A 54,985-nucleotide genomic window follows, 5' to 3' on the forward strand; every position below is an offset into this window, starting at 1 on the left:
GAGCCGGGAAGAGCATTACAACCTGATCTCCGCCCTGCATAAATCGGTGCGCGGGTCGGACCCGGACGCGGCCCTGTACTGGCTGGCGCGGATGCTGAACGGGGGCGAGGATCCGCTGTATCTGGCGCGGCGGATCGTGCGGATGGCGGTCGAGGACATCGGCGAGGCGGACCCCCTGTCGATCCTGGTCGCCAATGCGGCCAAGGACACTTACGACTTCCTGGGCAGCCCCGAGGGCGAACTGGCCCTGGCCCAGGCCGTGGTCCACCTGGCCACTGCGCCGAAGTCGGTGGGGGTGTACGAAGCCTTCAAGGCGGCCAGGAAAGCGGCCTATGAGACGGGGTCGCTGACGCCCCCCGCCCATATCCGCAACGCCCCGACCAAGCTGATGAAGTCGTTGGGTTACGGCAAGGGCTACCAGTACGACCCGGACACGCCCGAGGGATTCTCGGGCGCCAACTTCTTCCCCGACGAGATGGAACGCCGCACCTTCTACAAGCCCAAGGGCGAGGGGCATGAGGAGAAGGTCAAGGCGCGGCTGGAGCGCTGGGCCGAGATGCGGGCGCGGCTGGCGAAAGATGCGGCGGTGGACGGGGCGGGGGACTGACCTCTAGAAGCCCCCGATGACCACCCGCCAACCCGTCGCCCTGTCCGAGGATGAGATCGCCGCCGTCCGTTCGTGGGTGATCCATGAGGACGCTCATGTGATCGCCTTTTCAAAGCCGTCCGGCCTGTCCAGCCAGGGCGGGCGGATCCAGGCCCATACGCTGGACGATCTGCTGTGGGCCTTCGCCCGGTCCAACGGCAAGCGGCCGGAACTGGTGCATCGGCTGGACCGCGACACCTCGGGCGTGATCCTGGCGGCCAAGACCAAGCCGGCGGCGGGCTTCCTGGGCAAGGCGCTGCAGATGCGGCGGTTCCGCAAACAGTACCTGGCCTTGCTGTCCGCCGCGCCGGAGGCGGCGTCCGGGACCATCGACGCCCCGCTGCGGCGCGAGGAGATCGGGCGCGAGTCCTATATGCGGGTCGTCGCCTTCGACGCGCCCGGCGCCCAGGGCTCGCAGAGCCGATATCGGACCCTGGCCGCCAACGACCAGGGGGCGGTGGTCGAGCTGGAGCCGCTGACGGGGCGGATGCACCAGCTGCGGGTCCATATGGCCCATCTGGGTCGGCCGCTGATCGGGGATGTTCGCTATGGCGGGGCGTTGACGACAGAGGTTGGGCCGGCGCCGCGCCTGATGCTGCACGCCTCGAAACTGAGCTTTCCTCATCCCGAAGGCGGGACGACCACGGTGGAGGCGCCGCCGCCGGCCGATTTCGCGGGTTTGCGTTCGGCCTTGGGCCTCTAGACGGAACGCTCCGGCTCAAGCAACGCTATCTCCGTCAAAGGGAGACAACGCCATGAAGCGCCTCGCCATTCTCAGCCTCGCCGCCTCGACCCTGGCCCTGGCCGCCTGCGCCAGCCTGGCCCCCTACGGCGCCCAGCGCGCGCCGGGCGGGCAGGGCTATTCGGAGCAGAGGATCGAATCCAACCGTTACCGTGTCACCTACAACGGCGTCGGGGCGCCGGGCGCGGTCGCCGACTATGCGCTGGTGCGGGCCGCCGATCTGACCACGGACCAGGGCTATGACTGGTTCGAAGTGACCCAGAGCTGGACCGACGGCCGTCCCGGCGGCGCGGGCGGCGTGCGGCCCAGCGTCTCCATCGGCGGCGGATCCAGCCGATACGGCGGCTATTCGGCCTCGGGCGTCGGCGTGGGGTTGGGCCTGAACTTCAGCGGCCCCAGCCCGACCTCGACCTCGCTGGAGATCATCATGGGGCGGGGTCCAAAGCCCGACCGTCCGAACGCCTATGACGCCCGATCGGTCCAGGCCTCCATCCCGCGCTGATCAGCGCCCTCGCGTCAGGGCACGGTATTCGACCAGCCGTTCCTTGTCGCGTCGCACCTGGTCGCCGACGGTGTTGTCCACGTCCAGCGACGCGTAGCGGACCCAGCCCTCGGCCCCCAGCTTGTCCTGGATCGCTTGGGCAGGCGTCTGCCAGCGGAAATAGGACAACCAGGTCACGCCGCATGCCAGCAGGACGGCGATGATCTGAAGGATGCGGAAGCCGATCTCGTTGGCCGCCGGGGCGGGGAAGAAGATGAAGAAGACTAGCCAGATCACCAGCACGGCGGGCGTGGTGATCCGCCCGAACCAGCGCATCCAGTAGCGTTCCCGCCGCACGCGCCACAGCTCCATCTGGATGAACTTCTCCAGATACTCCATCCGCGCCCCGATCCACATGACCAGCCGGGTCAGATAGAGGGCGCGCTGACCCCAGGCCTTGCCGTCCATCTGGTAGGTGGTCTCGGCCTGGTCCGACAGGGCGCGGGCGTTGGTGAACAGGTTCTGCAACTCCCGCGTCCGCTGCACGATCTCGCGCGACAGCTCGTAGGAGTCGTTCTCCAGCCGGAACCGGTACTGGATGAACAGTATGGTCGAGACGCCGAAGAAGATCCCGCCCGTGACGAGCATGGCCAGGAGGCCCAGGCCCAGACCGGCCGGTTGCCCGCCGGCCCAGTCCGCGAACAGGGTCGGTCCCATTTCGGCCAGGACGGCGAAGGCGATCAGGGCCAGCACCTGGGTCAGCCGCTTGACGCCGACATGGACGCACAGGGCGCGGAAGATGCGTCGGCCATAGGCGTGAACCCGACCGCGGATGTCGCGGTCCGCCGGGAACCGTTCCTCGATCTGGCGCGCGAACAGGACGTGGAAACGGTCCGGCTTCTTCTCGTTCTCCCAGAAGGGAAAGATATCGAGCGGCTGGTTGAAATAGAGGTCGATATTCCCCGATATCTTGGCGATCGAGGCGTCGTCCAGGGTGAAATAGTCGCTCTCCTGAATGGGGCGCAGCACGCCTTCGTCGGACACGGCCGGGGTGTCGGTAGGCGTCGGGTTCGGCGGCGCGGCGCGCGCCGTCTCGGGCGCATCGGCGGGGGCCAGATCGTGCGGCTGTTCGACCGACTGCGGTTCGGGTTCCGGGGAGGGCGGCGGCGACGTCATGGTCGGCGCGATCACCGGGTTCTGGCTGTCTTCCTGCGACATGACGTGGTTTCCCCCAACCCGCTGACGGTTCGTCTCGGATATCGCCGTTAACCCTGTCGCAGGGCAAGTGAAGTTTCAGTCAGACGGCCACGAACGCGCAGGATGCTTCGCTTTCGGCCAAGGCGGCGTATATAGCGCCGGATCATGACACGGTTTCTTCTCGTCGCCGCCGGGGGCGCGCTCGGTTCGATGGCGCGCTATGGCCTCGTCCTCTTGATGTCCCGGCTGACGCCCGGCGCCGGCTGGCCGCTGGCGACCTTTACGGCCAATGTGCTGGGCGGTCTGGCTATGGGGCTGCTGGTCGGCTGGCTGGCCTTCAGGGGCGACGCGCACCAGGAGACGATCCGCCTGTTCGCCGCCGTCGGCGTGCTGGGCGGGTTCACCACCTTCTCGACCTATTCGCTTGAGGCGGCGCTGATGCTGGAACGTCGCGACTACGGATTGGCTGCGGCCTATATCGTCGGTTCGGTGGTCCTGGCCGTCGTCGCCTTGTTTATCGGCATGGTGGTCGCCCGCCGCGCCTTCGGAGCCGCCATTTGACCGACCAGCCGCCCATCGAGGACGCGCCCAAGCGCGAAGTCCTGACCATCTATGTGGCCGAGGACGAGGACGGCATCCGCCTGGACCGCTGGTTCCGGCGCCGTTGGCCGCATCTGTCGAACATCCAGGTGCAGAAGATGGCCCGCAGCGGCCAGATCCGCGTGGACGGCGCCCGCATCAAGCCGGAAGGCCGCCTGACCGCCGGCGCCGCCGTGCGCGTGCCGCCGATCCCGGACGACACCTCGCGTCAGGCCGGGGATCTGCACACCCTGTCGGAACGCGACATCGCCTTCGCCAAGTCGCTGGTCCTCTATGAGGACGACATGGTCATCGCCATCAACAAGCCGCACGGCCTGGCGGTTCAGGGCGGCACCAAGACCAGCCGCCACGTCGACCGCCTACTGTCGGCCTGGGGGGAGGGGATGGATCGTCCGCGCCTGGTCCACCGCCTGGACCGCGACACCTCGGGCGTCCTCCTGTTGGGCAAGGGGCCGGAGGCGGCCAAGCGTCTGGCCGGCGCCTTCGCTCGTCGTCAGGCCAAGAAGACCTACTGGGCCATCGTCATCGGCAATCCAAAACCCTATTCGGGCCAGATCGACATGCCGTTGAAGAAGACCGGCATCAACGACTTCGAGATGATGCGCCCGGCCGAGCGCAAGGACCCCAAGGCCGAGCCGGCCGAGACGGCCTTCAGCACGATTTCCCGCGCCTCGCACCGCGCCTCATGGATGGCCCTGCGGCCCTTCACCGGCCGGACCCACCAACTGCGCGCCCATATGGCCGGGATCGGCCACCCGATCCTGGGCGATCCCAAATACGGGGATGAGAAATCCAGGGAGTTGTCCGGCCCGCTGAAGCTGCAACTCCACGCCCGCAGCATCGAGCTGGATCACCCGCGCGGCGGCCTGCTGAAGGTCACGGCGCCCCTGAGCCCCGAAATGAAAGCCGGCTTCGCCCACTTCGGCTTTTCCGAGGACGAGGCTGAGGACGATCCCTTCCTGGGCGTGAAGAGAATTCGATGAGCCATATCCCCCCGCTCGATCCCATGGTCGCCGCCCGCAAGGGGTTCCGCGAAACGCAGGAGACGGTGCGTCGCTTCTGGACCGCCGTGTCGGTCGGGCCGCACGCAGAAGGCGGCTGGGCGGTGCTGCTGGACGGACGGACGCCCAAGACGCCGGCCAAAACGCCGTTGGTGCTGCCGACGGAGGCCGCCGCGCAGTTGGTCGCCGAGGAATGGGCTGCGCAGGGTGAGATCGTCGAGCCGTCGACCATGCCCGCGACCCGGCTGGCCTCAACCGCCATCGACCGCATCGGCCAGGCGCGTGAGCCGGTGGCGGAAGAGATCGCCGCCTACGCCGGGTCGGACGTGGTCTGCTATCTGGCCGAACATCCGACGCCGCTGGTCGAGCGCCAGCGCCGTGAATGGGGGCCGTGGCGCGATTGGGCGGCCCGCGAGATGGGGGTGGCTCTGGAGCCAGTCGCGGGCATCGTGCATAGGCCCCAGTCGCCCGACGCCATCGCGCGGGTGAAGGCGCACGCGATGGCGATGGACGATTTCCGCCTGACGGGCCTTGCGACCGCCGTGCCGCTGCTCGGGTCGGCGGTGCTGGCCTTGGCCGTCGAGCAGGGCGCGCTGGCAGGCGGCGCGGCGTTTGAACTGTCGCGGATCGACGAACTGTTTCAGGAGGAGCAGTGGGGCGTGGACGCGGAAGCCGCCGAACGCACCCAGGCCCGCCGCGCCGAGGCGGAACTATTGGACCGGTGGTTCAGGACGTTGGACTAGCCGTCGAGGCGGCGATGAGCGCGGCGCGTTCCTGATCGGTCAGGTGACGCCAGCGACCTTCGGGCAGGTCGCCTATCTCCAGCGGGCCGATGCGGATACGGTACAGGTCGACGACCTCAAGCCCGACCAATTCGCACATGCGGCGGATCTGGCGATACTTGCCCTCCGTCAGGACGAAGCGCAGGCGCTGGGGCTCGATCTGGGTGACGCGGGCGGGCTTGAGCGGCTTGTCGTTCAGCACCAGGCCGTGGCGCAGGCGGCTGAGCTTGGCTTCGGTGATAACGCCGTCGACGACGACCAGATATTCCTTGTCCAGTTCGGACGCCGGCCCGATCACCGCCTTGGCCACGACGCCGTCCGACGACAGCAGCAGCAGGCCGCGGGAGTCTTCGTCCAGCCGGCCGATGGGGGGCAGGGAGGCGTCGCGGGCGGGGGTCTCGCCCTCGCCGATGCGGTTGGGGGTCTTCAGCAGGCGCACGGCGGGAATCTTGCCCGGATCCGGCTGGCCCGAAACGTAGCCGACCGGCTTGTGCAGAACCAGGGTCATGCCCGAGGCCAGGGCTTGCTGGGCCGTGTCGTTCAGCGTCAGCGTCTGGCCCGGCTCGATCTTGCGGCCGGCGTCGCTGATGGTCTCGCCGTCGATGGAGACCAGGCCTTCGGCGATCAGGCTCTCGGCTTCGCGGCGCGAACAGACGCCGGTCTGGCCCAGCCATTTGTTTACGCGGACGGGTTCGTCGCCGTCATAGGTGCGGGTGAAGGCCATCGGATTCCGTCGCTCAATCAATGCCGCTGTCTAGGGCCGGGCGCCGATGCGAGCAAGCGGGTCAAGGCCGTCAGGATCACTCTGCGCACATGCGGGGGTGTCCAAGGTTGATCCTGCCGGATTTTTCACTATATCAGGCAGCATTCCACAAACGATCCAGAGTGCGGGACGACCATGGTCGGACCCGTCGATTTTCGTTTTTCTGGTTCTTCGTGTCGATGGTTCGGCGGCCTTTGTCGCAGAATCTCGATGTTTATTGAAACCCTAGAAGGAGACGTCTTGTACGCTCAAAGCAAATCTTCCGCCGGACCCCGTCGCACTGGTTACAACCGTCCCGTTCCGACCCGGCTGCGCATGGGACTGGTGATGCGACGTGACATGGAATTCGGCGAACTGGGCGACGTCGAAGGGGCGCTGCGGGCTGAAGGCGTGGGCCTGGCGCCCATCTCGACCGGCGACGCCAGCCTGATCACCGGCGGCGTGACCGTTCTGGCGACGGCGACGGCGACCGACATCGTCGAGGGGCGTCTGAAAGGCCTGGTCGTGCCCGGCGGGTCGCAGGATGAGGCCGGCCTGGCCGCCGTGCGATCGCTGATCGACCTGGCCCGCGCCCATGATCTGCTGGTCATCGCCTTCGCCGACGGCGTCGCCGTTGCGGCCGAAAGCTTCGGCGTGACGGTCGAGGCCCAGGGCGCCCTGTTCAAGGACGGCAAGACGACCTTGCTGAACGAGCGCGCCCAGCTGTCGGCCGCCATCGGCGCGCTCTGAAATCAGACGCTTCTGAACAGCAGGGTCAGGTTGTTCGACGGCATCGGAGCCCGGCGCGTGGCCGCAAGGCCATGCGACCGGGCCAGAGCCTCTACCGCGGCGCGGTCCCGCAGGCCCCAGGCCGGGTTTCGCGCCTTCAGACTCTCGTCGAAGGTCGCGTTCGAGGCCGCCAGCGGAACCTCGGCCTCTCGATAGGGGCCATATAGAACCAGCAGACCGCCGGGGCGTCGCAGGACGCGACCGGCCAGATCCATCAGCCCCTCGGTCGCCGACCAGGGGCTGATGTGCGTCATGTTCGCACAATAGACGACGTCGAACCGATCTTGCGGCCAGGTCGCCGGATCGGCGGCGTCCACCGACAGGGGCGGGCGCAGGTTCGACGGGCCGGCCTGTCGCCAGGCCGTGAGGCTGTCGCGCGCCTGGGGGCTGGGATCGCTGGGCGTCCAATCCAGACCGGACAGGGCCGAGGCGAAGGCCAGGGCGTGGTCGCCCGATCCGGCCGCAATCTCCAGCACCCGCCCCCGCGCCGGCAGATGCGTCTGCAACACGTCCAGGATGAAGGCGGCGTTGCGCTGGGCCGCAGGCGACGACAGGGCGCCCGCAGGCAAGGCGTCGAGGTGGTCCAGGGTCTGCATGGCTTTCTCTTAGACGTCCGGCACGGGGAAGGGGAAGAAAGTCAGGGTGCGGTTTTCCCCTGAGCGGGGCGCCGGCTTGCCGGAAAGTTAAGTGATCGTTTATGTCCGTCGTCGACGTTAAGCGATTGGCAACCACGATGCGACGCGCAATTCATATCGGACTGTTCATCGGCACCGTGCTCGGCCTGTGCGCCTGCGCGTCGCAATATGACGCGAACGGACGCCCGGTTTCCGGCGCCTATGGCTCGGTCGAGGCCGGCCGGGCGGGCTGACACGCAAGGAAAGCGTGGCGCAAAGCGCCGCCGTGCTCTAGTGTCTTTGCGCGGACGCCGTCTGTTGCGCCGCGTTGGTCTCCAAAAACCCCTAGATGTTACTCATCGCTATTGTCGTCGTTCTGCTCCTGGTGGTGCTCAACGGCCTGTTCGCCATGACCGAGCTGGCGGTCGTTTCCTCCCGGAGATCCAAGCTTCAAAGCCGGGCGGAGAAGGGGGATCGCGGGGCGCGCAAGGCGCTGAAACTGGCCGAGGAGCCGACCCAGTTCCTGTCGGCGGTCCAGGTCGGCATCACCCTGATCGGCATTCTGGCCGGCGCCTACGGCCAGGCGACCATCGCAGGCGAATTGGACCGGATCCTCGAGACCAGTTTCCCGGCGCTGGCCGCCTATACCGAAATCTTCTCCACGGCCCTGGTCGTGGTCTGCATCACCTATATCTCGCTGATCGTCGGCGAACTGGTGCCCAAGCGTCTGGCCCTGATCTTCCCCGAGACCATCGCGGCCAAGATGGCGCCGCCGATCTCGACCCTCGCGATCGTGCTGAAACCCTTCGTGCTGCTGCTGACGGCCTCGACCTCGGGCATCCTTAAACTTCTCGGCGTCAAGGATCGCGATGGCTCGGACGTCACCCAGGAAGAGGTCGCGACCATCCTGGCTGAAGGGACCTCGGCCGGTCTGATCGAGCCCGAAGAACAGGTGATGATCGAGGAAATCCTGCGTCTGGGCGACCGCCCGGTCCGGGTGGCCATGACGCCGCGCCACGACGTCTTCTGGATCGCCCTGGACGATCCCGAATCGGTGCTGCGCGAGGAAATCCGCACCTGTCCGTATTCGCGCATCGTGGTGGCGCGCGAGAGCGACGTCGATAATCCACTGGGCGTGGTCCACAAGAAGGACCTGCTGGACGCCTTGCTGACCGACGGACGGTTCGACATCGAACCCCTGGTGGCCGAACCGGCCTTCATCCCCCAGTCGACCTCGGTGCTGAAGGCGCTTGAGATCCTGAAAGGGTCCAAGGTCCACATGGCCTTCATTGTCGATGAGTTCGGCGCCTTCGAAGGCGTTGTCACGGCGACCGACATCCTGGAAATGATCGCCGGCGACTTCAACGAGGGTCACGACGAGGAACAGGCCTGGATCCATCAGCGTGCTGACGGCAGCTGGCTGGTCGACGGCCAGACGGACCTGGACGATCTGGCTGACACCCTGGGCGAGGACTTCGGCGAACACGACGGCTTCCACACGGTCGCCGGCCTGATTCTGCACCAGCTGTCGCGCGTGCCGGATGAGGGCGAGGTGGTGCAGGTCGGCCGATTCGAGGTCGAGGTCGTCGATATGGACGACCGCCGCATCGACAAGCTGATCTTCAAGGAACTGATCCAGGCCCAGGACGAGCGGGCCGCCATTGCGGCGCATCTGGAAGACTAGTCACAAGTGTCACATCGCCCTTGAAATGCGGGGCGGTGTCGGGCATACGCCCCCCTCTGGCGAACGCACGGACCCGAGGGTTCGCGCGATTGTCTAGGAGTTTAGCTCAGCTGGTAGAGCACCGGTCTCCAAAACCGGGGGTCGTGGGTTCGAGTCCCCCAACTCCTGCCAATCCCCCCTGTCGCTTCCGGATGGGACTTCCCATCTGGGGCGACAGGAACAATTGTGTGAAGAGCAACTGATGGCCAAGGCCAAATCTCCCGGCAAGCGGCCCCAGGCGGGCGCAAAGCCCCAGACTGCTGCGGCCGCCGCCGCCATCACCATCGATGCGCCCGCGCCCAAGAAGCCGCGCACCAGCCCCAGCGACTTCTACAAGCAGGTCATGGCGGAGGGCCGCAAGATCGTGTGGCCCAGCCGCAAGGAGACCTGGATTACCTCGGTGATGGTCTTCATCATGGTGGTCATCGCCGCGATCTTCTTCTGGGTGGTCGACACCGGTCTCGGTTTCGCCTTCCGCTACATCATCGCTCTCGGATCCTGAGAAAGACGCGCCCATGACCGATGCAGCGCCCGCAAAGCCCGCCAATCCCCGCCACAAGTGGTATATCGTCAACGCCTATTCGAACTTCGAAAAGAAGGTCGCCGAACAGGTGCGTGATCAGGCCAAGCAGCAGGGCCTGGAAGACGCCTTCTCCGAAATCCTGGTTCCGACCGAGGACGTCGTCGAGATCCGTCGTGGGCGCAAGGTGAACTCGGAACGCAAATTCTTCCCCGGCTATGTGCTGGTGAAGATGGAAATGACCGACCAAGCCTATCACCTGGTCAAGAACACGCCGAAGGTCACGGGCTTCCTGGGCGCCGCCGGCGGCACCAAGCCCCTGCCGGTCTCGGAACGTGAAGTTCAGAACATCATCGGCCAGGTGGAAGAGGGCGTCGAACGTCCGAAGCCCACCATCCGCTTCGACATCGGCGAGAAGGTCAAGGTCATCGACGGCCCGTTCGCCAGCTTCGACGGTTCGGTCGAGAGCGTGGACGAGGAACAGGCCCGCCTGCGCGTCGCCGTGTCCATCTTCGGCCGCGCCACGCCGGTCGAGCTGGAATACGCTCAGGTGGAGAAGGTCGCCGGCTGACGCTCAGGCGCCTGTCGAGATTTGAAGCCGCGTCCGAAAGGGCGCGGCTTTTTTCGTTTCGCCTCCCCATGCGCGGAGGCGCCTGTCCTCCCCATTGGCCTTCGCCGACGGGGAGGTGACGCCGCCCGTTTGCCTTTCCGTCCCCCCTCTGTTACACGCGCGCCTTCGCTCGACAGGCCTCGGCTCGTGGAGCGTCAAATCCGTGGGAGGCAGCCATGCCGCACCACGGCTCACCGGCCCGCCGTTAAGTCGTCGGGTCATTCATAGGAGAGACCAATGGCCAAGAAGATTCTCGGCTATATCAAGCTGCAAGTGCCGGCCGGTTCGGCCACGCCCTCGCCCCCGATCGGCCCGGCTCTGGGTCAACGCGGCGTGAACATCATGGGCTTCTGCAAGGAGTTCAACGCGCGGACCGAGAAGGAAGCCAAGGGCACCCCGCTTCCGACCGTCATCACCGTCTATCAGGACAAGTCGTTCACCTTCATCACCAAGACGCCGCCGGCGACCTGGTACCTGAAGCAGGCCACGGGCCTGAAGTCGGGTTCGAAGCTGGTCGGCCGTGAAGTCGCCGGCAAGATCACGCAGGCGCAACTGCGCGAGATCGCCGAAAAGAAGATGAAGGATCTTAACGCCAACGACCTCGACGCGGCGGCCAAGATCATCGAAGGCTCCGCCCGCGCGATGGGCCTCGAAGTGGTGGAGGGCTAAACCATGGCCAAGCAAACCAAGGCTCAAAAGGCCCGCACCGGCGTCACCCAAGACCTGCTGCCGTTCACCGACGCCATCAAGCTGGCCAAGGAAAACGCCAAGTCGAAGTTCGACGAATCCCTTGAGATCGCCGTCAACTTGGGCGTCGATCCGCGTCACGCCGACCAACAGGTCCGTGGCGTTGTGAACCTGCCGTCGGGTACGGGCCGTGACGTTCGCGTCGCCGTCTTCGCCAAGGACGCCAAGGCCGCCGAAGCCACCGCAGCCGGCGCTGAACACGTCGGCGCCGAAGATCTGTACGAAAAGATCGCCGGCGGCTTCATGGAGTTCGACCGCGTGATCGCGTCGCCGGACATGATGGCCCTGGTCGGCCGTCTGGGTAAGGTGCTGGGCCCGCGCGGCCTGATGCCGAACCCGAAGGTCGGCACCGTGACCCCGAACGTCGCCCAGGCCGTCAAGGACGCCAAGGGCGGCGCCGTCGAGTTCCGCGTCGAGAAGGCGGGCATCGTCCACGCCGGCATCGGCAAGGTCTCGTTCACCCAGGACGCCCTGGAAGCCAACGTGAAGGCCATCGTGGACGCCCTGGTGCGTTCCAAGCCGGCCGGCGCCAAGGGCACCTATGTGAAGCGCATCAGCCTGTCTTCGACGATGGGCCCGGGCTTCAAGGTCGATCCGGCCTCGCTGGGCGCCTAAGCGCTCGACGTTCCAGAATGATGAAGGCCCCGGAGAGCGATCTCCGGGGCCTTTTTCTTGATCGGTGTCTGTCGCGTCAGTAGGCGGCGGTGAACCGGGCGCGGCTGTGTTTGTGCTGTTCCAGTTCGTCCACCATGGCGATGGCGTAATCCGCGAAGCTGATCTTGCTCTCGCCCTTGTCGTCGGTGATCAACTGGTCCCCGCCCGTTCGGAAGGCCCCCAGACGCGGCCCCTCCTCGATCAGGGCAGGCGGAGAGAAGAAGGTCCAATCGATCTGGGTCTCGCCGCGCAGATCGTCCAGGAAGGCGACGCCGGGCAGGGCGTAGGGCTTGAACGCCTCGGGGAAGTCCGGGGTGTCGATCAGACGCACGCCCGGCGCGACCTCCAGACTGCCTGCGCCGCCCGTGACCAGCAGTCGGGGCACGCCGGCGGCCTTCAAGGCGGACAGCAGGGTTTCGGCCGTGACGTCATGATGCAGGGCGCTGATCACTGCGTCTGAGCCCTTGATGATCTCCGCCAGGGCGGCGGAGTCGGAGGCGTCGCCCGCGACCGGGGTGACGCCGGACAGGGCAGGGATGGCCTCGGGCTTGCGCGCGACGGCGACGACGGCATGACCGCGCGCGGCCAGTTCTTTGGTGATTTCCGAGCCGGCGCGACCGCTGGCGCCGAGGACTGCGACTTTCATGGATGATCTCCTGTGGTATCCAACGGATACCAGGTGTTATAAAGTGCAGCATGTCACAAGAAGGCACTTTGCTCTCATCTGGTCACCTGACGGAAACCCGTCCGCCTGACGTCTATTCCGCCGCCTGCCCGACGCGGCAGCTGCTGGACCGAGTCGCCGACAAGTGGACGACGCTGGTTCTGACGCTGCTGCGGGACGAACCGATGCGGTTCAACGCCTTGCGTCGGCGTGTCGAGGGCGTTTCGCAGAAGATGCTGAGCCAGACTGTCCGCCAGCTTGAGCGGGACGGACTGGTCACCCGCACGGTGACGCCGACCGTGCCGGTCTCTGTCTCCTACGCCCTGACGCCGCTGGGCGGCACACTGGTCGATGCGCTCCAGGCCATGATCGATTGGGCCGAGGACAATATGGCCGAGGTCAGCAAGGCTCAGGCCGCCTATGATGAAAGGCGGCTCGGCTGAACTTTCCGGACGCGGAGCGGTTGACGGAGCGACGTAAACCGCGTTTTGCAAGCCGCGCCGGACGGGGATAGAGAATGGCCAAAGCCGCGAAACGCACAGGCCGGTCGGAAACGCGTCAGGTCGCCGCCCTGCCGTGGCGACTCGGTGAGGCGGGTCTGGAAATCCTGATGATCACATCGCGCGAAACGCGGCGCTGGGTCATTCCCAAGGGCGGTCGTATGGCCGGAAAGACCGACGCCGAAGCGGCTGCCCAGGAAGCGCTGGAGGAGGCGGGCGTTCGTGGTCCCATAGGCGACGCGACCATCGGTCATTTCCGCTATGCCAAGATCGTTCGCAGCGGTGATCTGAGACGCCATGTCGTCGCCGTCTATCCGATGGAGGTGGTGCTGCAACTGGGCGATTGGCCCGAGGCGCACCAGCGCGATCGGCGCTGGATGACGCCTGAGGCGGCGGCGGACAGCGTTCACGAAGCCGACCTCGCCCTGCTGATCCGCGACTTCGCCGCCACGCCACCGAGCGATTGAGCAACCGAAAGGCGATTCCCTCTGGCCACCTGCACGCCGTGCTCGGATAAGAAGGGCGAGGGGGACGATATGCGTATCATTGGGCTTTTGACGGTCGCGGCTCTGTTTGGCCTGTTCGCGGTCGGACCTGTCGCAGCGCAGGATCGCGGCCTGGCTCAGCGGACGGCGTTGGCGGAGCGGGTAATTCGACTCTCAGCCGGGCCGAACTTCACCAAGGTCATGGAGGCGATGATCGCGGACCAACTGGCCAAGGCGGACACGGAGGGGCAGGGCGCCGAAGAGGCGGCTTGGCTGCGGAGTAACGCGCCGCGCATGCTGACCGCCATGGTCGATGACATGATGGCGGACATGGTCCCCCACTACGCGTCGACGTTCACAGTGGAAGAACTCGAGGCCCAGATCGCCTTCTATGACAGTCCCGTAGGCCGCCAGGTCGCGACGAAGACGCTTCAGCTAAGCGCGGTGATGAACGAGATCACTATGGAACATCTGACGGCCTTCATCGAAGAGTTGATGACCAAATATTGCGCCCAATTCGACTGCGAGACGGGTGGCCAAACAGGGCGCAAGTCCGGGCGCCGGTAAGCCTCAGCCGTCCAGTTCGGGATAGCGACGAAATATGCCGTTCTCGTTGAACGGGATGCGGCGGTCGCTCTTTAGATAGGTGCTGACACCGGGCAGAGCGGCGACCCTGTCGCTGACGGCGACAATATGCGGCGTGGTTCTGAGCACGGCTTCGGTCGCCTTGGGGAAGGCATAGCGCAAGCCCTCCACCACCTGGAACAGAGACAGATCGGCATAGGTGAGGTGGTGGCCGACCAGCCAATCCGGGCCGGAGGGATTGGCTATGAGGACCTGTTCGGTCCAGCGCAGGAATTTCCCGATCCGCTGCTCCCGGAAGACCTTCGACCGGCGGGCGGCCTCGGATTTCTGGTCGTCGTAGTAGGCCATCAGATCGACCGGGTGATGGGTATCGTGCGCCTCGGCCACCAGGTCCGCCAGGGTCAGCTGGATCTGGTTCAGCCAGGCGCGGTCGCTGTCGCCGTTCGGGCTGAGCCCCAGTTGCGGACCCAGCCAGGCCAGGATGGCGGCCACCTGACCGACGGTGCGATCCCCCAGGCGCAGGAAGGGCGGGGCGAAGGAGGGCGTGGCTGCGGTCTCCATCAGCGTCATCATCGCCTTTCCATTGTCCTGGCGCGAGACATCGACATAGTCCGCGCCGGCGGCTTCGAGCGCCAGGCGGACGAACTCGCCTCGCCCCTGGATGGTGGGCCAGTAATAGAGTTCATAGGCCATGCGTTCGGCTCCTTGATTTCCTGTCGGGGGCCCTGTATGAGCGCCGCTTCCCGTCAGAGGTTCAATCCTTTGACGGTCCTGTCCGAGAACTTCGGGGCGTGGGGGTCACCCAGGCCATAACTGTCAGAGAGCCCTCTGACGCCGTGGGGAGATGGGGACGCGACCTAGCGCTGTCAGCCCGCATTCCGGGACGGACGCCGTCAGACGCATCCTTCGGACAATACGACCGGCCTGAACGCTTCGCAGCGATGCGCGGCGCTTTGGCCAATCCGTCGTCGGGAATAAGCCCGGCGGCGAATGCCAAGACTGGAGACCGCAATGGACCGCGCACAAAAGGCCGAGTCGATCGAGACGCTCAAGGGCGTGTTCGCCGACGCCGGCTCCGTGGTCGTGACCCACAACCTGGGTCTGACCGTTGCGGAAATGGAAGATCTGCGCGGCCGTCTTCGTAAAGAAGGCGGCGCGTTCAAGGTGGTCAAGAACCGCCTGGCGCTGAAGGCGCTCGAAGCCGAAGAAGGCAGCGACTACCACGGCCTGTTCAAGGGTCCCGTGGGCATCGCGTACGCCGAGAACCCCGGTACGGCCGCCAAGGTCGCCACCGAGTTCGCCAAGGCCAATGATCGTTTCAAGATCATCGGCGGCTTCATGGGCGAAACCGTCGTCGACGTGAAGGGCGTGGAAGTTCTTTCCAAGCTCCCGACCCTCGACGAGGTCCGCAGCCAACTCATCGGCCTGCTCAATGCGCCCGCGACCAAGATCGCCGGCGTGCTGCAAGCACCCGCCGGTCAGCTGGCTCGCGTGTTCAACGCCTACGCCACCAAGGAAGCCGCGTAAGCGGCCCAGCCTTTCATCTCTGCATCACTCCCTAATCCCAATCCTCCGAAGGAAAACTGACAATGGCTGACCTCGCCAAGATCGTCGAAGACCTGTCCGCTCTGACCGTTCTCGAAGCTGCTGAACTGTCGAAGCTGCTTGAAGAAAAGTGGGGCGTCAGCGCCGCTGCTCCCGTCGCCATGGCCATGCCGGCCGGTGGTGGCGCTGCTCCGGCTGAAGCCGCCGAAGAGCAAACCGAGTTCACCGTCGTCCTGATCGACGGTGGCGACAAGAAGATCAACGTGATCAAGGAAGTCCGTGGCGTGCGTTCGGACCTGGGTCTGAAGGAAGCCAAGGACCTGGTCGAAGGCGCTCCGCAGAACGTCGTCGAGAACGTCTCCAAGCAAGCCGCCGACGAAGTCGCCAAGAAGCTGACGGAAGCCGGCGCGAAGGTCCAGATCAAGTAAGATCTGACTTTCGGCATTTGCTGAATATCGGAAAGGCCCGGCGGGAAACCGCCGGGCCATTTCTTTTGGGGCCTATCGCGCTTCGCGCTGCTTGAGGCCCGTGGGCGGCGCTCAGGCTTGGTCTGTATCAGTTCTGCGGGCGTGATCGGGCGGCGAAGAAGGCCCACATCGCTTCGTTGTCGGCGACCCAACTGTGGCCGCCGTCGCGGGTGATGCGGCCGACGACCTCGGCGCCGTCGCGGCAGTCGGCGTAGCCCTCCTCATAAACAGAGGCCGAGACCCAGAGCGTCGGGCGCGTCGTGGCGCAGCCGTTCAACTGGGCCCAGCGCTGCTCGGCCGCGTGCATCGTATAGCTCCAGTAGGGGGCGCCGCCGCCCTGGATCGGATTGGTGGTGTCGGCGTCGCCGGCGAAGGCGATGACCGGCATGGGGCGGGACGGCCGGCAGGTGGCGGGATCGGGCCGCTCAGGCGCGGCCTTGCGCGGATTGCCGGCGCGCAGGCCGACAACCGGCGCGACGGCGGCGAAGCGGTCGGCGGCCACGCAGCCCAGCCAGGACGTCATCCGACCGCCGCCCGACAGGCCCGTGGCGTAGACCCGGCTGTCGTCGACGCAGCCCTGTGAAGCCAATTCCTCGACCGTCTCCACCAGGAAGGCGACGTCGTCGGCGTCCTGTGGACCCGGCACGTCGCCTGTGATGGTCGGCACGCCGGGGACGTTCCAGACGAAGCCCCGGTCGACCGGGATGCCCGCGTCGGGGGCGGCGACGATGAAGCCGTGGCGGTCGGCGGTCTCGGCCAGTTTGGAATCTCTCAGGATCGCCGCGCCTGTGCCGCCGCTGCCGTGCAGGACGAAGACAAGGGGCGCGGGCTGAGCGGGGTCGAAGCCGCGCGGAACATGGATCTGCACCGTACGCCGGTCGGGACCGAAGGCGACGCTGCGGGTGGCGCCGGGTTCCCCGATCACGCAGTCAGCCTTGGCGACCGAGGTCAAACCAAATGCGGCCAGTCCGAACGCCATGGCTCCGAGCCAATGTCTCATGCTTCGTGTCTCCTTCTGAACTGCTCGCAGGGTGCAGCGATTCCCGAACTGCGACACACGGCCGACCGTCGCATTGGCGGGATCGGTCTGGCTTCCCATTTGTTAGGCCTGAAAAGGAGATCCCCCTCATGAAGATCCTGACGGTTCTGACCTCGCACGACCAACTCGGCGACACCGGCAAGAAGACCGGCTTCTGGCTGGAGGAACTGGCCGCCCCCTATTATGCGATGAAGGACGCGGGCGCGGAGATCGTGCTGGCTTCGCCGAAGGGCGGACAGCCGCCGCTGGACCCCAAGAGCGATGACGCCGACGCCCAGACCGAGGACACTCGCCGTTTCAAGGCCGACGCCGAGGCTCAAGCGGCGCTGGCTTCGACCGTCGAACTGGCCTCGGTCAAGGCCGAGGATTTCGACGCCGTCTTCTATCCGGGCGGGCATGGTCCGCTGTGGGACCTGGCGAATGACGCCGATTCCATCGCCCTGATCGAGGCCTTCGCCAAGGCGGACAAGCCGACCGCCTTCGTCTGCCATGCGCCGGGCGTGCTGAAGTCGGTTCATGGGCCGGACGGCAAGCCGCTGGTCGAAGGCCGCAAGGTGACGGGCTTCACCAACTCGGAAGAAGAGGCCGTGGGCCTGACCGAGGTGGTGCCCTTCCTGGTCGAGAACGTCCTGAGCGCCAACGGCGGCGACTATTCCAAGGGGCCGGACTGGGGGTCTTATGTTGTGGTCGACGGCAAGCTGGTGACGGGGCAGAACCCGGGCTCGTCGCGCGAGGCGGCCGAGGCGCTGCTGGGACTGCTGAAGTAGGACTTACCTCCCTGTGCGCGAAGGCGCGCGAGGAGGACAGATCGCGCCAGCGATCAGGAGGGGGCGACTCCGACGGTGGTGATGACCCCAAGAGCTTCAGCCACCGAGTCGCCCCCTCCTGGCCGTTCTAGCGCCGACGCGGAGCGAGGATGTCCGACAGGCGGTCCGGCGTTCCCTCGATCCGTTCCAGGCGCGGATAGCGCAGGCCGTCGTGGTAGTCGAAGGCGACGGTGCGGAAGCGGTCGCCGGACTTGATCAGCAGTTCGAGCGGGGCGTCGGTCCCCTTGGCGGCGGTGACGGCGTTGCGCAGCACCTCGGCCGAACCGGCCTTGCCGTTGACGGCGACCAGGCTCCAGCCCGCGCCGATGCTCTGCTCGAAGGCGGGGCCGCCCCAGCGGACGCTGGCGATCTTGTCGCCGGCCAGGGTGAAGCCCAGCGAATACTGGAAGTCGTTGGCCCAGCCGGTGTTGACGGCCTTCTCGTCGGCGGTGGGGGTGTCCGTATAGGTCAGGCGCCAGCCGCCGCGCTCGATCCCCGCCAAGGGGGCGCGGGCGTCGGGGCCGACGGCGTCGAGCCGGTTGCGCAGGAAGGTCGCCCAGTCATGCGGATGGACGGCGTTGAGGGCGGCGACGACCTGGTCGAAGGTGTAGCCCTGGGGCGCCCAGGAGCCGTCGTCATGGCCGAAAAAGCCCTTGGCGAAGTCGTCGAGGGACTTGCGGCCGTTGGTCTCGGCCCGGATCAGGGTGTCGGCGTCAAGCCAGACCAGCAGGCTTTCCCGGTAATAGTCGCCTGTGCCGCGCATCCACGAGGGGTACTGGCCGGGGACGCGGTAGCCGAGGAGGTTGTGGTTGTTGGTGTCCTGCAGCGCGCGCCACTGACGGCCCGGCTGGTTGTCGTAGAAGGCGGCGACATTGGCCAGGGTGGCCAGGGCGACGGGCTTGGAGTGCAGGCCGGCGCGGGCGGCCAGGACGTCGCCCCAGTATTCGGTCTGGCCCTCATAGACCCACAGCAGGGTGTTCTGGGTCGGGACATTGTGGTTGGCGGTCAGTTCGTCTGCCGGGCGCATGAATTTGCCGTTCCACGAGTGGGTGTACTCGTGGGGCAGCAGGCCCCGGTCGCCGGCGCTCTTGGACCAGTCGGTGAAGAAGCCGGGGGCGCCTGTGTTCTCGGAGCTGCGGTGATGCTCAAGGCCGATGCCGCCCATCTGGTCGGTCAGGGCAAACAGGAACTCATAGTTGTCGAAGTGGCGGGCGCCGAACAGGCGGTCGGCCTGCTGGACCATGTTCTCATAGAGTTTCAGCTGCTCGTCGGTGGCGGCGAGGCCCTTCTCCTCGTCGGCCAGCAGGTTCAGGTGAACCCCGTCGCCGGTGGGGTCGATGTCCACGCGGCGGTAGTGGGCGCCGGCGAACATCGGACTGTCGATCAGGGTGTAGAGGTCGGTCGTCTCGAAGGCGGCGACGTCGCCGTTCCGGGACGCCGTGGTCAGGGCCGTGCCGTACTTCCAGTTTGCAGGCAGGGCGACTGAGGCGGCGACCGGGATCTGGCGGCTGTAGTAGCCGGCCGGATAGAGGATGGCCTTCTCCCATTGGAGATTGACCATGGCGGGTGTCATCAGGACGCGCCAGTTGGAGCTGTCCGGCTGGGTCAGCTGCTGGAAGGCGACGTCGATGCTGGTCACGCCGGCCGGGATGTCGAGATGGAAGGCGTAGGGCTCGAGGGTGTCGCGCAGCCACTCGATCCGCTGTCCGTTCGCCGTGACCGTCAGGCCGGCCAGCAACTGGATCGGGCCGGTGTCGGCGTGGTTGCCCGGCAGGTATTTCGGATAGAGCAGGGTCAGGGGACCGGGGCCGGCGACGGGTATGGTCTGGCTGACGCGGATGATGCGGCGGTCGAGGTCGGTGATGTCGGCCCGGTACTGGATGACGCCAGGATAGGGGGTGTCGGCTGGGGCGGGGATGGACGGCTGAGACCGGGGCAGGGCCAGGGCGGCCTGGGTCGGATCGACGACGACCGGGGTGGACTGGAAGTCTTGGGCCAGGGCCGGGGCGGCGGTCATCAGGGCGGCGAGGCAGGCGGCGGCGGTCAGGCGGGTACGCGGCATCAGGTCATCCGAACGGGAGGGCAGGCCTGCACCGTCGGGGAGCGGGGGAGAGGCGTCAAGGGACAGATGGTCGCCTCCCCGCGCGCGAAGGTGCGCGGGGAGGACAGGCGGGAGCGTCAGCGAGCGCCAGGAGGGGGCGACTCGGTGTCAGACGCTGCCATGGTCATCACGACTGTCGGAGTCGCCCCCTCCTGATCGCTGCGCGATCTGTCCTCCCCATTCGCCTTCGCGAATGGGGAGGTGAGCCGGCGTCAGCGCTTGCGGGGCGTCAGGATGTCGCTGAGGCGGTCGGGGGTTCCCTCGATCCGCTCCAGGCGAGGGTAGCGCAGGCCGTCGTGGTAGGGCAGGGCGACGGTCTTGTACTGGTCGCCGTCCTTGACGATCAGGGTCACGGACACGGCCGGATCCTTGGCGGCGGTGACGGCGGCGGCGATGCGGTCAGGGTTGGAGGCCTGGCCGTTGACGGCGACGATCTCCATGCCCGGCGCCAGGCCGGCGTCGAAGGCGGGGCTGCCCCACTGGACGCTGCCGATGGCGTTGTTCTCGCCCGTCTGGAAGCCCAGCGAATAGGTGAAGTCGTTGCGTTTGAACTCCCCGTACAGGGTCTTCTGATAGGCGGTCGGGGTCTCGGTATAGACCAGCCGCCAGCCGCCGCGCGTCAGGCCGTCCAGAGGCGCATGGGCGTCCGGGCCGGTGGCGTCGAGGCGGGTGCGCAGGAAGGTCGCCCAGTCGTTGGCCACGACGCCGTTCAGGGCCGCCACCACATCCTCGAAGGTATAGGGGGCCGGTTCGAAACTGCCGTCCTGGACGCCGTAGAAGGCCTTGGCGAAATCATCCAGCGACTTGCGGCCGTTCGTCTTCTCCCGGATCGTCGTGTCGACGTCGAGCCAGATCAGCTGGCCTTCCGAATAATAGTCCTCGTTCCGCTGCCAGGACAGCCAGCCCTTGGGCCGGCGCTGGCTGATGATCGGGTCGTTGGTCGTGTCCTGAAGCGCGCGCCACTGACGGCCGACGCGGGCGTCATAGGTCGCGGCCGTCAGGGCCAGGGACTCAATGGCCTGATCTTTGGTCAGCAGACCCGAGCGGGCGGCGATCACCTGCCCGTAATACTGGGTCTGGCCTTCATAGACCCAGAGCAGACTGTTCTGCATCGGGCTGTTGAAGTTCGGGACGTACTGGTCGGCGGGGCGACGCCACTTGCCGTCCCACGAGTGGTTCATCTCGTGGCTGAGCAGGTCGCGGTCGCCGAGGTGGGTGTCCCAGCCGGTGAAGAATTCCGGATCGACCGAGTTTTCGGAACTGCGGTGATGCTCCAGACCGATGCCGCCCAGCTTGTCGGACATGGCGATCAGAAAGTCGTAGTGGTCGAAATGGCGGGCGCCGTACAGGCGGTCCATCTGATCGACCAGATTGCGCAGGATCTGGATCTGCTCGTCGGTGGCCTCAAGGTTCTTGGCCTCGTCGGCGACGAAGTTGGCGCGAACGGGCGAGCGGCCGCCGGGGTTGATGTCGATCTGGCGATAGTGGAGGCCGGCGAAGACGGGGCTATCGATCAGGACTTCCAGGTTGACCGGCTTGAAGGTCTGGAGGTCGCCGTCCTTGGTCTGCGGCTCCAGCGCCGTGCCGAATTGCCAGCCGGTCGGGAACTTGACCGTCGGCTGGACCATGATGTTCCGCGACCAGTGGCCGGCGGGATAGAGCAGCATCTTTTCCCACTGGATGTTCAGCATCTCGGGCGTCATCGTCACCCGGCCCTGATTGCCGGTGGTGGGCGACAGGTGCTGCATCCTGATCTTCAGCTCGGTCGCGCCGGCCGGAACGGTGATGTGGTAGGCGAAGGGGGACAGGGTGTCGCGCACCCATTCCACGCGCTGACCATTCGCCGTGATCTCGATCCCCGCCAACTGCACGATGGGCCCCACGGGCCCGTGGTTGCCCGGCAGCCATTCGGGGAAGAACAGGGTCATCGGTCCCGCCTGGGCCACCGGAATGGTCTCTGTGACGCCGAAGACGTGCTGGGCCAGGTTGGTGGCGTCGATATCCAGGGCGATCACGCCCGGATAGGCGACGTCCCGCGCCTCGGGGATCGGCGGCTGTGGCGCGGGCAGGGCGGGCGGATAGGTCGAAGCCTGCTGCGCCAGGGCGGCGGGCGCGGCCGAGACCAGCAGAAGGGCGAGGCCGGCGGCGCTCAGGCGGGATCGGATCATTGACGAGGTCTCATGCCGCTTGGGGAGGTTGCGACAGTCCGCCGCAGCGGCGGAGGCGTCAAGCCGGCGATGTCGGACTTTGGCGAAAACAGTCCGATGGGGGGCAAGCCGGTGCAGGAATCGAGCCGGGAGTTCAGACCGACGCCGTCGTCGCTGGTCGCGCAAAAGGCTTAAGCGAGGTCCGGCGGCTTCCTGCCGTTGCCCGACTCCGCGCGGGCGGGTAGAGCGTTCGGCTTCTCCCGCCCAGCCGAAGTTCCAGACCATGCACGATATCCGAGCCATTCGCGAGAACCCCCAGGTTTACGTGGCCGGTTGGTCGTCGCGCGGGGTGGACGAGGCCGACGGGCTGGTGGCGGACATCCTGCGGTTGGACGCCGAACTGCGCCACGCCCAGACCACGGGCCAGGACGCCCTGGCCAAGCGCAACGCCGCCTCCAAGCTGATCGGCGCCGCCATGGGCAAGAAGGACATGGCCGAGGCCGACCGCCTCAAGGCCGAGGTCGAGGCGCTGAAGGGCGACATCGCGGCGGCGGCCGAGATCGAGGCGCGCGTCGGCAAGGAACTGCGCGACCTGCTGGCGGGGCTGAAGAACCTGGCGGCCGAAGACGTGCCGGACGGCGAGGACGAGGCGGGCAATCTCGAGGTCTCGCGCTGGGGAACGCCCCGTGAGGGCGGCCCGGCCAAGGATCACGCCGACCTGGGCGAGGCCCTGGGCATGCTGGACTTCGAGGCGGCGGCCAAGATGTCGGGCGCGCGGTTCGCGGTGCTGAAGGGCCAGCTGGCGCGGCTGGAACGGGCCGTGGGCCAGTTCATGCTGGACCTGCAGACGGATCAGCACGGCTATCTGGAAGTGAACCCGCCGCTGCTGGTGCGGGACGAGGCGATGTTCGGAACCGGGCAGTTGCCGAAGTTTGAGGATGATCTTTTCTCGACACGCATCAGGCTAGACTCCGATGTGTTGTCGGCATTCTTCTCCACTTTGAGCCGGGATCGCATTTTGGCATCCATTGATCGCGAGCCTGGTGAAGGTGGAGGCCGCGTCAACCAGTCACTTGAGGACGCTTTCCAAGACTTTCTGCGTGGCGGTGATCGTCGCCTCCTCATCCCCACCGCCGAAGTCTCCCTGACCAATCTCGTGCGCGAGACCATCCTGTCCGAAGACGACCTCGCCACGCCGATGCGGATGACGGCGCTGACGCCCTGTTTCCGGGCCGAGGCCGGGTCGGCGGGGCGGGATACGCGCGGGCTGATCCGCCAGCACCAGTTCTCCAAGGTCGAGATGGTGTCGATCGCGCGGCCGGAAGACTCCGACGCCGAGCACGAGCGGATGACGGCCTGCGCCGAGGCGGTGCTGAAGGCGCTGGAGCTGCCGTTCCGGCGGATGCTGCTGTGCAAGGGCGACATGGGCTTCTCGGCCCAGAAGACCTTCGACCTGGAGGTCTGGCTGCCCAGCCAGGGGACCTATCGCGAGATCAGCAGCTGCTCGAACTGCGGGGACTTCCAGGCGCGGCGCATGGACGCCCGGTTCAAGCGGGCGGGCGAGAAGAAGACCGAGTTCGTCCATACGCTGAACGGGTCGGGGCTGGCGGTCGGGCGGACCCTGGTGGCGATCATGGAGAACTATCAGCAGGAGGACGGGCGGATCGCGGTGCCGACGGTGTTGCAGCCCTATATGAGCGGGCTGGAATTCGTGGGCGGGGGTCAATGATTTTTCCGCTCATCCCGGCGAAAGCCGGGACCCAGTGCTTTGGGCGCAAGATGGGTCGTGTTCGCACGGCCTTGGTCCAACGCACTGCTGAGCGACAGAACTGGGTCCCGGCTTTCGCCGGGATGAGCGGAGTTTAGGGTGCGTATCCTCCTTACAAACGACGACGGGATCGAGGCGGAAGGTCTTGAATCCCTTGAGCGGATCGCGCGGACGCTAAGCGACGACATCTGGGTGTGTGCGCCCGCCGTCGAACAGTCGGCCAAGGGGCGGGGCATCACCCTGAGCGAGCCGCTGCGGGTGCATAGGCATGGCGAGCGGCGGTTCTCGGTGACGGGGACGCCGACCGATTGCGTCATCCTGGCGGTCAACGACCTGATGCCGGAGCGGCCGGACCTGGTGCTGTCCGGCGTCAACCGGGGGCATAATATCGGCGAGGATGTCAGCTATTCCGGCACGGTGGCGGGCGCCCTGCAAGGCATGGCCTTCGGCATCCGCTCCATCGCCCTGAGCCAGAGCCTGGAACGGTTCCATGACGAGGTGGTCGCCCACTGGGAGACGGCCGAGGCCTTCGCCCCGGCGATCATCAGCAAGCTGCTGGACCAGAAATGGGCCAATGGGGTGGTGATGAACCTGAACTTCCCCAACCTGCCGCCCGAACGGGTCGAGCAGATCGAGGTGACGACGCAAGGGTTCCGCGACGTGGGCGAGATGCACGCGGTGCGGCGCACCGACCTGCGCGGGCGCGACTACTACTGGATGAGTTTCCGCGGCGAGAAGCAGGAGCATGCCGAGGGCACCGACCTGAGGGCCATCGAGGCGGGGCGGATCTCGGTCACGCCGCTGCACATCGACCTGACCCACATGGCCAGCGTCCATGACCTGAAGAAGGTGCTGGGCGGGGCGCCGCCGAAGAAGACGGAGCGCGCTGCGTGATGAGGCCGGCTGTCTCGCGCCCCCTCCACCACGACGCAAGGGCGTCGCGGTCCCCCTCCCCCAGGGGGGGAGGAAAATGAACCTGCACGACGACCGCGCCGGACGGCTGATCCTGTCGCTGCGCCAGCAGGGGGTGACGGATCCCCGGGTGCTGGCCGCGATGGAGAGCATCGACCGCGCGGTCTTCGTGCACGAGAAATTCCTGGACCAGGCCTGGGAAGACCAGGCCCTGCCCATCGACTGCGCCCAGACGATCAGCCAGCCCTATATCGTCGGCCTGATGACCCAGGCCCTGGACGTCCAGCCCCGCCACCGTGTGCTGGAGATCGGCACCGGCAGCGGATACCAGTGCGCGGTGCTGAGCCGGCTGGCCCGCTATGTCTATTCGGTGGAGCGGTATCGCAGCCTGCTGGTCGAGGCGGAGGCGAAGCTGCGGACGCTGGAGATCGACAATGTCATCACCAAGCATGGCGACGGCGGCCTGGGCTGGATCGAACAGGCGCCCTTCGATCGCATCATGGTGACGGCGGCGTCTCCGGCCGAGCCGACCGAACTGTTGAAACAGTTGAAGCCGAACGGTGTTCTGGTGGCGCCCGTTGGCAGGACCTCGGTGCAGATGCTGCACCGCTATGTCGGTCAGGGCGACGGGTCGTTCCGGCGCGAGAGCCTGACGGAGGTGCGGTTCGTGCCCCTGGTCGAGGGGACGGCGAAGGAGGGGTAGGTGGGCGTGAGTGGTGAATCGTGAGTCGTGACTGAATGTCGCCCTCGATTCACCTCACGATTCACCTCTCACGAGTCACGCCGTCTCGCCGTTAACCTTCCCGCCCAACTTTGGCGATGATTGCGGGCTTGGCTTAAGCGGCGCGAGCGGGCACACCGGGCGGGCAGTTTTAACCATCTAAGGAGCGGCCGGTGGCGGTGATGTCGGGCTGGATCAGAGCGGTTGTAATCGCGGGGGCGTCGCTGAGCGCGGCGGCCTGTATGACCTATCCGTCCGAGCCGCAGTATTCGACGCGACCGACGGTGGGCGGGCAGGGCGCCTATCCGCCGCCGGCGCAGCAAGGTCCGTATGGTCAGCCGACCTCTCCCCAGGCTCAGCCTTATCCGCAGCCGCAAGCGACGGCGCCGGTCGGCCAGGTGGATGGGGGATATCTGCCGCCGCCGGTCGCGGTGACGCCGACGCAGCCGACCTATGCTCCGCCTGCGCCCTCCTATCCGACCCCCTCGGGCGTGGTCACGCCGGGCGCCGCCTATGAGATTCAGCCGGGCGACACCATCTCGGGCGTCGGCCGGCGCTTCCAGACGCCGGTTCAGACCCTGATCGATCTGAACGGCCTGGGGCCGCGCGGCGCGATCACGACGGGCCAACGAATCATTCTTCCCGATGCGGCGGTCGATACAGGCCGCGATCCCTATGCGACTGGGCCTTCGCCGGCCGGAGTTCTGGTGCCGAACAGCGGCATGGCCCCGCCGCCGCCTCCGCCTCCGCCTTCGGGCAACGCCGCGCTGCCCGCCCAGACCCGTCCGACGGCCCCGGCCGTCGGCGCGGCTCGCCCGCCGGTCAGCGCCGCGCCTTCCGCGACGCCCGTTGCGGGCGGTCCCATCGCCCTGTTGTGGCCGGTTCGCGGCGATATCCTGCGGCGGTTCGGACCGGTCGGGATGGGCGAGCGCAACAACGGGATCAACATCGGCGCCTCGGCCGGCGCCTCGGTCGTGGCCTCGGCCGGGGGGCGCGTGGCCTATGTCGGCGACGATCTGGTGGGGCAGGGGCTGACGGTGCTGGTGGTCCACAACGGCGGCTGGCGCACGGTTTACGGCCATCTGGGTTCGGCCACGGTCAAGGACGGCGACGACGTGCGTGCGGGCCAGCAGATCGGCACGGTCGGTATGACGGCCGGCGACGGACGCCCGTCGATCCATTTCGAAACCCGCCAGATGCGCGGCGACGACCCGGTCGCGGTCGATCCCCTGACCGTATTGCCGCGCTGAACGTTTAGCCGCGTTGCAATCCGCGAGACGGAGCCCTAGGTTCCGCGCCTCGTTTTAGTGGGGGCCGGCGAGGGCTGTCCCCCTTGTGTTCGGAGACTACCCATGGGCGCCCCAGCTGACGGCGGCATGATGGCCGTGATCATGCAGTTCCTGCCGATCGTCGCCATCTTCATCCTGTTCTACTTCCTGCTGATCCGTCCGCAGCAGAAGCGCGCCAAGGAACATGCGGCGGCCATCGGCGCCGTGAAGCGCGGCGACACCGTCGTGCTGTCCAGCGGCATGATCGGCAAGGTGACCCGTGTCGAAGAGGCCGAGGTCAACGTCGAGATCGCGCCCAGCGTCAATGTGCGCGTCGTCAAGACGATGATCGCCGAGGTGCGCAACCGCACCGCCATCGCCGCCAACGATTCCAAGGCCTGATACTTCGCGTATCGCTGAACCGAGACCGCCCTCATGATTCAGCTGTCGCGCTGGAAAGTCATCCTCGTCGTCGCCTCGGCGATCCTCGGCTGCCTGCTGGCCTTCCCCAACCTGCTGAGCTCCGCCCAGCGGGAGGCGCTGCCCGGCTGGCTGCCGAAGAACGCCCTGAACCTCGGGCTCGACCTGCAGGGCGGGTCGTATCTGCTGCTGGAAGTCGATGTGCCGGCGATGCGCGAAAAGCGCGTCACCAACCTGATCGAGGATGTACGGGTCACGCTGAACGGCGAGGGGATCGCCACCAACGGCTTCCAGCGCGAAGCGGGCGGGGTGATCGTGACCCTGGCCAATCCGGGGCAGCAGACGGCGGCCTTCGACGCCCTGCGCCAGCTGGCCGGGGCCGCGGGCCCCTCGGGGCAGGTCGAGCGCACCGCGACGCGCGTGGGCGGCGACCGGATACGCTTCGCCTATACGGACACGGCCCTGGCCGGCATGGGAGCGACGGCGGTGGACCAGTCGATCGAGGTGGTGCGCCGCCGGATCGACAGCCTGGGCACGCGTGAACCGTCCATCACCCGCCAGGGCGCCGACCGGATCGTGGTCCAGGCGCCGGGCGAGAGCGATCCTCGCAAGCTGGAGGAGGTCATCGGCCAGACGGCGCAGCTGACTTTCCAGATGGTGGACAGCGAGAATTCGGTGACGGACGCCATGGCCGGACGGGTTCCGCCGGACGCCGAATTGCTGGTGGACGAGCAGGGCACGCCCTATCTGGTCAAGAAACGCGTCCTGGTCTCGGGCGAAAACCTGACCCGCGCCGGGGTCGGTGCGGACCAGAGTGGCCGCCCGGCCATCGACTTCCGCTTCGACGCCGCCGGCGCCCGCCGGTTCGGCGAGGCGACGGCCGCCAACCTGGGCAAACCCTTCGCCATCATCCTGGACGGCAAGGTCATTTCGGCGCCGACGATCCAGAGCGCAATCACGACCGGTTCGGGCCAGATCACCGGCAGCTTCTCGATTCAAGAGGCGGCGACCCTGGTGAACCTGCTGAACGGAGGCGCCCTGCCGGCGCCGCTGAACGTCGAGGAACGTCGGACGGTCACCGCCGAACTGGGCGCCGACGCCGTGGCGGCGGGCGCCCTGTCGACCGCCGTCGGCTTCGCCATCATCGTGGTCTTCATGATCCTGGCCTACGGCTTCCTGTTCGGGGGCGTGTCGGTCATCGGCCTGGTGCTGAACGGGGTGCTGATCGTGGCGGCCATGTCGCTGACCCAGGCGACCCTGACCCTGCCGGGCATCGCCGGTCTGATCCTGACCTTCGCCGTAGCCGTGGACGCCAATGTGCTGATCTATGAGCGGATGCGCGACGAGGCTCGGTCGGGCCGCAGCGTGATCGCCAGCATGGACGCCGGCTTCTCCAAGGCCTGGGGCACGATCCTGGACGCCAATGTCACCACCCTGGTGGCGGCGGCGATCATGTTCGTCTTCGGCGCCGGTCCGGTGCGCGGCTTCGCCTGGACGCTGAGCATCGGCGTCTTCACCTCGGTGTTCTCGTCGGTTCTGGTGGCCCAGGTGCTGCTGGCCTACTGGCTCAAGACCGCCAAGCCCAAAAAACTGCCGATCGCGGAGTGATGGCGATGCGTGGATGGCCCTTCATCAAACTGCTGCCGCAGAAGACGAATTTCCATTTCGTCAAATACGCCCGGTTCGCCGCGGTGCTGTCGGTGGTTCTGTGCGTCGCCTCGATCGTGGCGTGTTTCGTTCCCGGCCTGAACATGGGCATCGACTTCCGGGGCGGCGCCTCGATGGAGGTGTCCAAGCCGGCCGGTCAGGCTATCGAGCTGGACCGCGTGCGTGAGGCGGTCAACAGCCTGAACCTGGGCGACGTCCAGGTGCAGGGCATCGCCCGGCGCGACACCAATGTGGATGACGGCTCGACCGCCATTCTACGCTTCCAGGTGCCGGAAGGCCGCGACCAGACCCAGGTGGTCAACCAGGTCGAGACCGCAATCAGCCAGACCGTGGGCGAGGTCCAGTATTCGGGCGTCAGCGTCGTCGGCTCCAAGGTCTCGGGCGAGCTGTTCACCTCGGGCCTGCTGGCCCTGGGCGTCGCCATCGGCCTGATGTTCCTCTACATCTGGTTCCGGTTCGAACCGCAGTTCGGCTTCGGCGCCGTGATCGGCCTGCTGCACGACGTGGTGCTGACCTTCGGTCTGATCGTGCTGTTCCGGCTGGAGTTCAGCCTGAACATGGTCGCCGCCATCCTGACCGTCATCGGCTATTCGATGAACGACACCGTGGTGGTGTTCGACCGTCTTCGCGAGAACCTGCGCAAGTACAAGACCATGCCATTGCGTGAGGTGATCGATCTGTCTCTGAACGAGACCCTGTCGCGGACCATCATCACCGGCGTGACCGCCGTCATGGTGCTGGCGGCCCTGGCGATCTTCGGCGGCGAGGCCCTGTTCGGCTTCTCGATCGCCCTGATGTTCGGCATCATCATCGGCACCTATTCGTCCATCTATGTCGGCGCGCCGATCATCCTGCTGTGGGGCGTCAAGCGCGGCGCCCTGGCCGACGACGCCAAGCCGATCAAACTGGGCATGGCCAGCCGACCCTGACTGCGGCATCCTCTCCCGGAAACGGGGGAGGGCGTGATGAGGCGAAGGCTTCTGCTGGCGGCGCTGCTGGTGCTTGGGCCGGGCTTGGCCGACGCCCAGACCCATGTGGGCAAGGACGCCTATCAGGGCCTGGCCTGGTCGGTCGCCGCGCCGCAGGGGGCGTCCTGGACCTTGGTCTGTCGATTTCGACCGGTGATGGTCTGGATCAGTCCCTATGAGCGGGACCGCTGGCTGAACGCCATGACGCAGGAGGGCCGAGGCGATCGCCATGGACGCCTGCCCGGCGACAACGGCCGCTGCACCCTGACCAAGACTGGCGGCGAGGGCTCGGTCGGCATCGCCCTGGTCAAGAACGGCGTGGCGACGTCGGCGGGCACGCGCGATCCGGCCACGCCGGCGAAGGTGACGGTGTTCTGAACCTGATCGCGCTCTACGCGATTCCCACCCTCTCGCCCGTCACCCCTCGGAACGAGCCCGAGGGTGACGGGCAGTGGAACGGAATCGTCAGCGCAGCGAGGCGGCGAAGCGCTGGATGCGGGTGCAGGCTTCTTCCAGCACGGCGTCGGAGGTGGCGTAGCTGATGCGGAAATAGGGCGAAAGGCCGAAGGCCTCGCCCTGGACCACGGCGACGCCCTCGGCGTTCAGCAGTTCGGCGGCGAAGGTGCCGTCGCCGTCGATGACCACGCCCGATTCCGTCGTCTTGCCGATCAGGCCGGCGATGGACGGATAGACGTAGAAGGCGCCCTCCGGCACAGCGCAGGTGATCCCCGTCGCCTGGTTCAGCATGGACACGACCAGGTCGCGACGCTTCTCGAAGGCGGCCTTGCGCTCGGGGATGAAGTCCTGGGTTCCGTTCAGGGCCTCGACCGCCGCCCACTGGCTGATGCTGGTGGGGTTGGAGGTGGTCTGGCTGGCCACCTTGCGCATCAGGTCGATCAAGGGCTTGGGGCCGCCGGCGTAGCCGATGCGCCAGCCGGTCATGGCATAGGCCTTGGACACGCCGTTGACGGTCAGGGTGCGGTCGATCAGGTCGGGCGCGACCTGGGCGATGGTGGTGTATTCGAAGTCGCCGTAGACAAGGTGTTCGTACATGTCGTCGGTCAGCACCCAGACATGCGGGTGGCGGCGCAGGACGTCGGCCAGGGCCAGCAGTTCCGCCTGGGTATAGGCGGCGCCGGTCGGGTTGGACGGGCTGTTCAGGATCAGCCACTTGGTGCGGGGCGTAATGGCGGCCTCCAGCACCTCGGGGCGCAGCTTGAAGCCGTCCTTCTCCTCGCCGACCACGGTGACGGGCTCGCCGCCGGCCAGCAGCACCATGTCGGGATAGGACACCCAGTAGGGGGCGGGCACGATGACCTCGTCGCCGGGGTTCAGGGTGGCGACCAGAGCGTTGAAGATGACCGGCTTGCCGCCCGGGGCGACGTGGATCTGCGACAGGTCGTAGGTCAGACCGTTCTCGCGGGCGAACTTGGCCACGATGGCCTTCTTCAGCTCGGGCATGCCGTCGGCGTCGGTGTATTTGGTCTCGCCGCGACGGATCGCGTCGATGGCGGCCTGTTTGATATTCTCCGGCGTGTCGAAGTCCGGCTCTCCGGCGCCGAGGCCGATCACGTCGCGACCCTCGGCTTTAAGCTTCCGGGCCTGGGCGGTCACGGCGATGGTGGCCGAGGGCTTGACGCGGGCGAGGGCGGAAGATTGCAGGCTGGACATGGGTATCCCGTCGATCTTGGAAGGTTCGTGCCGGGGAAGGCGAGGTTCCTTACGCGCCGTCGCCGTTCGGGACAATCCGCCGACGCTCGCTAATCGCCGGACAGGATGATAAGCGGCGCACCTGATGCGCTGGATCATCGATTTCCTGTCGAATATGGAGGCGCGTCGCTGGCGCGCCGTACTGGCGACGGCCCTTCTGCTGGGCGCCATGATCGCCCTGTTCGCCGTGGGCAAGAGCCAGTTGGGCCTGGACGCCGAGGTGAGGCTGGAGGCCTGGCTGGGCGGGTTCAGGCATGGGCCTTGGGGACTGCCGGCCGCCATCGTCGTCTTCACAGTCGCGGCCTTCTTCGGGGCGCCGCAGTTCATCCTGATCGCCGCCTGCGTCGTGGCTTTCGGACCCTGGTTCGGGTTTCTGTACAGCTGGATCGCCACGGTCGCCTCAGCCGCCGTCACCTATTGGATGGGGCGCGGGCCGACGGCGCGCCTGCTTGAACGGCACGGGGGCAGGACGGTGGGGCGGCTGACCCGGTTCGTGGGTCAGAACGCCTTCTACGCCAGTTTCATGATCCGCAACGTGCCATCGGCGCCCTTCATCGTCGTCAACATGGCGTTCGGCGCGGCGCGGGCGTCCTTTTCCGGCTTCCTGGCCGGTTGCGCGCTCGGAGTGCTGCCCAAGACGGCCCTGGTGGCCTTCTTCGGCGGGTCCTTCATGACGGCGGTCAGCGGCGACGGGGTCTGGACCTCGGCCATACTGGCGGGCGTGGCCCTGGCCTGGCTGGCTCTGATGCTGGGTGTTCGCGAATGGGTGAAGCGGCGCGAAGTCGCGCGCGGCGACTGATCCGGCAAGCGAAAGGCAGCATGTTTCACAGGCTGTTTCCCACCCTCATGACGCTAACGTGAACACCCCCAAGCGCGGCTGTTCCACAGGGTTGGGGGTGAACTTGGATACGGTGCGCTAAGGGGGTTGTATTCCCTGTTTCATACGGGCACACGGGCCAACGGTAGACGTGGCGAAGACGATCAGGAAGCTGTCCGACAAGGGGATGTCAGGGCAGCGGGGCGTCGCCAGGTCAACTGCGAAACTGACGCCCTCGGTCAAAGAACAACGGTATCGATTCCCATGAGCTTTTCCCTTTTCGGCGCGATCTCCAACGACATCGCGATGGACCTGGGCACCGCCAACACCCTGATCTACATGAAGGGCAAGGGCATCGTCCTGAACGAGCCTTCGGTCGTGGCCCTGCGCAATGTCGGCGGACGCAAGATCGTCCACGCCGTAGGCATAGAGGCCAAGCAGATGCTGGGCCGCACCCCGGGCCACATGGAAGCCATCCGCCCGATGCGTGACGGCGTCATCGCCGACTTCGAAGTCGCCGAAGAGATGATCAAGCACTTCATCCGCAAGGTGCATAACCGCAAGGGCTTCGTGAACCCGAAGATCATCGTCTGCGTGCCGTCGGGCGCCACGGCGGTCGAGCGTCGCGCCATCAACGACTCCTGCCTGAACGCCTCTGCGCGCCGCGTGGGCCTGATCGACGAGCCGATGGCCGCCGCGATCGGCGCCGGCCTGCCGATCCACGAGCCGACCGGCTCGATGGTCGTCGACATCGGCGGCGGCACCACCGAGGTGGCCGTTCTGTCGCTGTCGGGCATCGTCTATTCGCGTTCGGTCCGCGTCGGCGGCGACAAGATGGACGACAGCATCATCAGCTACATGCGTCGCAACCATAATCTGCTGATCGGCGAGACCACCGCCGAGCGCATCAAGAAGGACATCGGCACCGCTCGTATCCCGGCCGACGGCGAAGGCCTGTCGATCGAGGTCAAGGGCCGCGACCTGATGCAGGGCGTGCCGCGCGAGGTCCGCATCTCGGAACGCCAGGCCGCGGAAGCCCTGGCCGAGCCGGTGACCCAGATCATCGAGGCCGTGAAGGTCGCGCTGGAAGCCACCCCGCCGGAACTGGCCGCCGACATCGCCGACAAGGGCATCATGCTGACGGGCGGCGGCGCCCTGCTGCGCGGCCTGGACATCGAGATCCGCGACCATACCGGCCTTCCGGTCTCGGTCGCCGACGATCCGCTGTCGTGCGTCGCCATCGGCTGCGGCCGCGTTCTGGAACATCCGCGCTGGATGAAGGGCGTGCTCGACTCGGCGCTCTGATCAATTCGTCTGCAGCCGGGTGAGAACCTGGCTGCAAATCCTTTCGGGCCTTCGCGATCAACGGTTCCATTCTGGCCCCGATTTTGCGATAGGCAGGCATGACGGCAGGGGCGCCTGCCGATTCCAACCCCTTATGTGGAAGGTCGCCCGTGGCGTTTCGCGACGGCCCTTTTGAAAACCTGAAGGTGCCGCTGGCCTGGACCGCCGCGGTGGTCGCAGTCGTGGCCATGGCGGGCGCGGCTCTTCTTCTTGTCAGCGATCGCACGACGCCGGACGGCGGCTCCAGCTATGGCGCGGCGCGGGGGGCTGCGGCCTCTGTGACCGGGCCGGTCAGCGGCGTCTTCGCCGCGCCGGTGCGCTGGGTCGGCGCCGTCACCGATTACATCGGCGGGTATTTCTTTGCAGTGTCCGAGAACCGGCGGCTGAGGGCCGAGGTGGCCGAGTTGGAGCCCTGGCGCGACCAGGCCATCGCCTTGAAGAACGTCAACGCCCGTTATGAAGCCATGCTGGGTCTGCGGACCGAGCCGGCCGTGCCCATGGTCACGGCGCGCGCCATTTCGGATGCCCGGGGCCCCTTCAATCGCGCCAAGCTGGTGGATGTCGGCGCGTCGAAAGGCGTGCGGATCGGCAATCCGGTCATTAACGAGCACGGTCTGATCGGCCGCGTCACCGGCGTCACCGGCGGCGTCAGTCGCATGGTGCTGCTGACCGACGTCGCGTCCCGTACGCCGGTTCTGGTGGACCGCACCGACGCCCGCGCCCTGCTGACCGGCGACGGGAGCGACAACCCCCGGCTGGAGTTCGTGCGCGGGGCCGGTTCTGTGCAGGCGGGCGACCGGATCCTGAGTTCCGGCGATGGCGGCGGCCTGCCGCGCGGCATTCCCATCGGCGTGGCGGCCAAGGGGATCGACGGTAGCTGGCGCGTGAAACTGTTCAGCGATCGCGGCGCCATCGACTATGTGCGGGTTCTGCTGTTCCAGGACTTCGGCCAACTGATCGATCCGAACGCGCTCAATGCGCCGCCCCTGGCCGGTTTGACCACGGCGCCTCCGCCGAACGCTGAACAGGCGGGCGCCATAGGCGACGCGGCAGCACGCCGTCAGGCGGCCGCGGAGGCCCAAGCGGCACGGGCGCGCGCCGCCGCCGCCGTCGCCGCGACACCGCCTGCAACAACACCGGCGGCGCCCCAGGCGCGTCCCGTTCAGACTCGTCCGGCGCAAACTCGACCCGCCGCCGAGGTGCCATCGGCGGCGACGTCTCCACAACCAACGCCCGCACAGGCGCCGGAGGGCGTGACGTGAGACGTCCGGTCGCGGTCCGCGTCGTCGGACCTCTGCAATGGATCGTCTATCCAGCCCTGGCGGCGATCGCCGCCACCATCATCTTCGCCACGCCTGTGCAACTGTTTGGCTTGATGCTGCCGGAGCCGGTGTTTCCGATGGTGCTGGCCTTCGCCTGGCCGCTGATCCGGCCGTCGATGACGGCGCCCGCAGTACTCTTCGGGCTTGGCCTGTTCCTGGACCTGTTCTGGAACGGACCTCTGGGCCTTTGGGCTCTGTGTCTGATGGGCGTCTATGTCGTGATCCTTTTGTCGCGCAATCTGCTGGCTGGGCATGAGGGGGTGATCCGCTTCGCCTGGTATATGGCCTGCACCCTGGCCGCCTTCCTGGTCGCCTATGTGATCGTGGCGGTGAGGGCGGGCAATCCGCCGGCGATCCTGGCCCTGATCGGCCAGATTCTGCCGACCCTGATCCTGTATCCGATCGCCGACTGGATGCTGGAACGGTTCGACGACGGGGATATCCGGTTCCGATGAGCGGCGAACCCTCCATCTTCTTTTCCGACGTCAACGAGCGGCAAGGCTCCTTCCTGCGCCGCACCTTCGTGTTCGGCGGGCTGACGGCCCTGGGGGTCACGGCCCTGGTGGGGCGGCTGGCCCAGCTTCAGGTCGTCCAGGCCCAGGAATATGCGACCCTGTCGTCGCAGAACCAGTTCAACTTCCGCCTGGTCCCGCCGCCGCGCGGCCTGATCAAGGATCGCAACGGCGTGGTCATCGCCGGCAACCGGCCCAGTTTCCGGGTGCTGGTGATCCGTGACGAGACCAAGGATCTGGATCAGACGCTGGATCTTCTGGGCCGTCTGCTGCCCGACACGCTGGAACGTCGACGCGCGATCATCCGCGAGGTCAACGCCTCGCCCAAATTCAACCCGGTGCCGGTCAAGAGCGACCTGACCTGGGAAGAGTTCGCCAAGGTCAACCAGTACGCAAACGAACTGCCCGGCGTCATGGCCGACATGAACGAGGCCCGCTACTATCCGTTCGGCGGCGCCTTCGCCCATGTGATCGGCTATGTCGCCAAGGTGTCTGACCGCGACGTCAAGGCGATCCGCGATAAGGGCGAGACGGTGCCGCCGCTGCTGTTCAACCCCGGTTTCCGGATCGGACGCCAAGGCGTCGAAAAAGCGCTGGATGAAGCCCTGCGCGGAGAGCCGGGCGGCAACCGGGTTGAAGTGGACGCTCGGGGCCGGGTGGTGGCCGAGGATATCGGCGGTTCACGCACCGCGGTGCCGGGCAAGGAGGTCGTTCTTACTCTGGACGCCGATGTCCAGAACCGGGCGCTGGAGGTGTTCGGCGAAGAGTCCGGCGGTTGCGTGGTGATGGACGTCCGCAACGGCGACATCCTCTGCATGGTGTCCGCGCCCTCGTTCGACCCCAACCTGTTTGTTGGCGGTATTCCATCCAACGTCTACAGCGCTCTTCGCGATTATGAGCGCAAGCCGCTGCTCGACAAGGCCATCGGTGGCGTCTTTCACCCCGGGTCGACGTTCAAACTGACAACCTCGCTGGCCTTGCTGGAGGCTGGGGTCGATCCTGACGAGCGGGTGGTCTGCACCGGGGGCTATCGCTTCGGCTCACGAACGTTCCGCTGCTGGAAACCCGGCGGCCACGGACCAGTGAACATGCATGACGCGATCAAGACGTCGTGCGATGTCTATTTCTATCACATGTGCAATCGGGCCGGCGTCGATAAGATTCAGGAGGTCGGCAAGAAGATCGGCTTCATGCAGACCTATGACATCGGGGTCGGCAACCAGAAGGCCGGATCGATTCCCAGTCGGGCCTGGAAGGCGAACTACAACAAGAACAATCCAAACCCTGATTCTCGGACCTGGTATCCAGGCGAGACCTTGTCGGTTGCGATCGGGCAGGGCGACGTGAACGTCACAGCTCTGCAACTCGCCGTGACGACCGCGCGTTTCGCCAATGCACGAAAGGCGATCATGCCGCGTCTGATCAAGTCTGTCGGCGGGGTGGATCAACCCAGCGGCGCTGCGGTGCCCGATCTGCCTTTCCCACCCGAACACCTTGAAATCGTTCGTCAGGGCATGGTGGCGGTGGCCAATGACGTCGGGGGCGGCGCCTATCGCCAGAGCCAGCTAGGGCTCGGCGACATCAAGATGGCCGGCAAGACGGGCACGGCGCAGGTGCGCAATTACGGGACCGGCTCTCGCAAGAGCGCCGACGTGACCTGGGCGCTGAAGGACCACAACCTATTTGTGGCGTTCGCTCCTGTGGACGAGCCGCGCTACGCTATCGCCGTCATCATCGAGCACGGGGGGTTGGGTGGCGCAACGGCCGCAGCGCCTCGTGCGCGTGAGATTATGCGCACCGTCTTGCTCAAGGACCCTGACATGGTGGCGCGCATGACGCGGCCGCCGCCGCCGGAGCCTACCGCTTCAGCCGAAACGGTTGAGCTGGAGGGCGCTGCGCCGCCCACGCCGGACGTGGCACCGATAGAGTCTTCACGTCAGACCCGTGAGGCGACGCCCCCCAACAGCGGTCCACGCCCCTATCTGTCCGAGCCGCGCTGATGACCGCTTCCGCCCTGTCCCGTCCCGGCGAGCGCGAGCGCGTTTCGACCAAGATCAGCCAGATCGACTGGCGTCTTCTGGCCCTGATCTGCGTGGTGTCCGGCACCGGCGCATTGATGCTCTATTCCGTGGGCGGAGGGTCCTGGTCGCCGTGGGCGGCGAAACACCTGATCCGCTTCGGCATGTGCGTGGCCCTGATGCTGGCCCTGTCCATGGTCAATATCCGCTTCTGGTTCGGCCTGGCCTATCCGGTCTATGGGGTGGCCCTGCTGATGCTGGCCCTGATCGAGGTTCCGGGCCTGGGTTATACGGCCATGGGCGCGACCCGCTGGCTGAACCTCGGCGTGACGCGCATCCAGCCGTCGGAGATCATGAAGATCGGCGTCGTTCTGGCCCTGGCGCGCTGGTATCACGGCGCTTCGGCCAAGGAGGCCAGCTTCCACTGGAAGCTGATCTATCCAGTCGCCATCATCGGCCTGCCCTTCCTGCTGGTGGCGCACCAGCCGGACCTGGGCTCGGCCATGCTGATCGGCCTGACCGGCGCGGCCATCATGTTCATGGCGGGGCTGAGCTGGAAGATCATCGCTGCTGTGGGCGCCGCCGCCGTGGCGCTGATTCCGCCCTATGTGATGTTCGGTATGCACGAGTATCAACGCCACAGGGTGCTGACCTTCCTGAACCCGGAGGCCGATCCGTCGGGCACGGGCTATCACATCATGCAGTCCAAGATCGCCCTGGGCTCCGGCGGTTTCCTGGGCAAGGGGTTCGGCCTGGGCAGCCAGAGCCAGCTGGAATTCCTGCCCGAAAAACACACTGATTTCATCTTCGCGGCGGTGTCCGAGGAGTTCGGCTTCGTCGGTTCCTTCACCATCCTGGCCTGTTATGCGGCGATCATCCTGATCTCGTTGCGGATCGCATCCCTGTCGCACAGCCATTTCGGCCGTCTGGCTGCGTCGGGCGTGACCGCGACCTTCGCCATGTATGTGCTGATCAACGGCGCGATGGTCATGGGGCTGGCGCCCGTCGTGGGGGTGCCGATGCCGCTGCTGTCCTATGGCGGCACGGTGATGCTGACGGTGATGATCGGTTTCGGCCTGGTGATGGCCACGCGCGTGCACCGTTACGCCGAACTGCCCAAGGGCCAAGGCCTGATCTGACGCCGGTCGCGCGTTCGGAAGCGGGTTTTGGAGCGTCGCCTGCACGACGTCTTACAGCGACGGGGTTCCACCACCGGCTCAACGCCTTTGAATTCGGCGGCCCGAACCATGAGCGAAACGAAACCGGTCTCCCTGGACCTGGCCTCCCCGCAACTGGTCTGGGACATCCGGGCGGAGCTGGGGGAGGGCCCCGTATGGGACGCCGAGCGCGAGCTGATGTAGGTCGTCGACGAGGCGGCGGGCCGCCCCGTCACCACCAGATCGAATAGACCAGGATCAGGAAGGCCACGACGCCGACCGCGGCCAGATTGAAGCCCAGCGAGGTCTTGTAGCTGATCTGGTCCAGCTTGATCTTCATGGCGTCTGGCTTGGCCGGGATCAGCAGCGACACGACCACGGCCGCGACCAGGGAGACGACGAAGACGACGCCGACCCGGTTCATGAAGGGGAAGATGAACTGGCCGGTCTCCTGCAGCCACCAGAAGATGGCCGACAGCACCACCGAGCCGATGGCGGCGGTCAGGGCGCCGGCTTCAGACGCGCGCTTCCAGAACAGGCCCAGCATGAAGATGACGACGATGCCCGGCGTGAAGAAGCCCGTGAACTCCTGGATGAACTGGAAGGCCTGATCAAACCCGCCCAACAGGGGACGGGCGGTCAGGATGCCGATGACCACGGCGGCGACGGCGGCGATGCGGCCGACCGTGACCAGCTGGTGCTCGGGCACGTCCTTCTTGATCTTGGCGTAGAGGTCCAGGGTGAAGATGGTCGAGATCGAGTTCACCTTGGACGCCAGCGAGGCGATGATGGCGGCGATCAGGGCGGCGAAGACCAGACCCTTCAGACCGACCGGCAGCAGGTTCATCATCGACGGATAGGCTTGGTCCGGCGCCGATAGGTTCGGGGCCAGGATCAGGGCGGCCATGCCGGGCAGGACCACGATCACCGGCATCAGCAGCTTCAGATAGGCGGCGAAGGCGATGCCTTTCTGGGCTTCCGGCAGCGACTTGGCGGCCAGGGCGCGCTGGATGATGTACTGGTTGAAGCCCCAGTAGCTGATGTTCATGACCCACAGGCCGCCCAGCAGAACGGCGATGCCCGGCAGCTCCTGATAGTGCGGATTGTCCTTCGACAGGATCATGTCGAACTTCTCGGGGAACTGGGTCAGCAGAGTGTGGAAGCCGGCCGCCGCGCCGCCCTCGCCGCCGATGGTCGACAGGGCGATGAAGCCGATGATCAGACCGCCGCAGACCAGCAGGGCGACTTGCACGATGTCGGTCAGGGCCACGGCCTTGAGGCCGCCCCACAGCTGATAGGCCAAGGCGAAGACGCCGATGGCGACGATGGCGTAATCCTGGTTGAAGCCGGTCACGGTGTGGACGGCGATGGCGCCCAGCCACAGGATCGAAGTCACGTTGACGAAGACGTAGAGCAGCAGCCAGAAGACGGCCATGACATTGCGGATCGTCGGCCCGTACCGCTGCTGCAGGAACTGCGGCATGGTGACGATGTCGTTGCGCAGGAAGATCGGCAGGAAGAACTTGCCGACGATCAGCAGGGTCAGGGCCGCCATCCATTCATAGGAGGCGATGCCCAGGCCGATCACATAGCCCGATCCGCTCATGCCGATGATCTGTTCGGCCGAGATATTGGCCGCGATCAGCGAGGCGCCGATGGCCCACCAGGGCAGGCTCTTGGACGCCATGAAATAATCGGTGGAGGTCTTCTGCTCACCGGCCTTGGTCCGCGAGACCCACTGGGCCAGGCCGAAGATGAAGACGGCGTAGATCGCCAGAATGGCCAGATCGATGCCCGCGAGCGTCATGTGCATTTCCCCCAACTATCGTGCCCTTTTGGTTCGGGCTTCCGCAAAGCGTAGGGGAGGCGTCCATCTGCCGCAATGGCATTTCATATGTGCTTGCGAGTTTTACTTGCGACAATGCTAAGATCGGCGCGCTTAGCGGGCGCCGCCGGATGGGGACGCCCGGCAGCCTATGGATTGCCGCAGGACTCTCATGACCGATCAAGACCCGACTGACCACCGCAAATATCGTGCGCCCGCGCTGGAGAAGGGGTTGGACGTGCTTGAGTTGCTGTCGGCCCAGGGCGAACCCATGACGCCGTCGCAGATGTCGGTGACGCTGGGGCGTTCGGTCAGCGAACTGTTCCGCATGATCCAGGTGCTGGAGTTTCGGGGCTATATCGAACAGTCGCCCGACGGCTATCGCCTGACAAACCGCCTCTTCACCCTGGGCATGGCCCAGGCGCCCATTAAGTCCCTGGTCGACGTCGCCATGCCGGCCATGCGGGATCTTGCATCCAATACGCGACAATCCTGCCACCTTGTCGTGCCGTCCGGCGACCAGATCGTGGTCATCGCGCGCATCGAGAGCCCCGGCGATCTCGGCTATTCGGTCCGGATCGGCTATCGGCGCAGCATTCTGGACGCGACCTCGGGCCTGATATTCTATTCCCGCTCCAACCCGAGGACGCGCAAACACCTGCACGACAATCTGGTCTCATTGTTCGGAGATGCGGCGGTCGCCGAGTTCGCCGAACGGGCCGTGGCCATGACGCGCGGGCCCCATGTCGAGCGGCCCAGCGATTTTGTGATCGGCGTCACCGATCTGGTAGCGCCGATCATGGGGTCGGACGGCGTCATAGCCACCCTTATCACCCCTTTTATCGAGCAGGCGTCCGTGGTGTGCAGCAAGGCGGAGGCGGCGACCCTGCTGGTCCAGTCGGCAGAGGCGATTTCCGAGCAGATGAGCGCCGTCTCACAAGCCTGATCTTCCGCAGGTTCCTCTGCTGACTGGATCGGCGCACAACGCGGACCCAGGCTTCAGGTCGAGCTGGGGGACCGGCGCTGAAGGGCGTCTGGTAGCTGCAAATACCCTTCGAAACCCCTTGGCGGGAGACGCAACGCGCGGTCCTCGGATCGCTGAAAACCCGAGCCATGCCTGAGCCCGCGATCAAACGCCGCCGGGTCATCGACAGGTTTGGTCTGCCGCACGACAGCCGCTGACGGGCCGCCGTGGCGGCGACGCAGACGAAAAAGCCCCGGTCCCGCCTGGCGAGACCGGGGCTTTCCGATCCGGCTGAAGCGGATCACGCCTTGGGGGCGGGGGTCTTGTCCGAGGAACTGCGGGCCAGTTCGCGGTTGAGCCACAGGGCGACCAGGGTGCAGATCGCGCCGGACAGCAGATAGGCGCCGGCGGCGATCAGGCCGAACTGGCTCGAGATCCACAGGGCGACCAGGGGGGCGAAGCCGGCGCCGAACAGCCAGGCCAGGTCCGAGGTCAGGGCCGATGATGTATAGCGGTTGGCCAGGGAGAAGCTGGACGCCACCGGACCGGAGGCTTGACCGAACGACAGGCCCAGCAGGATGAAGCCGGAGATCATGAAGGTCAGCTCGCCGATCGCCCCGCCGTTCAGCAGCTGGGGGGCGAAGCCCGAGAAGGCGGCGATGCCGGCGGCGGTGACCGCCAGCAGGGCGCGTCGGCCATAGCGATCGGCTAAAACGCCCGAAGCGAGGATGGCCAGCAGGCCGAAAACGGCCCCGACCATTTCGATCAGCAGGAAGCGGACCGGCGTTTCCTGGGTGAACAGGAAGACCCAGGACAGGGGGAAGACGGTGACCATGTGGAACATGGCGAAGCTGGCCAGGGGGGCGAAGGCGCCGATGGCGATCCGGGGGCCTTCAGCCTTGATGGCGGTGTGGACCGGAGTGGGCTGCAACTCGCGGGTCTCGAACAGCTTCTGGAAGCTGGGGGTCACGACGATGCGAAGGCGGGCGAACAGGGCCACGACGTTGATGGCGAAGGCCACGAAGAAGGGATAGCGCCAGCCCCAGTCCAGGAAGTCGGCCGCCGACAGGGTGTTCAGGAAGAAGGCGAACAGGGCAGAGGCGACGATCAGGCCGATGGGCGCGCCCAGTTGGGGAATCATGGCGTACCAGCCGCGGCGATTCTCGGGGGCGTTGACCGCCAGAAGCGAAGCCAGGCCGTCCCAGGCGCCCCCCAGCGCGACGCCCTGACCGATGCGGAAGACAGCGAGCAGTACGGCGGCGGCGATGCCGATGGTTTCATAGCCGGGCAGGAAGGCCACCGCGACGGTCGAGGTGCCAAGCAGGAACAGCGCTATGGTAAGCTTGGCGCCGCGCCCGAACTTCTGGTCGATGGCGATGAACAGGGCCGTGCCGAAAGGGCGGGCCAGGAAGGCCAGGGCGAAGATCGCGAAGGACAGCAGCGTGCCGCCGATCGGCCCGGCGAACGGGAAGATCAGTTGCGGAAACACGACCACGGAAGCGATGGCGTAGACGAAGAAGTCAAAGAACTCCGACGTCCGGCCAATGATCACGCCGATGGCGATTTCGCCGGCGTCCACCTTGCCGTGATCGGAGTGGAGGGCTGCGGCGTCGCGTTCCAGCGACTCTGACGAAGGGGTCGTCGAGACGGACATGGGCTGGGATCGCTCCGTGAAATTTGAGATTTGGGCATGCGTCGGTAATGCCGCATTATGACCGGGCGCCCTTTGCGACGAAAGTCGCGATCTGAGGATAGGACAGATTGTCCAATGTCGTTTCTGATCGAAGCTGACTATCCGGCCCAGTTCGAACGCCAACCGTCGCGACTCCTCCCTGTTGTCCGATGTTTCCCGATTGGAGCCGCCTTGCGCCGTCTGCGCCTACTCCTGCTCGTGCCCATGGTGGCGCTTCTGTCGGCCTGTAATCTGGTCGTGCTGAAACCCGCCGGCGATATCGCCCAGCAGCAGGGCGACCTGCTGATGATCTCCACCCTGCTGATGCTGATCATCATCGTTCCGGTGATGGCGCTGACCGTATTCTTCGCCTGGAAATACCGGGCGTCGAACAAGGACGCGGAATACCAACCGGACTGGGACCACTCGACCCATCTGGAGGTCGTGATCTGGGCTGCGCCCCTGCTGATCATCATCTGCCTGGGCGCCCTGACCTGGGCCGGCACTCACCTTCTCGATCCTTACCGCCCGATCGACCGGATCAAGCCGGGGCAGGCGGTGGACGAAAGCGTTGAGCCGCTGCAGGTCAATGTGGTCGCGCTCGATTGGAAATGGCTGTTCATCTATCCGCAGTACGGGGTCGCCACCGTCAACGAACTGGCCGCGCCTGTGGATCGCCCCATCCGCTTCCACATCACCTCGTCCTCGGTGATGAACTCCTTCTATATTCCCGCCCTGGCCGGCCAGATCTACGCCATGCCGGGCATGGAGACGAAGCTGCACGCCGTCATCAACCGTCCGGGCGAGTATGAAGGCTTCTCGGCCAACTATTCCGGCGACGGCTTCTCGCACATGCGTTTCGCCTTCCACGGCATGGACCAGGCAGGCTTTGACGGCTGGATCGCCGGGGTTCGCCAGGGTGGTCAGGCGCTGGATCGCGACCGTTACCTCGAACTGGAAAAGCCCAGCGAGAAGGTGCCGGCGATGCGTTTCTCCACGGTCGACGGCGGCCTGTGGGACGCGATCCTCAACATGTGCGTCGAGCCGGGCAAGATGTGCATGGGCGAGATGATGGAAATCGACCGCAAGGGCGGCCTGACCATGGCCTCGGTGCGCAACACCATGCCGCTGGTCTATGACAAGTACGCCGGTCGCGGAAAGAACGCGGCGATCTTCGGCTCGAACGACAGCTATGTCATGACCATCTGCACGCCGCTGCAGGCTGAGGCCGCGGCCGCTGATCGCATCCGCCGGGCCGAACTTGACGCGGCGAGCGCCCCTGTCAGCCTGGCGCCTTTGTCGGGCCTGGGTTTGACCCAGGGCGTGCCGATGGCGTCGCTGTCCACAGACAAACAATCGACGGGGGCGGTTTCGACCGACGTCCGTTCCTCCCCCAACGCCTGAGCGAACACAGTCGATGAACGCTGACACCCTCATTCCACTCATCTTCGGGCGGTTGACGCTCGAGGCTCTGCCGTTGCACGAGCCGATCCTGGTCGTGACCATGATCGTGGTCCTGCTGGGCGGCGTCGCCCTGCTGGGCGCCCTGACCTATTTCAAGCTCTGGGGCTATCTCTGGAAGGAATGGTTCACGACCGTGGACCACAAGAAGATCGGGATCATGTACATGATCCTGGGTCTGATCATGTTCGTGCGCGGCTTCGCCGACGCCATCATGATGCGCCTGCAGCAGGCGATGGCGTTCGGCGGGTCCGAAGGCTATCTGAACGCACACCACTATGATCAGGTCTTCACCGCTCACGGGGTGATCATGATCTTCTTCGTGGCCATGCCGATGGTGACGGGGATCATGAACTATGTCGTGCCGCTGCAGATCGGCGCGCGCGACGTCTCCTTCCCCTTCCTCAACAATTTCAGCTTCTGGATGACGACGGCCGGCGCCATCATCGTCATGGCCTCGCTGTTCGTCGGCGAGTTCGCCCGCACGGGCTGGCTGGCCTATCCGCCGCTGTCCGGCATCGGCTACAGCCCCGGCGTCGGGGTGGACTATTACATATGGGCGCTGCAGATCGCGGGGGTGGGGACGACCCTGTCCGGCATCAACCTGATCGCCACCATTGTGAAGATGCGGGCGCCGGGCATGGGCATGATGAAGATGCCGATCTTCACCTGGACGTCGCTCTGCACCAACGTCCTGATCGTGGCGTCCTTCCCGGTCCTGACCGCCGTCCTGGCCTTGCTGACGCTGGACCGCTATGTCGGCACCAACTTCTTCACGAACGACTTCGGCGGCAACCCGATGATGTACGTGAACCTGATCTGGATCTGGGGCCACCCTGAGGTCTACATCCTGATCCTGCCGCTGTTCGGCGTCTTCTCGGAAGTCGCCTCGACCTTCTCGGGCAAGAAGCTGTTCGGCTACACCTCGATGGTCTACGCGACGGTCGTGATCACGATCCTGTCGTACCTGGTGTGGCTCCACCACTTCTTCACCATGGGTTCGGGCGCGTCGGTGAACTCCTTCTTCGGCATCACCACGATGATCATCTCGATCCCGACGGGGGCGAAGATCTTCAACTGGCTCTTCACCATGTATCGGGGCCGTATCCGTTTCGAACTGCCGATGATGTGGCTGGTCGCCTTCATGCTGACCTTCGTGATCGGCGGATTGACCGGCGTGCTTCTGGCCGTGCCGCCGGCCGACTTCGTGCTGCACAACTCGCTGTTCCTGGTCGCCCACTTCCACAACGTCATCATCGGCGGCGTGTTGTTCGGCCTGTTCGCCGCCATCAACTTCTGGTGGCCCAAGGCTTTCGGCTTCAGACTCAACAAGTTCTGGGGGCTGGTCAGCTTCTGGTGCTGGGTGCCGGGCTTCTGGCTGGCGTTCGCGCCCCTGTATGTCCTGGGTCTCATGGGCGTGACGCGCCGGATGCGGGTGTTCGACGACCCGTCCTTGCAGATCTGGTTCGTCATCGCCGCCATCGGCGCGGGCGTCATCGCCCTGGGCATCGCGGCCATGTTCATCCAGTTCGCGGTCTCCATCATCAATCGCGACAAGCTGCGTGACATCACGGGCGATCCGTGGGGCGGCCGCACCCTGGAATGGGCCACCTCTTCACCTCCGCCCGCCTACAACTTCGCCTCCACGCCGGTCATCCACGACTCCGACGCCTGGTGGGACATGAAGAAGAAGGGCTATCAGCGTCCGCTGTCCGGCTATCGCGCCATCCACATGCCCTCGAACACGGGCACGGGGGTCATCATCTCGGGCCTGTGCCTGGTGATGGGTCTGGCGCTGATCTGGTACATCTGGTGGCTGGCGGCCCTGACCTTCGTGGGCGTGCTGGCGGTCTCGATCGCCCACACCTTCAACTACAAGCGCGACTACTACATCCCTGAGGGTGAAGTGCGCGAAACCGAAGAGGCGCGCACGCACGCCCTGGCCGGAACGGAGGCCTGATCCATGAGCGCGACCGCGACTGAGATCGACCCGAACGTCTTCCATCTGGAAGAGGAGCCGCATCACGAGGAAGGCTCCAGCACCATGCTGGGCTTCTGGCTCTATCTGATGAGCGACTGCCTCATCTTTGCGATGCTGTTCGCCGTGTTCGGCGTCCTGGGCGGCAACTACGCCGCCGGGCCGGGACCCAAGGAGCTGTTCGACCTGGAGCTGGTGGCGGTCAACACCGCCATGCTGCTGTTCTCGTCGATCACCTACGGCTTCGCCATGCTGGCGATGGACAAGAACAACAGGACCCAGACCCTGATCTGGCTGGCGATCACCGGCCTGTTCGGCCTGGCCTTCCTGGGAATCGAGCTCTACGAGTTCGCGCACCTGATCCATGAAGGCGCGACGCCGCAACGCAGCGCCTTCCTGTCTGCCTTCTTCACCCTGGTGGGCACCCACGGCCTGCACGTGACCTTCGGCATCATCTGGCTGGTGACGCTGATGGTTCAGGTCAGCTGGAAGGGTCTGATCCCCGCCAACAAGCGCCGCCTGATGTGCCTGTCGATGTTCTGGCACTTCCTCGACGTCATCTGGATCGGCGTCTTCACCTTCGTCTATCTGCTGGGCATGGTTCGATGAGCGCCGACAAGAACGATCACTCGCCCGAGTCCCACGAGGTGGACCACCTGGGTCACGAGGCGCACAATCACGGCTCCTTCAGGAGCTATATGATCGGTTTCGTGCTGTCGGTGATCCTGACGGCTATCCCGTTCGCCCTGGTGATGACCGGCGCCTTGCCGCCCCAGGCGACGGCCCTGATCGTCATGGCGTTCGCCGTGGTGCAGATCGTGGTCCACATGATCTATTTCCTGCACATGAACTCCAAGTCGGAGGGCGGCTGGACCATGCTGGCCCTGATCTTCACGATCATCGTGGTGGTCATCGCCCTGTCGGGTTCGCTGTGGGTGATGTACCACCTGAACACCAACATGATGCCCGCCACCCACGAAATGAGCCAGATGTCCTCCTGAGGACAGGGCCGGGAGATCGCCATCAAGGCCCAAGGCCCAATCGCGCCGCGTCTGTCGCCGACCCTGTTCTGGGCCGGCGTCGGCGCGGCGTTGCTGTTTGCGGGCTTCGTCGTCCTGGGCGGATGGCAGTTGCAGCGGCTGGCGTGGAAGACCGACCTGATCGCCCAGGTCGAAGCGAGGGTGCACGCCGCGCCGCAACCCGCGCCGGAACCGGACGCCTGGCCGACGGTGTCGAGAGAGACGGACCAGTATCGCCGCGTCACGGCGCGGGGCGTTTTTCGACATGATCGGGAGACCCTGGTTCAGGCCGTCACGGATTACGGCGCCGGATTCTGGGTCATGACGCCGCTGCAGACCGACGCCGGCCCCACGATTCTGATCAATCGGGGCTTCGTCACGCCACAGCGTCGTTTGCAGAAGGATCGACCGGGCGGGCAAGCGACGGGCGAACAACAGGTGACCGGCCTGTTGCGCATCACCGAACCCAGGGGCGGTTTTCTGCGCACGAATGATCCGGCGGGCGACCGCTGGTACTCTCGCGACATTGCGGCCATCGCTGCGGCCCGGGGGCTGTCCAATGTCGCGCCCTATTTCATAGACGCCGACGCGACGCCCAATCCCGACGGCTGGCCCAGGGGCGGTCTGACCATCGTGAAATTTCCCAATAGCCATCTCGTCTACGCCCTGACCTGGTTCGGCATGGCCCTGATGACCCTTGTCGGCTTCGGGCTCTTGGCCCGCGAAGTCCGGCGCCGTCGATCCGCGCAATGACCAAGACGCTTCAACGCCTGCTGGGCATCGGCGACTGGCGCGAGACGGCGGTGTCGCAGGAAACCGCGAACCGGCGAAATCTTCGCCTGCTGATCCAGTTGCGTTGGCTGGCGGTCGCCGGTCAGGTCGCCACCATACTGCTGGTCCATTTTGTCATGGGCATCCGCCTGCCGGTCTTCTGGCTGCTGATCGCACCCGCCGGCCTGGCCCTGGTCAATCTGGTCAGCGTCCCGCTGACGCAGCGCCGGGACGCCATCTCGGATCAGGAACTCATGCTGGCCTTGCTGGCCGATGTCGCGGCCCTGACGTGGCAGCTTTTCCTCACCGGCGGCGCGGCCAATCCGTTCGTGGCCCTCTATCTGCTGCAGGTCGTGCTCGGCGCGGTGCTTCTGGCCCCCGTCTACGCCTGGTCGCTGATCGGCGTCACCAGTCTGTGTTTCGCCGGCCTTGGCGTATTCAACCGGCCGCTGAACCTGCCGCCCGACAGCGAGGATGCTCTGTTGAGCCTCTATATGCAGGGCAGCCTGATCTGTTTCCTGCTGATGGCGGTGCTGCTGGTGCTGTTCATGACGCGGATCAACGACAATCTGCGCGCCCGCGACGCCTATGTCGCCGATGTGCGCCAGCAGGCGACGGAACAGGATCACATCGTGCGCATGGGCCTGCTGGCTTCGGGGGCAGCGCACGAACTGGGTACGCCCCTGGCGTCGCTGTCCGTCATACTGAGCGACTGGCGAAGGATGCCGATGCTGAAGGCCGACGCGGACCTGAAGCAGGACATGGACGTGATGCAGGCCGAGGTCGAGCGCTGCAAGGCCATCGTCACCGGCATCCTGATGTCGGCGGGCGAGGCGAGAGGCCAGGCGCCGATGCGCACGACCATGGGCCGGTTTCTGAACGAGGTGGTTCAGGGCTGGAGCGCCCGTGACGCCCGTGTCCGGGTCGAGGTCACGGCATGGACCGGACCCGATCCGAGCGTCATCGCCGACCCCGCCCTGCGTCAGGTCTTCGGCGTCCTGTTCGACAATGCGGTGGAGGCGGGGGCTCGCCGCATCTTCGTGTCTCCGGTCGTTCGCGACGGGCAGCTGGAATTTGCGATCCGCGACAATGGGCCCGGCTTTCCAGCCACGATTCTGGAGCGGCTGGGCAAACCCTATAATTCGACGAAGGATCGCCCCGGCGCGGGTTTGGGCTTGTTTCTTCTGGTGAATGTGATGCGTTCGCTGGGCGGCGCGGTTGAAGCGTCCAATCCCCCAGCTGGCGGCGGCGAGGTGCGGTTGATCCTCCCCATCGCCGCCCTGGCGCCGCAGGAGATGTCCGATGACTGATGAAACCCCGACCCTGTTGATCGTCGAGGACGACGAATCCTTCTCGCGCACCCTGCGCAAGTCCTTCGAACGGCGGGGGTATACGGTGGTCAGCGCGGACGGCCCCGATCAGATGGCCGAGGTGCTGAAAATTCACCGGCCGGGCTTCGCCGTGGTCGATCTCAAACTGGGCGGCGCGTCGGGCCTGGGGTGCGTCTCGACCCTTCGCGCCTTTGACGCCGACATGAACATCGTCGTCCTGACCGGCTTCGCCAGTATCGCCACGGCCGTGGAGGCGATCAAACTGGGCGCCCGTCACTATCTGGCCAAGCCGGCCAGCACCGATGACATCGAAGCCGCCTTCGGCAAGGCGTCGGGCGACGCCGCCACGCCGCTGACCAGCCGCCCGACCTCGATCAAGACCCTGGAATGGGAACGGATTCACGAGACCCTGGTGGAGACGGACTTCAACATCTCCGAAGCCGCTCGCCGCCTCGGCATGCACCGCCGCACCCTGGCCCGGAAGCTTGAGAAGCGTCGCGTGACCTGAAGGGGGGGGCGGTCAGGGCGATCGCTCGGCAAATGGCCGGCCGAGTTGGGCGGATCATTTCGAAGATCGATGCTTACATGGGAAGGAGCCTTATGGCTGTTCCAACCTCAAAGGTGGAATTGTTGACCGCCATTACGACCACGTTCGCAAAGCTGATGGCGGATTTGGCGAAAATTCCGCCCAACCGCGCACGTGAGGCCACGATGAAGGGGCATGCCGACGGAACCACCATGAGCCCGGCCGATCTGGTGGCCTATCTGGTCGGATGGAACGAGTTGGTTCTGAAATGGCTGGATCGTGACGACCGGGATGAACCGGTTGACTATCCCGAGGCCGGTTTCAAATGGAACCAACTCGGCCTGCTGGCGCAGAAATTCTACGCCGATTGCAACGCAATCGAATGGCCTGAACTGCTCGCCCGTCTGGAGGATGCGAAGACAGGACTGATGGTGACGATCACGGCCCGGTCAGATGAGGAACTGTATGGCGGCGCTTGGTACGGGAAATGGACCAAGGGACGTATGATCCAGTTTAATACCTCATCCGCTTACGCCAATGCCCGAGCCCGAGTTCGGGCGTGGCAGCAGGCGCAAGACTGAAAACCCGGTCTTGTCGGCAGGCCTATCGACAAGCGCGGATCGACGGTGCGGAAAGGGTCGGCGTGTGCGTAGCTATCGCGCACAACATCGCATCATAGCGTAAAATCGACAGGATGGCGGAAGCGGTGGGATTCGAACCCACGGACGGCTCTCACCGTCGCTGGTTTTCAAGACCAGTGCCTTAAACCACTCGGCCACACTTCCTTGCCGCGCTGAGCGGAGGCGGACGCCATAGCAGGCGAACGGCGCATTAACCAAAGCGGAAATGTCTTCGGTCATCCTGTTTTTGAGGATCGAGGCGAGGTGCGACCGATGACGACCGGACAATGGATGCGCAGCGGCCTGATCCTGGGCCTGTTCTCGCTGCTGGCGGCCTGTTCGACCGTCGACGGTAAAGGCGGCGCGAGCGGAATTCCCTTGGTCAAGGATCCGGCGCCGATCGTGTCGGGGACGATGCGGCCCTATCAGGTGCGCGGACGCTGGTACACGCCCAAGGAGCAGCCGGACTACGAGGAGGTCGGCCTGGCCTCCTGGTACGGGGACGCCTTCAACGGGCGGCCGACCTCAAGCGGCGAGCGGTTCGACATGCACCAGCTGACGGCGGCCCATAAGACCCTGCCGCTGCCGGGGCTGGTCGAGGTCACCAACCTGGAAAATGGTCGTCGGCTGGTGGTCCGGGTCAATGATCGGGGCCCGTTCGTTGACAGTCGGATCATCGACCTGTCGCGGGAGGCGGCGCAGGAGTTGGGGATGCTGTCGCAGGGCGTCGGGCGGGTGCGGGTCCGGTACCTGGGCCGCGCCCCCCGTCAGGGCGGAGGGACGATCCTGCGCGCGGATGCGCCGACCAGAGCGCCAGGGCCGGCGCCTTCGCCCGTTCCGGTGGCTGTCGTTGCGGAGGTCGCGAGCTTCTGGGTGCAGGCGGGGACCTTCTCGGACCAGGGCGAGGCGAGCCGAATCGCGGAGCATTTGAGCGGATGGGTGCGCGCCGACCGGAATGGCGGGCGCTATAATGTCGTGGTCGGTCCGTGGGAGAGCGCCAACGCGGCCGAGGCTGCGCGCCAATCCGTCGTGGCGAAGGGTTATGTCGGCGCCCTGTTGATATCGGGCAGTTGATCGCGCGCACGGGCTTGCGTCCGGCGGCCCGCGCGCGCCATGAAGGCGCGTGACCCGTGGAAAATTCATAAGCTTCGAAGGCGGCGAGGGCTCCGGCAAGTCGACTCAGGTCGGACGGCTGGTCGAGCGGCTGCAGCCCGTCCTGGGCGATCGCACTGTGGTGCGGACGCGTGAACCGGGCGGATCGAAAGGGGCGGAGGTGATCCGCAACCTGGTCGTGGCCACCGACGCCGAGCCCTGGTCGGCGATGACCGAGACCCTGCTGATGTACGCCTCGCGTTCGGACCATCTGGAGCGGACCATCCGGCCGGCGCTGGAAGCCGGCGACTGGGTGGTGTGCGACCGGTTCGCCGACTCAAGCCGGGCCTATCAGGGCGCCGGCGGGGGCGTGGCCCAGAGCTTTATCGAACAGATCGATGCGGGCGTGGTCGGAGACGATCAACCGGACCTGACCCTGGTGTTCGATCTGCCGGTCGAGGTGGGGCTGGAGCGGGCGTTCGGGCGCGGCCTGTTCGAGACGCGGTTCGAATCCAAGGGGCTGGAGTTCCATCAGCGACTGCGCGAGGGCTTTCTGAGGATCGTCGAGGCCCATCCGGAGCGGTGCGTGCTGATCGACGCCGTGGGATCGCTGGACGAGGTCGAGGCGCGGGTTTGGCAGGCGGTTCAGGATCGGCTGCTGTGAGCGAGGACCATCCCCGCGACCGGTTCGACCTGGTCCCTGATGCGGCGGCGGAAGCGGCCTTTCTGGACGCCTGGGAGCGGGGGAGGCTGCACCATGCCTGGCTGTTGTGCGGGGTCGAGGGGACGGGCAAGGCGACCTTCGCCTATCGCGCGGCGCGGCGGTTGCTGGGGGCGGCGGCCGATCCGGCGCGCGGGCCGCTGGGCGCGCGGCGCGAGGATCCGGTCAGCCGGCTGATCTCGGCCCAGTCGCATCCCGACCTGCTGGTGCTGGAACGGCTGGTCGAGGGCGGCAAGACCAAGAAGTCGATCTCGGTCGATCAGTCGCGCGACCTGCCCGAGTTCTTTTCCAAGAGTCCGTCCCAGGCTCAGCACCGGGTGGCGATCATCGATGCGGCCGACGACCTGAACATCAATGCGGCCAACGCCTTGCTGAAGGTTCTGGAGGAGCCGCCCGAGCGGGGGGTGCTGTTCCTGGTGACCCACGCGCCGGGGCGGCTGCTGGCCACGATCCGGTCGCGCTGCCGGCGGCTGAGCTTCCCCATCTGGACGCCGGAGCGGCTGGAGGCCCTGGTGCGGAACCGCACGGGGGCTGAGCCGGAGGAGGCCGAGCACGCGGCGGCGATGGCGGGCGGATCGCCGGGCGCGGCCCTGGCCCTGGCGTCGGGGGCGACCTTCGAGATGGACCAGTTGGCGCGGCGCTGGGTCGAGGGGGATGTGGACCGGGCCGAGGCCCTGGCCATCGCCGACAAGTTCCGGGGCGCGGAGGGCCAGGAGCGGTTCGAGACCCTGATGGACCGGCTGATCGCGGCGGTGCGGATGCGGGCCCTGAGCAGCCCGGCCGGCGCAGGCAACCGCTGGGCCGAGCTGTGGGAGCGGCTGCAGCCCCTGCCGGAGCGGGCGGCGGGGCTGAACCTGGACAAGGCCGATGTGCTGGCCGGGGCGCTGGCGGACCTGAGGCGGGTCCAGGCCCAGCAGGAACGGATGGGCTGATGCTGATCGACAGCCATGTGAACCTGCACGCCCCCCAGTTCGACGAGGACCGGGACGAAGTGATCGCCCGGGCGCGCAAGGCCGGGGTCGGCCTGATGGTCGAGATCTCCGACAAGCTGACCACCTTCGAGGCGACCCACGGGATCGCCATGGCCAACCCGGACATCTGGTGCACGGTCGGGGTCCATCCGCACGAGGCCAAGGATGCGGCGGAGCTGACGGCGGCGACCCTGGTCGAGCTGGCGCAGCGGCCCAAGGTGGTGGGGATCGGCGAGTGCGGGCTGGACTTCCACTATGACTTCAGCCCGCGCGAGATCCAGGCGGCGGTGTTCCGCCAGCATGTGGCCGCGGCGCGGGAGACGGGCCTGCCGCTGGTGATCCATACCCGCGAGGCGGACGCGGTCATGGGGGCGATCCTGAAGGAGGAGCACGCCGCCGGGCCGTTCAAGATGCTGATGCACTGCTACACCAGCGGGGCGGAACTGGCGGGAATCGCTGCGGAACTGGGGGCCTGGTTCTCGGTCTCGGGGATCGCCACCTTCAAGGCGGCCGAGGATGTGCGGGCGGTGATCCGGGACATGCCGGCTGACCGTATAATCGTCGAGACCGACTGCCCCTATCTGGCGCCCATCCCGCATCGGGGGCGGCGCAACGAGCCGGCCTATATCAGCCATGTGCTGGACAAGCTGGCCGAGATCCGGGGCTGGAGCGCCGAGGAGGCGGACCAGAAAACCACCGAGGCCTTCTTCGGCCTCTTTGACCGGATACCGAGATCGGCATGAGCTTCGAAGTCGTCATCCTGGGCAGCGGATCCTCGGGCGGGGTGCCGCGGGGCGACGGCGACTGGGGCGTGTGCGACCCGGCCGAGCCGAGGAACCGGCGCACGCGCTGCTCGATGCTGGCGAGGAAGACCGGGCCGGAGGGGATGACCAACATCCTGATCGACACCTCGCCGGACCTGCGCGAACAGATGCTGGCCAGCGGGACCCGGCATGTGGACGCGGTCCTCTATACCCACGACCATGCGGACCAGACCCACGGGATCGACGATCTGCGCACCTTCGCGACGCGGGCGCGCAAGCGAATCCCGGCCTGGATGGACGAGGCGACCCTGACGTCCCTGTCCCACCGGTTCGACTATATCTTCGAGAGCAAGTTCGGCTATCCGCCGCTGCTGGACGCCCAGGTCATCCCGCCGCACGGGACGGCCTGGTCGGTGGAGGGGCCGGGGGGCGCGATCCCGGTCGTGACCTTCGATCAGGGGCATGGACCGATCCGGTC

The 54,985-nt window shown here is 66.2% G+C and carries 58 protein-coding genes and 2 tRNA genes (2 of these 60 cut by a window edge); 48 read left to right on the plus strand and 12 right to left on the minus strand.

Going from position 1 to position 54,985, the window contains the following annotated elements:
• The 3 genes in view from ACP7CK_RS05285 to ACP7CK_RS05295 are tightly spaced (at most 52 nt apart) and all read left to right on the plus strand, a layout consistent with a single transcriptional unit that may run on beyond the window.
• Window positions 1-607: the 3' end of a replication-associated recombination protein A gene (locus ACP7CK_RS05285; protein WP_426025336.1), read on the plus strand. The gene continues 722 nt to the left of window position 1, outside the view; 607 of the gene's 1,329 nt are visible here — the last part of the coding sequence; its start codon lies beyond the left edge, outside the window; it ends in the stop codon at window positions 605-607.
• A gap of 16 nt (window positions 608-623) precedes the next feature.
• Window positions 624-1,349 carry an RluA family pseudouridine synthase gene (locus ACP7CK_RS05290; RefSeq protein ID WP_426025337.1) on the plus strand — a complete coding sequence of 242 codons (726 nt, stop codon included), beginning with the start codon at window positions 624-626 and terminating at the stop codon, window positions 1,347-1,349.
• A gap of 52 nt (window positions 1,350-1,401) precedes the next feature.
• The gene (locus tag ACP7CK_RS05295; RefSeq protein ID WP_040349454.1) at window positions 1,402-1,890 is read left to right on the plus strand and encodes a CC0125/CC1285 family lipoprotein; all 489 of its coding nucleotides are present in this window, start codon (window positions 1,402-1,404) and stop codon (window positions 1,888-1,890) included.
• Here ACP7CK_RS05295 and ACP7CK_RS05300 read toward each other — a convergent pair whose 3' ends face one another.
• Window positions 1,891-3,087, minus strand: coding sequence for a hypothetical protein (locus ACP7CK_RS05300; RefSeq protein WP_426025338.1), 1,197 nt, complete (start codon window positions 3,085-3,087; stop codon window positions 1,891-1,893).
• Between the two features lie 144 nt (window positions 3,088-3,231).
• Between ACP7CK_RS05300 and crcB the strand changes: the two genes are divergently transcribed.
• From crcB to ACP7CK_RS05315, 3 genes are read left to right on the plus strand one after another with little or no spacing between them, the layout of a single operon-like run.
• Window positions 3,232-3,627: a fluoride efflux transporter CrcB gene (crcB, locus tag ACP7CK_RS05305; protein WP_008263747.1), complete on the plus strand. Its 396-nt coding sequence runs from the start codon at window positions 3,232-3,234 to the stop codon at window positions 3,625-3,627.
• Window positions 3,624-4,649 carry an RluA family pseudouridine synthase gene (locus tag ACP7CK_RS05310; protein ID WP_154726448.1) on the plus strand — a complete coding sequence of 342 codons (1,026 nt, stop codon included), beginning with the start codon at window positions 3,624-3,626 and terminating at the stop codon, window positions 4,647-4,649. Before crcB ends, ACP7CK_RS05310 begins: the two co-directional genes overlap by 4 nt.
• On the plus strand, window positions 4,646-5,410 hold the full coding sequence (locus tag ACP7CK_RS05315; protein ID WP_426025339.1) for an ATP12 family chaperone protein: 765 nt from the start codon (window positions 4,646-4,648) through the stop codon (window positions 5,408-5,410). Before ACP7CK_RS05310 ends, ACP7CK_RS05315 begins: the two co-directional genes overlap by 4 nt.
• Here the strand turns inward: ACP7CK_RS05315 and ACP7CK_RS05320 are convergent.
• Window positions 5,394-6,173, minus strand: coding sequence for a pseudouridine synthase (locus tag ACP7CK_RS05320; protein ID WP_426025340.1), 780 nt, complete (start codon window positions 6,171-6,173; stop codon window positions 5,394-5,396). The genes ACP7CK_RS05315 and ACP7CK_RS05320 overlap by 17 nt on opposite strands.
• 366 nt (window positions 6,174-6,539) lie before the next feature.
• Here ACP7CK_RS05320 and ACP7CK_RS05325 point away from each other — a divergent pair, with 366 nt between their 5' ends.
• The gene (locus ACP7CK_RS05325; RefSeq protein WP_035308171.1) at window positions 6,540-6,941 is read left to right on the plus strand and encodes a hypothetical protein; all 402 of its coding nucleotides are present in this window, start codon (window positions 6,540-6,542) and stop codon (window positions 6,939-6,941) included.
• 2 nt (window positions 6,942-6,943) lie between these two features.
• On the opposite strand, the gene ACP7CK_RS05330 is transcribed toward ACP7CK_RS05325, so the two are convergent.
• Window positions 6,944-7,576 (minus strand): DUF938 domain-containing protein, encoded by a 633-nt coding sequence (locus ACP7CK_RS05330; protein WP_426025341.1) that lies wholly within the window; start codon window positions 7,574-7,576, stop codon window positions 6,944-6,946.
• A gap of 101 nt (window positions 7,577-7,677) precedes the next feature.
• Here ACP7CK_RS05330 and ACP7CK_RS05335 point away from each other — a divergent pair, with 101 nt between their 5' ends.
• The 7 genes from ACP7CK_RS05335 (at window position 7,678) to rplA (ending at window position 11,809) form a co-directional block, all read left to right on the plus strand.
• The gene (locus tag ACP7CK_RS05335) at window positions 7,678-7,848 is read left to right on the plus strand and encodes a hypothetical protein (protein ID WP_426025342.1); all 171 of its coding nucleotides are present in this window, start codon (window positions 7,678-7,680) and stop codon (window positions 7,846-7,848) included.
• 95 nt (window positions 7,849-7,943) lie between these two features.
• On the plus strand, window positions 7,944-9,278 hold the full coding sequence (locus ACP7CK_RS05340; RefSeq protein ID WP_196066388.1) for a hemolysin family protein: 1,335 nt from the start codon (window positions 7,944-7,946) through the stop codon (window positions 9,276-9,278).
• 95 nt (window positions 9,279-9,373) lie between these two features.
• A tRNA-Trp gene (locus tag ACP7CK_RS05345) sits at window positions 9,374-9,449 on the plus strand.
• 70 nt (window positions 9,450-9,519) lie between these two features.
• Window positions 9,520-9,819, plus strand: a complete 300-nt coding sequence (secE, locus tag ACP7CK_RS05350) for a preprotein translocase subunit SecE (protein ID WP_008264085.1) — start codon at window positions 9,520-9,522, stop codon at window positions 9,817-9,819.
• A gap of 13 nt (window positions 9,820-9,832) precedes the next feature.
• Window positions 9,833-10,408: a transcription termination/antitermination protein NusG gene (nusG, locus tag ACP7CK_RS05355; RefSeq protein WP_008264196.1), complete on the plus strand. Its 576-nt coding sequence runs from the start codon at window positions 9,833-9,835 to the stop codon at window positions 10,406-10,408.
• Window positions 10,409-10,684: 276 nt separating this feature from the next.
• Window positions 10,685-11,116 carry a 50S ribosomal protein L11 gene (gene rplK / locus ACP7CK_RS05360; RefSeq protein ID WP_008259841.1) on the plus strand — a complete coding sequence of 144 codons (432 nt, stop codon included), beginning with the start codon at window positions 10,685-10,687 and terminating at the stop codon, window positions 11,114-11,116.
• Between the two features lie 3 nt (window positions 11,117-11,119).
• Window positions 11,120-11,809 (plus strand): 50S ribosomal protein L1, encoded by a 690-nt coding sequence (gene rplA, locus ACP7CK_RS05365; RefSeq protein WP_008260414.1) that lies wholly within the window; start codon window positions 11,120-11,122, stop codon window positions 11,807-11,809.
• A 76-nt stretch (window positions 11,810-11,885) separates the two neighbouring features.
• Here the strand turns inward: rplA and ACP7CK_RS05370 are convergent, their stop codons facing one another.
• Window positions 11,886-12,494 (minus strand): NAD(P)-dependent oxidoreductase, encoded by a 609-nt coding sequence (locus tag ACP7CK_RS05370; protein WP_372704583.1) that lies wholly within the window; start codon window positions 12,492-12,494, stop codon window positions 11,886-11,888.
• Window positions 12,495-12,562: 68 nt separating this feature from the next.
• On the opposite strand from ACP7CK_RS05370, the gene ACP7CK_RS05375 reads away from it, so the two are divergent.
• From ACP7CK_RS05375 to ACP7CK_RS05385, 3 genes are all read left to right on the plus strand, one after another.
• A complete protein-coding gene (locus ACP7CK_RS05375) occupies window positions 12,563-12,955 on the plus strand; it encodes a winged helix-turn-helix transcriptional regulator (RefSeq protein ID WP_426025343.1) in 393 nt (130 codons plus the stop codon).
• Window positions 12,956-13,029: 74 nt separating this feature from the next.
• Entirely contained in the window at window positions 13,030-13,479 is a 450-nt protein-coding gene (locus ACP7CK_RS05380) for an NUDIX hydrolase (RefSeq protein ID WP_035308150.1), read from the plus strand.
• Between the two features lie 69 nt (window positions 13,480-13,548).
• On the plus strand, window positions 13,549-14,064 hold the full coding sequence (locus tag ACP7CK_RS05385; RefSeq protein ID WP_426025344.1) for a DUF2059 domain-containing protein: 516 nt from the start codon (window positions 13,549-13,551) through the stop codon (window positions 14,062-14,064).
• Window positions 14,065-14,067: 3 nt separating this feature from the next.
• Here the strand turns inward: ACP7CK_RS05385 and ACP7CK_RS05390 are convergent, their stop codons facing one another.
• Entirely contained in the window at window positions 14,068-14,775 is a 708-nt protein-coding gene (locus ACP7CK_RS05390; protein ID WP_426025345.1) for a glutathione S-transferase, read from the minus strand.
• A gap of 318 nt (window positions 14,776-15,093) precedes the next feature.
• Between ACP7CK_RS05390 and rplJ the strand changes: the two genes are divergently transcribed.
• Together rplJ and rplL are read left to right on the plus strand one after the other, a co-directional pair.
• On the plus strand, window positions 15,094-15,609 hold the full coding sequence (gene rplJ, locus ACP7CK_RS05395; protein WP_008264370.1) for a 50S ribosomal protein L10: 516 nt from the start codon (window positions 15,094-15,096) through the stop codon (window positions 15,607-15,609).
• A gap of 62 nt (window positions 15,610-15,671) precedes the next feature.
• Window positions 15,672-16,055: a 50S ribosomal protein L7/L12 gene (rplL, locus tag ACP7CK_RS05400; protein WP_008259470.1), complete on the plus strand. Its 384-nt coding sequence runs from the start codon at window positions 15,672-15,674 to the stop codon at window positions 16,053-16,055.
• A gap of 127 nt (window positions 16,056-16,182) precedes the next feature.
• Here the strand turns inward: rplL and ACP7CK_RS05405 are convergent, their stop codons facing one another.
• The gene (locus tag ACP7CK_RS05405) at window positions 16,183-17,094 is read right to left on the minus strand and encodes an alpha/beta hydrolase family esterase (RefSeq protein WP_426025346.1); all 912 of its coding nucleotides are present in this window, start codon (window positions 17,092-17,094) and stop codon (window positions 16,183-16,185) included.
• Window positions 17,095-17,222: 128 nt separating this feature from the next.
• Here ACP7CK_RS05405 and ACP7CK_RS05410 point away from each other — a divergent pair, with 128 nt between their 5' ends.
• The gene (locus ACP7CK_RS05410; RefSeq protein ID WP_426025347.1) at window positions 17,223-17,900 is read left to right on the plus strand and encodes a type 1 glutamine amidotransferase domain-containing protein; all 678 of its coding nucleotides are present in this window, start codon (window positions 17,223-17,225) and stop codon (window positions 17,898-17,900) included.
• Window positions 17,901-18,027: 127 nt separating this feature from the next.
• On the opposite strand, the gene ACP7CK_RS05415 is transcribed toward ACP7CK_RS05410, so the two are convergent.
• Window positions 18,028-20,001: a M61 family metallopeptidase gene (locus ACP7CK_RS05415; protein WP_426025348.1), complete on the minus strand. Its 1,974-nt coding sequence runs from the start codon at window positions 19,999-20,001 to the stop codon at window positions 18,028-18,030.
• 251 nt (window positions 20,002-20,252) lie between these two features.
• A complete protein-coding gene (locus tag ACP7CK_RS05420) occupies window positions 20,253-22,208 on the minus strand; it encodes a M61 family metallopeptidase (RefSeq protein WP_426025349.1) in 1,956 nt (651 codons plus the stop codon).
• 262 nt (window positions 22,209-22,470) lie between these two features.
• Here ACP7CK_RS05420 and serS point away from each other — a divergent pair, with 262 nt between their 5' ends.
• The 8 genes from serS to ACP7CK_RS05460 all read left to right on the plus strand — a co-directional run bounded on the left by serS (window position 22,471) and on the right by ACP7CK_RS05460 (window position 30,290).
• The gene (serS, locus tag ACP7CK_RS05425; protein WP_426025350.1) at window positions 22,471-23,916 is read left to right on the plus strand and encodes a serine--tRNA ligase; all 1,446 of its coding nucleotides are present in this window, start codon (window positions 22,471-22,473) and stop codon (window positions 23,914-23,916) included.
• Window positions 23,917-24,054: 138 nt separating this feature from the next.
• A complete protein-coding gene (gene surE, locus ACP7CK_RS05430; protein WP_008261109.1) occupies window positions 24,055-24,849 on the plus strand; it encodes a 5'/3'-nucleotidase SurE in 795 nt (264 codons plus the stop codon).
• A 76-nt stretch (window positions 24,850-24,925) separates the two neighbouring features.
• A complete protein-coding gene (locus ACP7CK_RS05435; RefSeq protein WP_008264048.1) occupies window positions 24,926-25,570 on the plus strand; it encodes a protein-L-isoaspartate(D-aspartate) O-methyltransferase in 645 nt (214 codons plus the stop codon).
• A 260-nt stretch (window positions 25,571-25,830) separates the two neighbouring features.
• Window positions 25,831-26,838 (plus strand): peptidoglycan DD-metalloendopeptidase family protein, encoded by a 1,008-nt coding sequence (locus tag ACP7CK_RS05440; RefSeq protein WP_426025351.1) that lies wholly within the window; start codon window positions 25,831-25,833, stop codon window positions 26,836-26,838.
• Between the two features lie 102 nt (window positions 26,839-26,940).
• Entirely contained in the window at window positions 26,941-27,258 is a 318-nt protein-coding gene (yajC, locus tag ACP7CK_RS05445) for a preprotein translocase subunit YajC (protein ID WP_008262385.1), read from the plus strand.
• Window positions 27,259-27,291: 33 nt separating this feature from the next.
• A complete protein-coding gene (gene secD / locus ACP7CK_RS05450) occupies window positions 27,292-28,884 on the plus strand; it encodes a protein translocase subunit SecD (RefSeq protein WP_426025352.1) in 1,593 nt (530 codons plus the stop codon).
• On the plus strand, window positions 28,884-29,873 hold the full coding sequence (secF, locus tag ACP7CK_RS05455) for a protein translocase subunit SecF (protein ID WP_008261126.1): 990 nt from the start codon (window positions 28,884-28,886) through the stop codon (window positions 29,871-29,873). The genes secD and secF overlap by 1 nt, the downstream gene beginning before the upstream one ends.
• 36 nt (window positions 29,874-29,909) lie before the next feature.
• Window positions 29,910-30,290, plus strand: coding sequence for a hypothetical protein (locus ACP7CK_RS05460; protein WP_426025353.1), 381 nt, complete (start codon window positions 29,910-29,912; stop codon window positions 30,288-30,290).
• A gap of 87 nt (window positions 30,291-30,377) precedes the next feature.
• Here ACP7CK_RS05460 and ACP7CK_RS05465 read toward each other — a convergent pair whose 3' ends face one another.
• Window positions 30,378-31,583 (minus strand): pyridoxal phosphate-dependent aminotransferase, encoded by a 1,206-nt coding sequence (locus ACP7CK_RS05465; protein ID WP_426025354.1) that lies wholly within the window; start codon window positions 31,581-31,583, stop codon window positions 30,378-30,380.
• 124 nt (window positions 31,584-31,707) lie between these two features.
• Here ACP7CK_RS05465 and ACP7CK_RS05470 point away from each other — a divergent pair, with 124 nt between their 5' ends.
• From ACP7CK_RS05470 to rodA, 6 genes are all read left to right on the plus strand, one after another.
• Window positions 31,708-32,421, plus strand: a complete 714-nt coding sequence (locus tag ACP7CK_RS05470; RefSeq protein WP_426025355.1) for a TVP38/TMEM64 family protein — start codon at window positions 31,708-31,710, stop codon at window positions 32,419-32,421.
• Window positions 32,422-32,703: 282 nt separating this feature from the next.
• Window positions 32,704-33,744: a rod shape-determining protein gene (locus tag ACP7CK_RS05475; protein ID WP_008260883.1), complete on the plus strand. Its 1,041-nt coding sequence runs from the start codon at window positions 32,704-32,706 to the stop codon at window positions 33,742-33,744.
• 149 nt (window positions 33,745-33,893) lie between these two features.
• Entirely contained in the window at window positions 33,894-35,045 is a 1,152-nt protein-coding gene (mreC, locus tag ACP7CK_RS05480) for a rod shape-determining protein MreC (RefSeq protein WP_426025356.1), read from the plus strand.
• Window positions 35,042-35,560, plus strand: a complete 519-nt coding sequence (locus ACP7CK_RS05485; protein WP_292148697.1) for a hypothetical protein — start codon at window positions 35,042-35,044, stop codon at window positions 35,558-35,560. Before mreC ends, ACP7CK_RS05485 begins: the two co-directional genes overlap by 4 nt.
• Window positions 35,557-37,617 carry a penicillin-binding protein 2 gene (gene mrdA, locus ACP7CK_RS05490; protein WP_426025357.1) on the plus strand — a complete coding sequence of 687 codons (2,061 nt, stop codon included), beginning with the start codon at window positions 35,557-35,559 and terminating at the stop codon, window positions 37,615-37,617. Before ACP7CK_RS05485 ends, mrdA begins: the two co-directional genes overlap by 4 nt.
• On the plus strand, window positions 37,617-38,774 hold the full coding sequence (gene rodA / locus ACP7CK_RS05495) for a rod shape-determining protein RodA (RefSeq protein ID WP_008259084.1): 1,158 nt from the start codon (window positions 37,617-37,619) through the stop codon (window positions 38,772-38,774). The genes mrdA and rodA overlap by 1 nt, the downstream gene beginning before the upstream one ends.
• 250 nt (window positions 38,775-39,024) lie before the next feature.
• On the opposite strand, the gene ACP7CK_RS05500 is transcribed toward rodA, so the two are convergent.
• Window positions 39,025-40,599: a sodium/sugar symporter gene (locus ACP7CK_RS05500; RefSeq protein WP_035305271.1), complete on the minus strand. Its 1,575-nt coding sequence runs from the start codon at window positions 40,597-40,599 to the stop codon at window positions 39,025-39,027.
• 190 nt (window positions 40,600-40,789) lie between these two features.
• Here ACP7CK_RS05500 and ACP7CK_RS05505 point away from each other — a divergent pair, with 190 nt between their 5' ends.
• Entirely contained in the window at window positions 40,790-41,563 is a 774-nt protein-coding gene (locus tag ACP7CK_RS05505; RefSeq protein ID WP_372704569.1) for an IclR family transcriptional regulator, read from the plus strand.
• 319 nt (window positions 41,564-41,882) lie between these two features.
• On the opposite strand, the gene ACP7CK_RS05510 is transcribed toward ACP7CK_RS05505, so the two are convergent.
• On the minus strand, window positions 41,883-43,235 hold the full coding sequence (locus tag ACP7CK_RS05510) for an MFS transporter (RefSeq protein ID WP_008260602.1): 1,353 nt from the start codon (window positions 43,233-43,235) through the stop codon (window positions 41,883-41,885).
• 210 nt (window positions 43,236-43,445) lie between these two features.
• Between ACP7CK_RS05510 and cyoA the strand changes: the two genes are divergently transcribed.
• The 8 genes from cyoA (at window position 43,446) to ACP7CK_RS05550 (ending at window position 50,920) form a co-directional block, all read left to right on the plus strand.
• Window positions 43,446-44,657, plus strand: coding sequence for a ubiquinol oxidase subunit II (gene cyoA / locus ACP7CK_RS05515; RefSeq protein ID WP_292148703.1), 1,212 nt, complete (start codon window positions 43,446-43,448; stop codon window positions 44,655-44,657).
• 13 nt (window positions 44,658-44,670) lie between these two features.
• Entirely contained in the window at window positions 44,671-46,674 is a 2,004-nt protein-coding gene (cyoB, locus tag ACP7CK_RS05520; protein WP_426025358.1) for a cytochrome o ubiquinol oxidase subunit I, read from the plus strand.
• 3 nt (window positions 46,675-46,677) lie between these two features.
• A complete protein-coding gene (cyoC, locus tag ACP7CK_RS05525; RefSeq protein ID WP_292148705.1) occupies window positions 46,678-47,301 on the plus strand; it encodes a cytochrome o ubiquinol oxidase subunit III in 624 nt (207 codons plus the stop codon).
• Window positions 47,298-47,693 carry a cytochrome o ubiquinol oxidase subunit IV gene (cyoD, locus tag ACP7CK_RS05530; RefSeq protein WP_035306277.1) on the plus strand — a complete coding sequence of 132 codons (396 nt, stop codon included), beginning with the start codon at window positions 47,298-47,300 and terminating at the stop codon, window positions 47,691-47,693. The genes cyoC and cyoD overlap by 4 nt, the downstream gene beginning before the upstream one ends.
• 90 nt (window positions 47,694-47,783) lie before the next feature.
• A complete protein-coding gene (locus ACP7CK_RS05535) occupies window positions 47,784-48,464 on the plus strand; it encodes an SURF1 family protein (RefSeq protein ID WP_426025359.1) in 681 nt (226 codons plus the stop codon).
• Entirely contained in the window at window positions 48,461-49,792 is a 1,332-nt protein-coding gene (locus ACP7CK_RS05540) for an ATP-binding protein (protein ID WP_008261611.1), read from the plus strand. The genes ACP7CK_RS05535 and ACP7CK_RS05540 overlap by 4 nt, the downstream gene beginning before the upstream one ends.
• A complete protein-coding gene (locus ACP7CK_RS05545; protein WP_008264133.1) occupies window positions 49,785-50,321 on the plus strand; it encodes a response regulator transcription factor in 537 nt (178 codons plus the stop codon). The genes ACP7CK_RS05540 and ACP7CK_RS05545 overlap by 8 nt, the downstream gene beginning before the upstream one ends.
• A 92-nt stretch (window positions 50,322-50,413) precedes the next feature.
• Entirely contained in the window at window positions 50,414-50,920 is a 507-nt protein-coding gene (locus ACP7CK_RS05550; RefSeq protein WP_426025360.1) for a ClbS/DfsB family four-helix bundle protein, read from the plus strand.
• Window positions 50,921-51,034: 114 nt separating this feature from the next.
• Here ACP7CK_RS05550 and ACP7CK_RS05555 read toward each other — a convergent pair.
• Window positions 51,035-51,124 (minus strand) — tRNA-Ser (locus tag ACP7CK_RS05555).
• A 108-nt stretch (window positions 51,125-51,232) separates the two neighbouring features.
• On the opposite strand from ACP7CK_RS05555, the gene ACP7CK_RS05560 reads away from it, so the two are divergent.
• The 5 genes in view from ACP7CK_RS05560 to ACP7CK_RS05580 are tightly spaced (at most 49 nt apart) and all read left to right on the plus strand, a layout consistent with a single transcriptional unit that may run on beyond the window.
• Window positions 51,233-52,033: a septal ring lytic transglycosylase RlpA family protein gene (locus ACP7CK_RS05560; protein WP_426025361.1), complete on the plus strand. Its 801-nt coding sequence runs from the start codon at window positions 51,233-51,235 to the stop codon at window positions 52,031-52,033.
• Between the two features lie 49 nt (window positions 52,034-52,082).
• Complete coding sequence (gene tmk / locus ACP7CK_RS05565) at window positions 52,083-52,715, plus strand: dTMP kinase (protein WP_426025362.1); 633 nt, start codon at window positions 52,083-52,085, stop codon at window positions 52,713-52,715.
• Complete coding sequence (locus ACP7CK_RS05570; RefSeq protein WP_426025363.1) at window positions 52,712-53,704, plus strand: DNA polymerase III subunit delta'; 993 nt, start codon at window positions 52,712-52,714, stop codon at window positions 53,702-53,704. The genes tmk and ACP7CK_RS05570 overlap by 4 nt, the downstream gene beginning before the upstream one ends.
• Window positions 53,704-54,486, plus strand: a complete 783-nt coding sequence (locus tag ACP7CK_RS05575; RefSeq protein WP_426025364.1) for a TatD family hydrolase — start codon at window positions 53,704-53,706, stop codon at window positions 54,484-54,486. Before ACP7CK_RS05570 ends, ACP7CK_RS05575 begins: the two co-directional genes overlap by 1 nt.
• Window positions 54,483-54,985: the 5' portion of an MBL fold metallo-hydrolase gene (locus ACP7CK_RS05580; protein WP_426025365.1), read on the plus strand. Its footprint extends 292 nt past the window's final position; only the first 503 of its 795 coding nucleotides appear in the window; it begins with the start codon at window positions 54,483-54,485; the stop codon falls past the right edge of the window. Before ACP7CK_RS05575 ends, ACP7CK_RS05580 begins: the two co-directional genes overlap by 4 nt.

Source organism: Brevundimonas sp. TSRC1-1 (assembly GCF_049898245.1).
In the GTDB taxonomy this organism is placed as follows: domain Bacteria; phylum Pseudomonadota; class Alphaproteobacteria; order Caulobacterales; family Caulobacteraceae; genus Brevundimonas; species Brevundimonas mediterranea_A.

Coding starts and splice junctions, on each gene's coding strand:
- secF (WP_008261126.1), top strand. CDS start 28,884: ATGGCGATGCGTGGATGGCCCTTCATCAAACTGCTGCCGCAGAAGACG.
- ACP7CK_RS05435 (WP_008264048.1), top strand. CDS start 24,926: ATGAACCTGCACGACGACCGCGCCGGACGGCTGATCCTGTCGCTGCGC.
- ACP7CK_RS05460 (WP_426025353.1), top strand. CDS start 29,910: ATGAGGCGAAGGCTTCTGCTGGCGGCGCTGCTGGTGCTTGGGCCGGGC.
- ACP7CK_RS05470 (WP_426025355.1), top strand. CDS start 31,708: ATGCGCTGGATCATCGATTTCCTGTCGAATATGGAGGCGCGTCGCTGG.
- ACP7CK_RS05340 (WP_196066388.1), top strand. CDS start 7,944: ATGTTACTCATCGCTATTGTCGTCGTTCTGCTCCTGGTGGTGCTCAAC.
- ACP7CK_RS05290 (WP_426025337.1), top strand. CDS start 624: ATGACCACCCGCCAACCCGTCGCCCTGTCCGAGGATGAGATCGCCGCC.
- rplK (WP_008259841.1), top strand. CDS start 10,685: ATGGCCAAGAAGATTCTCGGCTATATCAAGCTGCAAGTGCCGGCCGGT.
- ACP7CK_RS05330 (WP_426025341.1), bottom strand. CDS start 7,576: ATGCAGACCCTGGACCACCTCGACGCCTTGCCTGCGGGCGCCCTGTCG.
- cyoC (WP_292148705.1), top strand. CDS start 46,678: ATGAGCGCGACCGCGACTGAGATCGACCCGAACGTCTTCCATCTGGAA.
- crcB (WP_008263747.1), top strand. CDS start 3,232: ATGACACGGTTTCTTCTCGTCGCCGCCGGGGGCGCGCTCGGTTCGATG.
- ACP7CK_RS05325 (WP_035308171.1), top strand. CDS start 6,540: ATGCGACGTGACATGGAATTCGGCGAACTGGGCGACGTCGAAGGGGCG.
- rodA (WP_008259084.1), top strand. CDS start 37,617: ATGACCGCTTCCGCCCTGTCCCGTCCCGGCGAGCGCGAGCGCGTTTCG.
- cyoB (WP_426025358.1), top strand. CDS start 44,671: ATGAACGCTGACACCCTCATTCCACTCATCTTCGGGCGGTTGACGCTC.
- cyoD (WP_035306277.1), top strand. CDS start 47,298: ATGAGCGCCGACAAGAACGATCACTCGCCCGAGTCCCACGAGGTGGAC.
- ACP7CK_RS05500 (WP_035305271.1), bottom strand. CDS start 40,599: ATGACGCTCGCGGGCATCGATCTGGCCATTCTGGCGATCTACGCCGTC.
- ACP7CK_RS05315 (WP_426025339.1), top strand. CDS start 4,646: ATGAGCCATATCCCCCCGCTCGATCCCATGGTCGCCGCCCGCAAGGGG.
- nusG (WP_008264196.1), top strand. CDS start 9,833: ATGACCGATGCAGCGCCCGCAAAGCCCGCCAATCCCCGCCACAAGTGG.
- ACP7CK_RS05540 (WP_008261611.1), top strand. CDS start 48,461: ATGACCAAGACGCTTCAACGCCTGCTGGGCATCGGCGACTGGCGCGAG.
- ACP7CK_RS05390 (WP_426025345.1), bottom strand. CDS start 14,775: ATGGCCTATGAACTCTATTACTGGCCCACCATCCAGGGGCGAGGCGAG.
- ACP7CK_RS05550 (WP_426025360.1), top strand. CDS start 50,414: ATGGCTGTTCCAACCTCAAAGGTGGAATTGTTGACCGCCATTACGACC.
- yajC (WP_008262385.1), top strand. CDS start 26,941: ATGGGCGCCCCAGCTGACGGCGGCATGATGGCCGTGATCATGCAGTTC.
- ACP7CK_RS05335 (WP_426025342.1), top strand. CDS start 7,678: ATGTCCGTCGTCGACGTTAAGCGATTGGCAACCACGATGCGACGCGCA.
- ACP7CK_RS05405 (WP_426025346.1), bottom strand. CDS start 17,094: ATGAGACATTGGCTCGGAGCCATGGCGTTCGGACTGGCCGCATTTGGT.
- serS (WP_426025350.1), top strand. CDS start 22,471: ATGCACGATATCCGAGCCATTCGCGAGAACCCCCAGGTTTACGTGGCC.
- ACP7CK_RS05545 (WP_008264133.1), top strand. CDS start 49,785: ATGACTGATGAAACCCCGACCCTGTTGATCGTCGAGGACGACGAATCC.
- ACP7CK_RS05505 (WP_372704569.1), top strand. CDS start 40,790: ATGACCGATCAAGACCCGACTGACCACCGCAAATATCGTGCGCCCGCG.
- ACP7CK_RS05385 (WP_426025344.1), top strand. CDS start 13,549: ATGCGTATCATTGGGCTTTTGACGGTCGCGGCTCTGTTTGGCCTGTTC.
- ACP7CK_RS05370 (WP_372704583.1), bottom strand. CDS start 12,494: ATGAAAGTCGCAGTCCTCGGCGCCAGCGGTCGCGCCGGCTCGGAAATC.
- ACP7CK_RS05420 (WP_426025349.1), bottom strand. CDS start 22,208: ATGATCCGATCCCGCCTGAGCGCCGCCGGCCTCGCCCTTCTGCTGGTC.
- rplA (WP_008260414.1), top strand. CDS start 11,120: ATGGCCAAGCAAACCAAGGCTCAAAAGGCCCGCACCGGCGTCACCCAA.
- ACP7CK_RS05415 (WP_426025348.1), bottom strand. CDS start 20,001: ATGCCGCGTACCCGCCTGACCGCCGCCGCCTGCCTCGCCGCCCTGATG.
- rplL (WP_008259470.1), top strand. CDS start 15,672: ATGGCTGACCTCGCCAAGATCGTCGAAGACCTGTCCGCTCTGACCGTT.
- ACP7CK_RS05560 (WP_426025361.1), top strand. CDS start 51,233: ATGACGACCGGACAATGGATGCGCAGCGGCCTGATCCTGGGCCTGTTC.
- ACP7CK_RS05295 (WP_040349454.1), top strand. CDS start 1,402: ATGAAGCGCCTCGCCATTCTCAGCCTCGCCGCCTCGACCCTGGCCCTG.
- ACP7CK_RS05300 (WP_426025338.1), bottom strand. CDS start 3,087: ATGTCGCAGGAAGACAGCCAGAACCCGGTGATCGCGCCGACCATGACG.
- ACP7CK_RS05575 (WP_426025364.1), top strand. CDS start 53,704: ATGCTGATCGACAGCCATGTGAACCTGCACGCCCCCCAGTTCGACGAG.
- ACP7CK_RS05410 (WP_426025347.1), top strand. CDS start 17,223: ATGAAGATCCTGACGGTTCTGACCTCGCACGACCAACTCGGCGACACC.
- secD (WP_426025352.1), top strand. CDS start 27,292: ATGATTCAGCTGTCGCGCTGGAAAGTCATCCTCGTCGTCGCCTCGGCG.
- ACP7CK_RS05475 (WP_008260883.1), top strand. CDS start 32,704: ATGAGCTTTTCCCTTTTCGGCGCGATCTCCAACGACATCGCGATGGAC.
- ACP7CK_RS05465 (WP_426025354.1), bottom strand. CDS start 31,583: ATGTCCAGCCTGCAATCTTCCGCCCTCGCCCGCGTCAAGCCCTCGGCC.
- ACP7CK_RS05380 (WP_035308150.1), top strand. CDS start 13,030: ATGGCCAAAGCCGCGAAACGCACAGGCCGGTCGGAAACGCGTCAGGTC.
- mrdA (WP_426025357.1), top strand. CDS start 35,557: ATGAGCGGCGAACCCTCCATCTTCTTTTCCGACGTCAACGAGCGGCAA.
- ACP7CK_RS05320 (WP_426025340.1), bottom strand. CDS start 6,173: ATGGCCTTCACCCGCACCTATGACGGCGACGAACCCGTCCGCGTAAAC.
- rplJ (WP_008264370.1), top strand. CDS start 15,094: ATGGACCGCGCACAAAAGGCCGAGTCGATCGAGACGCTCAAGGGCGTG.
- ACP7CK_RS05510 (WP_008260602.1), bottom strand. CDS start 43,235: ATGTCCGTCTCGACGACCCCTTCGTCAGAGTCGCTGGAACGCGACGCC.
- ACP7CK_RS05440 (WP_426025351.1), top strand. CDS start 25,831: ATGACCTATCCGTCCGAGCCGCAGTATTCGACGCGACCGACGGTGGGC.
- secE (WP_008264085.1), top strand. CDS start 9,520: ATGGCCAAGGCCAAATCTCCCGGCAAGCGGCCCCAGGCGGGCGCAAAG.